Raw genomic sequence first — 57671 nt, forward strand, 5'->3', positions numbered from 1 at the left:
GGGCAGGTCCTGCCGACCGCCAAGAAAGTCACCTACAACATTCAAATCAAGCGCGTCCTCAAGGGCAAGCTGAACCTGGCCATCGCCGACGGTTCGGTGACTGTCGACGGTCGCGAGATCTATACTGCCGAAGGCCTTCGGGTCGGCGTATTCACTTCCACTGACAACTTTTAAGGGTTATCCGCATGCGCCGCGTCGTTATCACTGGTCTGGGCATCGTTTCTTGCCTGGGCAATGACAAAGAGACCGTCACCGCTAACCTGCGTGCAAGTCGCCCTGGCATCCGCTTCAACCCGGAATATGCCGAAATGGGTCTGCGTAGCCAGGTTTCCGGCTCCATCGACCTGCCCCTCGAAGAGCTGATCGATCGCAAGATCTATCGCTTCGTCGGCCACGCTGCCGCCTACGCCTACCTGGCCATGAAAGACGCGATCGCCGATTCCGGCCTGAGCGAAGACCAGGTCTCGAACGTACGCACCGGCCTGATCGCCGGCTCCGGCGGCGCATCGACCCTCAACCAGATGGAAGCGCTGGACATCCTGCGCGAAAAAGGCGTGAAGCGCGTTGGCCCGTACCGTGTAACACGGACCATGGGCAGCACCGTTTCGGCCTGCCTGGCCACCCCGTTCGCGATCAAGGGTGTGAACTACTCGATCTCCTCGGCGTGTGCCACCAGTGCTCACTGCATCGGTACTGCCGTTGAGCAGATCCAACTGGGCAAGCAGGACATCGTGTTCGCCGGCGGCGGTGAAGAAGAGCACTGGAGCCAGTCGTTCCTGTTCGACGCCATGGGCGCACTGTCCACCCAGTACAACGAAACCCCGGAAAAAGCATCCCGTGCCTACGACGCCAAGCGTGACGGTTTCGTCATTGCCGGCGGTGGTGGCATGGTCGTGGTCGAGGAGCTGGAGCACGCCCTGGCCCGTGGCGCGAAGATCTACGCCGAAATCGTTGGCTACGGCGCGACGTCCGATGGCTACGACATGGTTGCGCCTAGCGGCGAAGGCGCTATCCGCTGCATGCAAATGGCAATGTCCACCGTGGATACCCCAATTGACTACCTGAACACCCACGGCACCTCGACTCCGGTCGGCGACGCCAAGGAAATGGAAGGCGTGCGTGCGGTATTTGGCGACAAGGCTCCGGCGATCAGCTCGACCAAGAGCCTGTCCGGCCACTCCCTGGGCGCCGCTGGCGTTCACGAAGCAATCTACTGCCTACTGATGATGGAAGGCAACTTCATGGCCGGTTCGGCCAACATCGAAGAGATCGACCCGGCCGTTGCCGACATGCCGATCCTGACCAAGACCGTCGAAAACGCCAAGATCGACACCGTGATGAGCAACAGCTTCGGTTTTGGTGGCACCAACGCTACCTTGGTACTGAAACGCTGGCAGGGCAAGTAAGCCCCGCAGGTTGATCATGTGAAAAAGCCCCGACTGGTTCGGGGCTTTTTTTGCGCTTTGATTTGAAACCGCGTCGCCTTCATCGCAGGCAAGCCAGCTCCCACCTTCGACCGCGTTCATCCTGAAGGAATGCAGTCCAGTGTGGGAGCCGGCTTGCCTGCGAATGGGCCAACCCGGTTCCCCCCCCTACACCGAAAACCGCGCCACCATCGTGTTCAGATCCACCGCCAACCGCGACAACTCCTGGCTCGCCGCACTGGTCTGGTTCGCCCCGGTAGACGTCTGGTGCGCCAGGTCGCGGATATTCATCAAATTGCGATCCACCTCCCGCGCTACCGCCGCCTGTTGCTCCGAAGCACTGGCAATCACCAGGTTGCGTTCGTTGATCAGGGTAAACGCCGAGGCAATCTCTTCCAGCGCCATACCCGCCGACTTGGCGATTTCCAGCGTGGAACGCGCTCGCGTGTTGCTCTGTTGCATGGAGCTGACCGCCTGGTCGGTGCCCTGCTGAATCCCACTGATCATCTGCTCGATTTCCTGGGTCGACTGTTGCGTGCGATGGGCCAAGGCGCGCACTTCATCAGCCACCACCGCAAAACCGCGCCCGGCATCGCCGGCTCGCGCCGCTTCAATCGCCGCGTTCAGCGCCAGCAGGTTGGTTTGCTCGGCAATCGAACGAATCACATCCAGCACTTTGCTGATACCGTAGACCTTCTGCGCCAGATCCTCGACCTGGGTCGCATTGGCGGTCACATCGGTAGCCAGGGCTTCAATCGACACCACCGTTTGCTGTACCTGCTCACGTCCCTGCTGGGCGATACGGTCGGACTCGCGTGAAGCATGGGAAGTGGCCACCGCGTTACTCGCCACCTCTTCTACCGCCGCCGTCATCTGGTTGACCGCCGTGGCAGCCTGTTCGATTTCCTGGTTCTGCTGGTGCAGGCCCCGCGTGGCGTCCTCAGTCACACAATTAAGCTCTTCTGAGGCAGAGGCTAATTGATTCGACGATTCGGCAATACGTCGGATGGTATCGCGCAGGTTCCCCTGCATGTCCTTGAGGGCCTGCTGCAAACGCGCCGGCTCATCGCTGCCGGTCACACTGATCTCGCCAGTCAGGTCACCAGTAGCTACGCCCTGGGCTACTTTCAGCGACTGCGCCAGTGGCAGCACGATGCTGCGGGTCAGCCAGACCGCCAAGCCGATGGTGATCAACGCCGTGAGGATGATCATGCCAATGACCCCAGTCCGCGATTGACTGAACACGCTTTGCGCGAGGCTCGCCGCCTGGTTGGCATTGATCTTGTTCAGGTTGACCAAGTCGTGCAGGGTCACGGCCATGTCATCGGCCAGTTGATTCATTTCACCGTTGACCACCTTGATCGCCGCGTCGAGCTGGCCGGCTTTGGAGAACGCCATCACCTGCTCCTGGCGTTGCAGGTATTGTTGCTCCTGGCTCTTGAAGCGGTCGAACAAGGTGCGCTCTTCAGGGAGGACAATCAGCCCTTCATAGAGCGTTTGCGCGTGATGCAGACCACCTTTGAGGTCTGTCAGCTTTTGCTCATTCTGCGACACCGCCTGCGGATCGCGATTGACCAATAGGCGCAAGGTCAGGGCGCGCACACGCAGCAAGTCCTGACTCATCTCCCCCACCGCCATCACGCTGGGCAGCCAGTTGTTCTCCACCTGGTCCGACTGCTGGCGCATATTGGCCATCTGCAACAGGGCGAAGCCGCCCAATGCGAAGACCATCAAGGCCAGCACGCCAAAGCCCAAGCCGGCGCGCGGTGCAATATTCAAACTACGGATACTCATGCCAGGATTCCTTCCAAAAGAACTGCATCCACCTGCAGCGGGTCTCTTGGACGTTATCGGCACCCGGCCCCGTTTACATAAGACCGAAACGCGATATCAACGCGCGCCCCCATCGCGAGGTGGCTTGGGCAGTATGGCGAGGAAGTTATCCCGTGCGACCTTGCGGGCCACATCCTCGGGCAAGGCATCGAGGAACGGCTCGAAGCGGCGCATCTCCCTACCCAATTTATTGAAACGCCCTACCACGTCGGACCCCAGCATGAAGCGCTCCGGGAAGCGCTCCACCAGCTTTAACCATTCTGGCCGAGGCTTGCCCGCCTCATCCAGCAGGTAAGGTGTGAGCACGCTCCAGGACAGGTCGATATACAGATTGGGGTATGCCTCAAGCATGCGGCTCAAGGTAGGCAGCAAAAAGTCCATCTGCACCTGGTGCCGGTGGATTTCCTTGCTGGTGCCAGCATGGGCCCAGATGAAGCGCGTATGCGGGTGGTTGCGCAATGGCTCTTCGACTTCCGCCAGGTACAGCGGGTTGCGCTCGCGCTTGGAGGTGATGTTGGAGTGCAGCATCACTGGCAGGCCGTTTTCGGCGGCCAAATGATAGATGCGCGTCATGGCTTCGTTGTTGGCGCGAGGGGTGTCACCGGAGGTCAGGGCGGTGAGGTCGTCGTGGCGGGTGAACACTTCGCCGATGCCCTGCCACAGCCCCGGGTTAAGGTCGAGCATGCGCTGGATATGGGCAGCGGAGTTCTTGTCGTTAGGATTGAAGCCGGCCAGGAACGGATGAAAGTGCTGACGTTGCTCGGGGGTCAGTTTATTCACCGCCGCCGTGACAATCACATCAGTGGCGCTGTACCAATAGGCATCGGCATCGTCACCGGCGTAATAGCGCGGACGCTTGGGCTCGTCTTCGTGCCATTTCTTGGCCACGGGAATGCCGGAGATCATCACATGCTCGATGCGGTTTTTCGCCATGGCCTCGAGCAGTTTGTCCATCCCTGCCGTCTCCTGGAAGAAATCCACGTAATGCAGGTGCGCGTCGCTGTAGGCATAGTCGCGAGCCTGCGCGACAAGGCTGCTGGCGGCGAGCAACAGGGCAAGACTCAGGCGGGTCCGAAGCACGGTAAAACCTCAATAAGGGCTGATACGGGTAGACCTTGCGCCAGGCATCCGGGTTCAGCGCAGAAAAAACCGGAACACTCGCGGGCCAGCATGTTCTATAACTGCATGACCTTCATCCTGCCCATTGTGAGGTGCTCTATGCCTGTTACCGTAAATACCCTGAATCACGATAACTTTCGTCACAGCGTCAACATCAATAATCACGAGCTGTTTACCGACCTGCCCAAAAGCCTGGGCGGCGATGACTCGGCGCCCTCGCCCCACGATTACTTCGATGCTGCACTGGCGTCGTGCAAAGCCTTGACCGTCAGGCTCTACGCGCAGAAAAAAGACATCCCGCTGACGGGCGTGACGGTGGAGGTCAGCCACGACAGCACCGAGGAGCAAAAGGGCAAATACAAGCTAAACGTAAAGCTGACCCTCAAGGGCGTCCTCACCGACGCGCAGCGCGATGAGCTGCACCGCGTCGCTGACAAGTGCCCGGTACACAAGCTGATGACTACCGCCGAAGTCACTATCGAGACAAAATTGTCGGAAGGCGCCTTCAGCCAATAGTCCCAACCTCCTGTCGAGCGGGTTATGCTCATTACCATCTAACTCGCTCAGACAGGGATGCCCCATGACCACCCTCACCGTGATCCACGCCCGCGCTGAAGATGTAGAAGGCCAGCCGATCCTGCGCCCGCTGCCCTCCCGTGAATGCCGCAGCGTGGGGCCGTTTGTGTTTTTCGACCATATGCTGCCGACCTGCTATGCCCCGGGTACCGGCATGAATATCCGCCAGCATCCGCATATCGGCCTGTCCACCCTCACCTATCTGTTTGAAGGCGCGTTGCAGCACAAGGACAGCCTTGGCTCGGACCAGGTGGTGCAGGCCGGCGATGTCAGCTGGATGACCGCTGGCAGCGCAATTGCCCACGTCGAGCGCACGCCTGAAAACCTGAAGGCCAGTGGTTTCAACCTGCATGGCCTGCAAGTGTGGCTCGCCTCCCCCAAGGACCACGAAACCGGGCCGGGCCATTACAGCCATCACCCGGCGTCGAGCCTGCCGATGAGCGATAACCTCGGCGTGCAGGTGCGCCTGATCGCCGGCGATGGCTTCTGCCTCAAATCACCCGTGCCAGTGCTCTCGCCGACGCTGTATGCCGAGGTGCAGATGCAAACGGCTACCACCCTGCTGATCCCCGATGAACATGAGGAGCGCGCGGTGTATGTGCTGGAAGGTGAAGCGCAGCTCGACGGTGAGCCACTGGCGGTGCATAGCCTGGTGGTACTACCACTCGGGCAGGAGATGACCCTGTTTGCCGAAACCGATTGCCATGTGGTGATATTTGGCGGTGCTCCGCTGGATGGGCCACGGCGGATCAACTGGAATTTCGTGGCAAGCGATCCGGCGATGATCGAGCAGGCCAGGCAGCGGTGGGCGGCTGGGGATTGGCCCACAGTGCCGGGGGAGTCAGAAAGAATTGAGTTGCCTGTGAAATAGCTATCGGGGGCAAGCCCCCTCCCACATTTTGAATGTATTCACCGTTCAAGTGTGGCAGGGGGCTTGCCCCCGATGAGGCCGGAGCAGGCGCTGAAAAATCAGCCCTTGAACACTTCATCCAGCAGGTTATGCATTGACTGGAACGCCCGCGCAGCAGTCTTCGCGTCGTACATCATCTTGCCCGGCACATTGGCATGGGGGTCGGTAAAGGAATGCACCGCGCCGCCATAGCTCAGCAATTGCCAATCCACACCCGCCGCGTTCATCTCATCTTCGAATACCGGCAGCTGCTCTTTGGGCACCAACGGGTCGCTAGCACCGTGCAGTACCAGCACTGAGCCCTTGATGTTTTTCGCATCGGCCGGGTTCGGCGTGTCGAGCGTGCCGTGGAACGAGATGGCCGCCTTGAGCGGTGCACCGGTACGCGCCAGCTCGAGTGAGCAGCAACCGCCGAAGCAGAAACCGAACGTCGCCAGCTTCGAGGTATCAACAACTGCCTCGGTCTGGCCCTGCAATTGTTCGAAGGCCGCCTGCATGCGCTTGTTCAGCAACGGGCGATCGTTTTTCAAGGGCATCATCGCCGCGCCGGCTTCATCGCCATTGCTCGGACGCACAGTCTGCCCGTAGAGGTCGGCAATCAACACCACGTAGCCTTCACCGGCAACGCGCTTGGCGATCTCTTCGGCACCTGCACTCACCCCCATCCAGTTCGGCGCCATCAGCAACCCGGGGAGCGGGCCCTTGTGGCTGGCATCGAACGCCAGGCGGCTTTCATAAGACTGGCCATCAATCTGATAGACCACGGAACGCACAGTGACTTGGCTCATCATTTACTCCAGTTGAGGGGGCATTAAACGAAAAAACCCGCCGAAGCGGGTTTTTCTACAACGTTGTCAGACCGACAATTCAACCAACAGCTTGTTCAGTCGGCGCACATAAGCGGCCGGGTCTTTCAGGCTGTCGCCGGCTGCGAGGGCGGCCTGGTCGAAGAGGATGTGCGACAAGTCGCCAAAACGCTCTTCGCTCTGCTCGCCATCGAGCTTCTCGATCAACGGGTGAGCCGGGTTGAATTCAAAGATCGGCTTGGAGTCCGGCACTTTCTGGCCGCTGGCTTCCAGGATCTGGCGCATCTGCATGCCCAGGTCCTGCTCGCCGATGGCCAGGATCGCCGGAGAATCAGTCAGGCGGTGGGAAACCCGCACTTCGCTGACTGCTTCGCCCAGGGATGCCTTGATCCGCTCAACCAGGCCTTCTTTGGACTTGGCGACTTCTTCGGCTTCTTTCTTCTCTTCTTCGGAATCCAGGTTACCCAGGTCAAGGTCACCACGGGCCACGTCGACGAAGGATTTGCCATCGAACTCGGTGAGGTAGCTCATCAGCCACTCATCGATACGGTCGGTCAACAGCAGCACTTCGATGCCTTTCTTGCGGAAGACTTCCAGGTGCGGGCTGTTCTTGACCTGGGCGTAGGTTTCGCCGGTCAGGTAGTAGATCTTGTCCTGACCTTCCTTAGCGCGTGCCAGGTAGTCAGCCAAGGACACAACCTGCTCGCCGTCATCGCCCTGAGTCGAAGCAAAACGCAGCAAGCCGGCGATTTTTTCCTTGTTGGCGAAGTCTTCCGCCGGGCCTTCCTTCATCACCTGGCCGAAGTTCTTCCAGAAGCCCTTGTATTGCTCAGGCTCGTTCTTCGCCAGTTTTTCCAGCATGTCGAGCACGCGCTTGGTCAGCGCTGACTTCATGGAATCGATGATCGGATCTTTCTGCAGGATTTCCCGCGAGACGTTCAGCGACAGGTCGTTGGAATCAACCACACCTTTGATAAAGCGCAGGTACAGCGGCAGGAAGGATTCTGCCTGGTCCATCACGAACACGCGCTGCACATACAGCTTCAGGCCTTTTGGCGCTTCACGCTGGTACAGGTCGAACGGAGCACGGGCTGGCACGTAGAGCAGCGAGCTGTATTCCAGCTTGCCTTCAACCTTGTTGTGGCTCCAGCTCAGCGGGTTTTCGTAGTCGTGACCGATGTGCTTGTAGAACTCCTGGTATTCCTCGTCCTTGATCTCGGTACGCGGACGGGTCCACAGGGCGCTGGCACGGTTGACGGTTTCCCATTCTTCGGCCGGTTTCTCTTCGCCTTCGGCAGCACTCTGCTCCTTGGGCAACTCGATCGGCAACGCGATGTGGTCGGAGTACTTCTTGATGATGTTGCGCAGGCGCCAGCCATCGGCGAATTCATCTTCACCGGATTTCAGGTGCAGCACGATGCGGGTACCGCGGTCAGCCTTATCAAGGGTGGCGATTTCGAACTCGCCCTCGCCTTTGGAAGCCCAGTGCACGCCTTCGCTGGCGTCGAGGCCGGCACGGCGGCTGAACACTTCAACCTTGTCGGCGACGATAAAGGCCGAGTAGAAGCCCACGCCGAACTGGCCGATCAGGTGCGAATCCTTTTTCTGGTCGCCCGACAGGTTCTTCATGAAATCAGCGGTGCCGGATTTGGCGATAGTGCCCAAATGGGTGATCGCGTCTTCACGGCTCATGCCGATACCGTTGTCTTCGAGGGTGACGGTCTTGGCGTCTTTGTCGTAGCTCACACGGATTTTCAGTTCCGCGCCGCCTTCCAGCAATTCAGGCTTGGACAGGGCTTCGAAACGTAATTTGTCGACAGCGTCAGAGGCGTTCGAGATCAATTCGCGAAGGAAGATTTCCTTGTTGGAATACAGCGAATGGATCATGAGGTGCAGCAGTTGCTTCACCTCGGTCTGGAAGCCCAGGGTTTCCTTTTGAGTTTCCACACTCATGGTCATCAAACTCCAATTTGGATGGCAGTGGCCGCGCCCTTGAGGGTTGGCGGCGGGTTGTCATCAAAGTTGGGGGCTAAGACCAGGATTTCAAGGGCGGCCCAATTCCTCAATCTTGAAATGTGCGCGGGCAGTAGCAATCGGTTCGGCCGCAGTGCTCTGCCAGGCGGTGATCGCCACATTGGCCACGCGCCGGCCCTGGCGCCACACCTGGCATTTGGCGTAGGTGTCGCGAAACTGGCCGGCGCGCAGGTAATCCAGGGAAAAATCGATGATTTTCGGTAAACCCGGGGCACCCGTGAACACCAGCAAGTGCATCGCCGCCGACACCTCCATAAAGCCGGCGATCACCCCGCCATGCAATGCCGGCAATATGGGGTTACCAATGTTGTCCTTGTTGGCCGGCAGGCGAAACAGCAGCTCATCGCCCAGGCGAGTGCATTCGATACCGATCAGCTTGGCATAGGGCACCAGATCGAGCAGTGCGTCGTAATTGCCGCGATCGAGGGCTTGCTCCAGGCGGGTCTTGAATCGATGGGTCATGCCTGTTCTCCCTTGATCGTGCTGCCCAGCCCCTGCGTGCCTTTGAGACGCTTGCCCATGCGCATGAACGTGCCGACCACATGGGCGATGGGTTGTTGCGGGTCATCCTGATAGGCAACGCCACGGGTAAAGATCACGTCGGTGGTCACCCGGTAGCATTGCGCAAAGCCATAGACCGGTTTGTGGGGCTCGGCTGGGTGCATGTAGTCGATGCGCAGGTCCAGGGTCGGGCACACCTCGAATTCAGGTAATACACACAGGGTGGCGATCCCGCAGGCGGTATCCATCAGAGAGGTCAGTGCGCCGCCGTGGATCACACCGGTCCGGGGATCACCGACGATATGCGGGCCATAAGGCAGCACGAGGGTCATGCCGTCCTCACTGGCCGCATGGACAGCCACACCCAGCACCTGGCAATGGCGCAGCGCTGAAACAAAGCGCGCGGCACGCTCTAACAAAGGGTTTTCGGTCATTGGTTTCAGACTCTTATTAGTGTGAATTCGGCGGACTAAAAACGCCGGAAAAAGTTTTTGTGCGAAAAGCTTTATATATCTGTGGGATAAAAGGAACTAATGCTGGCCCCTTACGCTCGAAAGGCCAGTAGATATCTTCAATAAGGAGAAACACCCCATGCGCAAGACATTAGCTATTTCCATGATGCTGGCCGCTGCCCTCGGCCTGGCTGCCTGCGACAAGAAATCCGAAGACAAAGCCCAAGATGCCGCTGCTCATAAAGAGCAAGCTCAGCAAGACATGGCAAAAGCACAGGATAAAGTGAACGACGCAGCAAAAGAAAACGCCGATGCTGCCAAAGCTCAGGCTGAAGCGAACGAAGCTGCTGCAAAAGAAGCTGCACCTGCCGCACCAGCAGAACCTGCCAAGCCTTAATAGCTTGGTCTGACGCTGCACTGCCGCACGAAGATAAGCCCGCTTAGATAGCGGGCTTTTCTTTGTCTGCGTTTTGATTCAGGCCGCAAAGTTGGACTGACGCAGCCCTCACCGTCCTTAGAGCGCTGCCTCTTTGGACGCCTCAGGCACCGACATATCAGTCGGTGTATAAACCATCACCTCAAGTACGGCGGAATGAAATTCGCGGCGGTATAGCACCAACACAACCCCGCTGCTCATCAACATGAACAGCCAGGGGCTGACAAACCACGCCAGCATGGTCATGCCGAAGTAATAAGAGCGCAGGCCCAGGTTGAATTGGTTGGCTGCCATGGAAATGACCCGCGCCGCCCGCAAGGCGAACGCCTTGCGCTCCTGTTCGGATACTTGCCGCTCACCGATCATTGGGGCCGAACCCACCAGCACTGCCGCAAAGTTGTACTGGCGCATGCACCAGCTGAAGGTGAAAAAGGCGTAGACGAACACCAGGGCCAGGCAGAGCAATTTGATCTCCGACATGCCCTGTGACGCCTGTTGCACCATGGGAATATCTGCCAGCAACGACACCGCCCGCTCGGAAGCGCCCAGCACAGTGAGAATACCGGCGAGAATGATCAGAGTGCTCGAGGCAAAGAACGAGGCATTGCGCTCCAGGTTGCCAATCACACTGGCGTCGGCGATGCGGTTATCGCGCAGCAGCATGCGGCGCATCCAGTCTTCGCGGTACAGGTGCAACACGCTGGCCAGGCAGGCGGTGTCACGGGCTTTCCAGATGGCGTATCGGGTGTAGCCGCCCCAGCAGAGAACAAACCAGAGTGCGGCGAGCAGGTGGACTTGATTGGTTTCAACGAACGACATGCGGGTCCTTGTACACGGTAGCTATGGCGAAACTCAGTGAAACTGTGGGGCTTGCTCGCTCCCACACTTACCGATTTCAAGTTAGAAAGATGTAACCTCATACGCATAAAAAATGCCCCGTATCGTTTGATACGGGGCATTTCAATACAGCGTGAAACCGCGTGTTACGCGATCGCCTCAGTACGCTTGCCAAGCAGGCGGTCGACCACCACGGCCACGACCAGCGTCATCACCGACGGCACCAGCCACGCCAGGCCCTGCTCGCTCAGCGGCAGATGCGTCAACTGCGCTGGCATCCAATCCGCCAGGCCCGCGCCCTTGAGTGCATCGATGCAGCCAAAGATGAACGACACTAGCATCACCGGGCCAACGATACGGCCCTGTTCCTGCCAGAAGTCTTTGCAGAAGCTCAAAGCCACCAACACGATGCACGGCGGGTAGATCGCGGTGAGCACCGGGATCGAGAAGGCAATCAGCTTGGTCAGGCCCAGGTTGGACACGAACAACGAGAACAGCGCCAGGATCACTACCAGCGTCTTGTAGGACAGCGGCAGGACTTTGCTGAAGTACTCGGCGCAAGCGCAGGTCAGGCCAACCGCGGTCACCAGGCACGCCAGGGAAATCAGCACGGCGAGGAAGCCGCTGCCCAGGGAGCCGAAGGTGTGTTGCACGTAAGCGTGCAGCACCGCGGCGCCGTTACTGGCACCGGCGGCTACGGCGTGGCTGCCCGAGCCCAGGCGGAACAGGCTGATGTACACCAGCGCCAGGCCCACGCCAGCAATCAGGCCGGCAATGATCGCGTAGCGGGTGATCAGCTGTGGCGACTCGACCCCACGAGAGCGGATGGCATTGACGATGACGATACCGAACACCAGCGCGCCCAGGGTATCCATGGTCAGGTAACCATTGATGAAGCCTTGGGAAAACGGCGCAGCAACGTATTCCGGTGTGGCAATGCCGACATCACCGGCCGGCAAGGCAAACGCGGCGATACCGAGAATGGCCAGGGCGATGATTTTCAGCGGCGCCAGGAAGCGACCAACGGTGTCCAGCAGGCGTCCCGGGTAGAGGGAGACGAAGAACACCACCAGGAAATACACCGAGCTGTAAAGGAACAGTGCCAGCGGGCTTTCGCCGGTCAGCGGCGCCAGGCCCACTTCAAACGACACGGTCGCGGTGCGTGGGGTGGCGAACAACGGCCCGACCGCCAGGTACGCCGCCGCCGCGAGCAGGCCACCGGCGATCTTGCCAATCGGGCTGCTCAGCGCATCCATACCACCGCCGACCTTGGCCAGGGCGATCACGGTGACCACCGGCAGACCGACCGCAGTGATCAGGAAACCCAGCGCCGCCATCCAGACATGAGGCCCGGACTGCAAGCCAACGATAGGCGGGAAGATGATGTTGCCGGCGCCCACGAACAGGGCAAAGGTCATAAAGCCTAACGCCAGGACATCCTGGCTTTTCAACACTTTCATTTGAGGAAATACCACACTACTGAATCGGAATTTAGAGAGGGATTCCCTATGGATGAGGGAACTGCTGCCGGTCCTTATGGGGACCGACCGGTCTAGCGCGCAGCTTCCTTTTGGGATGCGGACGCATAAAGAGGCGGCTAGGGTACAGAATTAGGCTGACAAACGCACTGTTGCGGGGCGCCCTGTCCGATAAGCGACATCTGGATGTCGCGTTTTCATACAAAATTTGGCAATACAGACAAAAAAAATTGGATCGAGTACATCCAAAATGCACAAAGGCCACCCGAAGGTGGCCTTTGTGTGGTGAAGCGTCAGCTAAGCGCGAAGCTTACTTGATCGCCCAGCCAGTCAGCTCGGACAAAGCCTTGCCGATGTCTGCCAGCGAACGCACGGTTTTCACGCCTGCGTCTTCCAGGGCAGCAAACTTCTCGTCTGCAGTGCCCTTGCCGCCAGAGATGATTGCGCCAGCATGGCCCATGCGCTTGCCCGCAGGGGCAGTCACACCAGCGATGTAGGAAACAACCGGCTTGGTCACGTGTGCCTTGATGTAGGCAGCCGCTTCTTCTTCAGCCGAACCGCCGATCTCACCGATCATCACGATCGCTTCGGTCTTCGGGTCTTCCTGGAACAGCTTCAGGATGTCGATGAAGTTCGAGCCTGGGATCGGGTCACCGCCGATGCCGACGCAAGTCGACTGACCGAAACCGGCGTCAGTAGTCTGCTTCACAGCTTCGTAAGTCAGGGTGCCGGAACGGGAAACGATACCGACTTTACCTGGCAAGTGAATGTGACCTGGCATGATGCCGATCTTGCATTCGCCTGGAGTGATCACGCCTGGGCAGTTAGGGCCGATCAGAACTACGCCCAGTTCGTCGCACTTAACTTTAGCGTCCAGCATGTCCAGGGTAGGAATGCCTTCGGTGATGCACACGATCAGCTTGATGCCGCCGAATGCTGCTTCCAGGATCGAGTCCTTGCAGAAAGGAGCCGGAACGTAGATCACGCTGGCAGTGGCGCCAGTGGTTTCTACCGCTTCTTTCACGGTGTTGAACACTGGCAGACCCAGGTGCTCGGTGCCGCCTTTGCCCGGAGTTACGCCGCCAACCATCTTGGTGCCGTATTCGATGGCTTGCTGGGTGTGGAAACTACCTTGCGAACCGGTAATACCCTGGCAGATAACTTTGGTGTCTTTATTGATCAGGACGCTCATTATTTGCCCTCCGCAGCTTTGACAACTTGTTGAGCAGCGTCGGTCAGGCTGGTAGCCGCGATGATGTTCAAACCGCTTTCTGCCAGTACTTTAGCGCCCAGTTCAGCGTTGTTACCTTCAAGGCGAACAACAACCGGGATTTTAACGCCAACTTCTTTCACTGCACCGATGATGCCTTCGGCAATCATGTCGCAACGAACGATGCCACCGAAGATGTTGACCAGTACTGCAGCGACGTTGGAGTCGGACAGGATGATCTTGAACGCTTCGGTAACGCGTTCCTTGGTAGCGCCACCACCTACGTCGAGGAAGTTGGCTGGTTTGCCGCCATGCAGGTTGACGATGTCCATGGTACCCATGGCCAGGCCAGCACCGTTGACCATGCAACCGATGTTACCTTCCAGGGCTACGTAGTTCAGTTCGAACTTGGCAGCGTGCGCTTCGCGCGGATCGTCTTGCGACGGATCGTGGAAAGTCTTCAGCTTAGGCTGACGGTACATGGCGTTGGCGTCGATGTTGATCTTCGCGTCGAGGCAGTGCAGATCGCCGTCAGCCTTGATCACCAGCGGGTTCACTTCCAGCAGGGCCAGATCGTGATCCTGGAACAGCTTGGCCAGACCTACGAAGATCTTGGCGAACTGGGCAACTTGCTTGCCTTCCAGGCCCAGCTGGAACGCCAGTTCACGACCCTGGAATGGCTGAGCGCCAACCAGTGGATCGATAGTGGCCTTCAGAATTTTTTCTGGGGTTTCGTGAGCGATCTTCTCGATGTCCACGCCACCTTCGGTGGAAGCCATGAACACGATGCGACGGCTCGAACGGTCAACGACAGCGCCCAGGTACAGCTCTTTAGCGATATCAGTGCACGATTCAACCAGGATCTTGGTGACTGGCTGGCCATTGGCATCAGTCTGGTAAGTCACCAGACGCTTGCCCAGCCACTGCTGTGCGAAGGCCTTGGCGTCTTCTTTGCTGCGAACCAGCTTAACGCCGCCCGCTTTACCGCGACCACCGGCGTGGACCTGGGCTTTGACAACCCACTCGCTGCCGCCGATTTTGTCGCAAGCTTCTGCTGCTGCTTCCGGGGTGTCTACTGCGTAGCCCTTGGAAACTGGCAGGCCGTATTCAGCGAACAGCTGCTTACCCTGATACTCGTGAAGATTCATGCTTTTTACCGTCTTCGTTAGGTACTGCGCATTCGGCGCTGCGCTCATTATGAGTGCCGCGCCACCTGTGACTGCTGCTTGCACACCTTCACCGGCCTAGGGCCTGCAAAGCTGCACAAGACTGCGTCCAGCGGATATTCCGCGGTGAGTCTTGCGCGCAAGGCTCACGACGGGCAACTCCGCCGTGGTTTCTTATTATCTCGCTTAGCGCTTCTTCTTGTTGGCGATGTGGATGGCGCCGCCATTCACTGCCAACGCGGCTTCGTGCAGCGCTTCGGACAAGGTCGGATGGGAGAAGACCATCATGCCCAGGTCCTCGGCACTGGTACCGAATTCCATGCCGATCGCGCCTTGCTGAACCAGTTCTGCAGCGCTTGGGCCAATCACGTGGACGCCCAATACGCGGTCAGTCTTGGCATCAGCGATGACTTTGACAAAACCACCGGTGTCGTTAGCTGCCATGGCACGGCCAGAAGCGGCAAACGGGAAGGTGCCGACGTTAACTTCAACGCCTTCAGCTTTCAACTGCTGTTCGTTCTTGCCGACCCATGCAATTTCCGGATGGGTGTAGATAACCGATGGGATCAGGTCGTAGTTCATCTGGGTCTTGTGACCCTTGATGCGCTCGACAACCATGATGCCTTCTTCGGAAGCCTTGTGCGCGAGCATCATGCCACGAACCACGTCGCCGATGGCGTAGACGCCAGGCACGGTGGTCGCGCAGTGATCATCAACGTGGATGAAACCACGCTCGTCGATGTTCACGCCGCTGTCGGAAGCCAGCAGGTCGTTGGTCACTGGACGGCGACCCACGGCTACGATCAGCTTGTCGAAAGTGATGGTCTGCTCGCCATCCTTGTCGGTGTAGGTCACGACCACTTCTTCGCCGTTGACCTTCGAGCCGGTCACGCGAGCGCCGAGCTTGATGTCCAGACCTTGTTTGGTCAGGGTTTTCAGCGCTTCCTTGGAGACTGCGGTATCGGCAGCCAGCAGGAACGTGTCCAGGGCTTCCAGCACGGTCACCTGGGAACCCAGGCGGGACCAGACCGAACCCAGTTCCAGGCCGATCACGCCAGCGCCGATCACGCCCAGGCGCTTAGGAACGGCTTGGAATTCCAGGGCGCCGGTCGAATCAACGATCACGTTCTGGTCAACTGGAGCCGGCGGAATGTCGATTGGACGCGAGCCTGGTGCCAGGATCACGTTTTCGGCTTCGATGACTTCAACCGAACCGTCCGGCTTGGTAACTTCGACTTTCTTGCCGGCCAGCAGCTTGCCGTGGCCCTGGATGGAAGTCACACCGTTGGCCTTGAACAAGGTGGCAACGCCGGACGTCAGGCCTTTTACGATGTTGGCTTTACGGCCGACCATTGCTGGCACGTCCATGGTCACGCCAGCATGGTTGATGCCGTGGATCGCGAAGCCGTCTTGGGCTTCGTGGAATTTCCAGGAGCTGTCCAGCAGCGCCTTGGAAGGAATGCAACCAACGTTCAGGCAGGTACCGCCCAGTGCCAGTTTGCCTTCCTTGTCGGTGTATTTTTCGATGCAGGCAGTCGAGAGGCCCAGTTGCGCGGCCTTGATGGCGGCAACATAGCCGCCAGGGCCTGCACCAATCACTACAACGTCAAATTTCTGTGTCATGAAAATAGATCCTCTATTTGCGACAAGCTTCTAGCCACAAGCTGCAAGCCAAGCTGCTTTTTCCTACAGCTTGTAGCTCACAACTTGCGGCTGCTTCTATCAGATGTCCAGGAGCAGGCGAGCCGGGTCTTCCAGCAGGTTCTTGATGGTCACCAGGAACGTCACGGCTTCTTTACCATCGATCAGGCGGTGATCGTAAGACAGTGCCAGGTACATCATCGGGCGAATCACGACCTGGCCGTTGATGGCCATCGGACGCTGGATGATGTTGTGCATGCCCAGGATCGCGGCTTGCGGCGGGTTGACGATCGGCGTCGACATCATCGAACCGAAGGTACCACCGTTGGTGATGGTGAAGGTACCGCCGGTCATCTCGTCGATGGTCAGCTTGCCGTCACGGGCTTTCTTGCCGAAGCCGGCGATGCCGCCTTCGATTTCTGCCAGGCTCATCAGTTCGGCATTACGCAGAACCGGTACCACCAGGCCACGGTCGCTGGACACGGCAACGCCGATGTCTGCGTAGCCGTGGTAAACGATGTCGCTGCCGTCGATGGAAGCGTTGACTGCCGGGAAGCGCTTCAGCGCTTCGGTGGCTGCTTTCACGAAGAACGACATGAAGCCCAGGCGTACGCCGTTGTGGGACTTCTCGAACAGATCCTTGTACTTCGAACGCAGGGCCATGACTTCGGTCATGTCGACTTCGTTGAAGGTGGTCAGCATGGCCATGTTCGACTGGGCTTCAACCAGGCGCTTGGCCACGGTGGCACGTACGCGAGTCATCGGTACGCGCTTCTCGGTGCGGTCGCCGGCAGCGAACACAGGAGCAGCGGCAGCCGGGGCAGCAGCCTTGGCAGGTGCGGCAGCTGGAGCGTTTTTCTTGGCTTCAACGGCAGCCACCACGTCTTCCTTGGTGACACGGCCGTCTTTGCCGGTGCCCTTGATGGAAGCCAGGTTGATGCCGTTTTCGTCAGCCAGTTGACGCGCAGCCGGTGCGGCGATTGGATCTTCACCACCTGCAGCCGGAGCGGCAGCAGGTGCCGAAGCAGCGGCCGCAGCAGGAGCAGCAGCGGCAGGAGCAGCGGCAGCGCTGCCCTCTTCGATCGAGCCCAGTACCTGGTTCGACAGAACGGTAGCGCCTTCTTCGGCAACGATTGCGCCCAGCACGCCGTCAGCTTCGGCCAACACTTCCAGCACGACCTTGTCGGTCTCGATGTCGACGATCAGGTCGTCACGCTTGACGGCCTCACCTGGTTTCTTGTGCCAGGTGGCAACGGTGCCATCGGCAACCGATTCCGGGAATGACGGGGCTTTGATTTCGATAGCCATTATCTGTAGGTCCTTAAAATTCGGTTTCAGTCAGCGCGAAGGCGTTAAACAGTGAAAGCATCTTGCAGCAGTTTTTCCTGCTGCTCGGCGTGCATCGACGCATAACCACAGGCAGGTGCAGCAGAAGCATCACGACCGGCGTACTCAAGGCCAAGGCCTGTCTTGTGGTTACCGACGCTGCGACGCAAATGATGCTGGCTGCTGTACCACGCGCCCTGGTTCATCGGTTCTTCCTGACACCACACCGCGTTGGTGAGGTTGGTGTAAGGCGCGATGGCCTCCATCAGGTCGTCTTCCGGGAACGGGTAAAGCTGCTCGATGCGCACGATGGCGATGTCTTCGCGGCCTTCGGCACGGCGTTTTTCCAGCAAATCGTAGTAAACCTTGCCGCTGCACAGGATCAGGCGAGTGACCTTGGCGGCGTCCAGCGTGTCGATTTCTGAAATAACGGTCTGGAACGAACCATCAGCCAGATCTTCCAGGGTCGAGACGGCCAATTTATGACGCAACAACGATTTCGGCGTCAGCACGACCAGCGGCTTGCGCAACGGACGGATCACTTGGCGACGCAGCAAGTGGTAGATCTGGGCCGGGGTAGTCGGCACGCACACCTGGATGTTGTGCTCGGCGCACAGCTGCAGGTAACGCTCCAGACGGGCGGAGGAGTGCTCCGGACCCTGACCTTCATAACCGTGTGGCAACAGCATGGTCAGACCGCACAGACGGCCCCACTTGTGCTCGCCGCTGGTGATGAACTGGTCGATGACCACCTGGGCACCGTTGGCAAAGTCGCCGAACTGGGCTTCCCAGATCACCAGCGCCTGAGGCGTAGTGGTCGAGTAACCGTATTCGAACGCCAGTACGGCCTCTTCGGACAGGAACGAATCGTACAGGTCGAAACGTGGCTGGCCTTCGTACAGGTTCTGCAACGGGATGTAGGTGCCCGCGTCTTTCTGGTTGTGCAACACAGCGTGACGGTGCGAGAACGTACCACGGCCGATGTCCTGGCCGGTCATACGAATCGGGTGACCTTCGAACGCCAGGGTCGCGTACGCCATGGTTTCAGCGTAACCCCAGTTGATCGGCAGGCCGCCGGCTTGCATCTTCTGACGGTCTTCGTAGATCTTCGCAACCTGGCGCTGTACGACAAAGCCGTCTGGAATTTCCAGCAGCTTGGCGGACAGTTCCTGCAGGGTTTTCAGATCGAACGAGGTGTCATGGCGCGCAGTCCAGGCGTGGCCCAGGTACGGACGCCAGTCAACGAACAGCTCTTTGTTCGGCTCTTTAACCAGGCTTTTAACTACATGCAGGCCGTTGTCCAGCGCGTTGCGGTATTCATCGATCTTCGCCTGAACACGCGCATCGTCAACCACGCCGGCCTTGATCAGGCTGTCGGCGTACAGCTCACGGGTGGTGCGCTGCTTGGTGATTTGCTGGTACATCAACGGCTGGGTGCCGCTAGGCTCATCCGCTTCGTTGTGACCGCGGCGACGGTAGCAGACCAGGTCGATCACTACGTCACGCTTGAATTGCATGCGGTAGTCGATGGCGAGCTGGGTCACGAACAACACGGCTTCCGGATCATCACCATTCACATGGAGAATCGGCGCCTGGATCATCTTGGCAACGTCGGTGGCGTACTCGGTAGAGCGCGCGTCCAGCGGGTTGCTGATGGTGAAGCCGACCTGGTTGTTGATCACGATGTGAACCGTACCACCGGTCTTGAAGCCGCGAGTCTGCGACATCTGGAACGTTTCCAGGACCACGCCTTGACCGGCGAATGCCGCGTCACCGTGGATGGAAATCGGCAGGACCTTTTCACCGGTGGAGTCGTTACGACGATCCTGGCGCGCACGTACCGAACCCTCGACCACTGGCGAAACGATTTCCAGGTGGGATGGGTTGAACGCCATGGCCAGGTGAACTTCACCGCCGGTGGTCATTACGTTGGACGAGAAGCCCTGATGATATTTAACGTCACCGGAACCCAGCTCGACCTTTTTCTTGCCTTCGAACTCGTCGAACAGCTCACGCGGGTTCTTGCCGAAGGTGTTGACCAACACGTTCAGGCGACCACGGTGAGCCATGCCGATTACGACTTCCTTGGTACCGTAGGAACCGGAACGCTGGATCAGCTCGTCGAGCATCGGAATCAGGCTTTCGCCGCCTTCCAGGCCGAAACGCTTGGTGCCCGGGTATTTGGTGCCCAGGTATTTCTCGAGGCCTTCGGCCGCGGTCACTCGCTCCAGCAGGTGGCTGCGTACATCGGCGGACAAAACCGGACGGCCACGCACGCCTTCCAGGCGATGCTGGAACCAGTGGCGCTGCTCGGAATCGGTGATGTGCGTAAACTCAGCGCCGATGGTGCGGCAATATGTCTGCTGCAACGCTTCGTGAATTTCGCGTAGGCTCGCTTCCTCTTTGCCGATGAACAGGTCGCCGGCACGGAAGGTCGTATCAAGATCGGCATTGGTCAAGCCGTAATGATTGATCGACAGGTCTGCAGGTGCAGGACGCTGCCACAGCCCCAGCGGGTCAAGCTGGGCTGCCTGGTGGCCACGCATACGGTAGGCCTGGATCAGTCGCAGTACTTCAACTTGCTTCTTCTCATGCTCACTGCTCACGCTGCCGGCGGAAACCGGTTGGGCGCGGCGCTGGTTCTTTGCCAGCAGCACAAACTGATCGCGAATTGTTGCGTGCGATACATCGGTGGCAGCGTTGCCGTCTGAAGACAACGTCTGAAATTTGGTGCGCCATTCTTCTGGCACAGCGTTAGGGTCGTGCAGGTAGAGCTCATAAAGCTCTTCCACATAGGCAGCGTTACCACCTGAAAGATAGCCGCTGTTCCACATGCGCTGCATCACGCTTTCTTGCATGCTTGGTCACCCTCGTTTTGGGGACACCACCGGCGAAAACACCGAGTTTGCTTGCAAAAGGCCAAGTGCAGCGACCAAAACAAGCCACTAGGATCACGCTGATAGTTCGGGTACCAACCCGAATGCCCCTGCTTGTCTCATTTCTTCAAAATAAGAGCCGCGGCTTTGTAAGTCGCTGCTCAAGTTAAAACTACGGCGCCGGTTGAAGCCTGCGCCGCAGCATTTACGGGCACAACGGTCCTGCTTTTACTTCAACGTCAGTTACACGCCGCTCTGCAGCAGCATGTTACGGATGTGACCAATGGCCTTAGTCGGGTTCAGGCCTTTGGGACATACGTTGACGCAGTTCATGATCCCGCGGCAGCGGAATACGCTGAACGGGTCATCCAGAGAAGCCAGGCGCTCGGACGTCTTGGTGTCACGGCTGTCTGCCAGGAAGCGATACGCTTGCAGCAGGGCAGCTGGGCCCAGGAACTTGTCCGGGTTCCACCAGAAGGACGGGCACGAAGTCGAGCAGCAAGCGCACAGGATGCACTCGTACAGACCGTCGAGCTTTTCACGCTCTTCTGGGGACTGCAGACGCTCGATGGCCGGAGCCGGCGTGTCGTTCTGCAGGAACGGCTTAACTTTCTCGTATTGCTTGTAGAAGATGCTCATATCGACGACCAGGTCACGGATAACCGGCAAACCTGGCAGAGGACGAACGATCAGCTTGTTGCCTTTAACGACGGCGGACAGCGGCGTGATGCACGCCAGGCCGTTCTTGCCGTTGATGTTCATGCCGTCGGAGCCGCAGACACCTTCACGGCAAGAGCGACGATAGGAGAAACCCTCGTCCTGCTCTTTGATCAGGGCCAGCACGTCCAGCACCATCAGGTCTTTACCACCGGTATCGACCGAAAATTCCTGCATGAACGGCGCAGCGTCCTGATCAGGGTTGTAGCGATAAACACTGACTTTCAACATGGCAGCCACCCTTAGTAAGTCCGAATCTTCGGTTCAAACGTCGGAACCGTCTTCGGCGAGAAGTTCACGGCACGCTTGGTTACGCGCTTGTCACCCGGGAAGTACAGGGTGTGGCACAACCAGTTTTCGTCATCGCGATCTTCAAAGTCTTCACGAGCGTGAGCACCACGGGATTCTTTACGAACCTCGGCGGCGATCGCAGTCGCTTCAGCCACTTCCAACAGGTTTTGCAGCTCAAGGGCTTCGATACGAGCAGTGTTGAACGCCTGGCTCTTATCATTGATCTTGACGTTGGCGATACGCTTGCGCAGGTCGGCCAGCTGGGCGATACCCTTCTGCATGTATTCGCCGGTACGGAACACACCGAAGTAGTTCTGCATGCAGTTTTGCAACTCGCGACGCAGGGTTGCCACGTCTTCGCCATCAGTGCGCTCGTTCAGAGCGTTGAGGCGCGCCAGGGCAGCTTCAATGTTGGCGTCGGTGGCGTCATCGTATTCGATGCCGTCGGTCAGCGCTTTTTCCAGGTGCAGGCCGGCCGCGCGGCCGAAGACCACCAGGTCGAGCAGCGAGTTGCCGCCCAGGCGGTTGGCGCCGTGAACCGATACGCATGCCACTTCGCCTACCGCGAACAGACCATGGATGATCTCGTCCTGGCCGTCGGCGTTCTGGGTGATCGCCTGGCCATGAATGTTGGTCGGCACGCCGCCCATCATATAGTGGCAAGTCGGAACAACCGGAACCGGTGCAACCACCGGGTCAACGTGTGCGAAAGTCTTGGACAGCTCGCAGATACCAGGCAGGCGGCTGTGCAGTACTTCTTCACCGAGGTGATCGAGCTTGAGCAGTACGTGGTCGCCATTCGGGCCACAGCCGTTGCCGGCAATGATCTCTTTAACCATCGAACGGGCCACAACGTCACGACCAGCAAGGTCTTTGGCGTTCGGAGCATAACGCTCCATGAAACGCTCGCCATGCTTGTTGATCAGGTAGCCACCTTCACCACGGCAACCTTCGGTCACCAGTACGCCGGCGCCGGCGATGCCGGTCGGGTGGAACTGCCACATTTCGATGTCTTGTACCGGCACGCCAGCGCGCAGCGCCATGCCGACGCCGTCACCGGTGTTGATCAGGGCGTTGGTGGTCGACGCGTAGATACGACCTGCACCGCCGGTCGCCAGAACGGTAGCCTTGGCGCGGATGTAGGTGGTTTCACCGGTTTCGATGCAGATAGCGATCACACCGACGAACTCGCCTTGCGCGTTCTTGACCAGGTCAACCGCGTAGTACTCGTTCAGGAACGTGGTGCCAGCTTTCAGGTTGCCCTGATAAAGGGTGTGCAGCAGTGCGTGACCGGTGCGGTCGGACGCAGCGCAGGTACGGGCAGCCTGGCCACCTTTACCGTAATCCTTCGACTGGCCGCCGAATGGACGCTGGTAGATACGACCCTGCTCGGTACGGGAGAACGGCAGCCCCATGTGGTCCAGCTCGAACACCGCGGCCGGGCCTTCCTGACACATGTATTCGATAGCGTCCTGGTCACCGATGTAGTCGGAACCCTTGACGGTATCGTACATGTGCCAGCGCCAGTCATCGTTCGGGTCGGCGGACGCGATGGCGCAGGTGATGCCACCCTGGGCCGATACGGTGTGGGAGCGCGTCGGGAACACCTTGGTGATCACGGCAGTCTTGTGACCACCCTGGGCCAGCTGCAGCGCAGCGCGCATGCCAGCACCGCCGCCACCAATAATGATGGCGTCGAATGAAATAGTTGGAATGTTAGCCATGAATCAGATACCCCAAAGAATCTGCACACCCCAGACGAAGTAAGCGAACATCGCGACGCCGCATACTGCCTGGAAGAGGAAACGTACTGCAGTCGCGGACTTGCCCAGCGCCATCGGCGTCAGGTAGTCAGTCGCGATGGTCCACATGCCAACCCAGGCGTGTGCGCCCAGGGCTACAAGGGCCAGCAGACTGAAGATTCGCATCGCATTGTGGGAAAACAGGCCGTGCCATTGCTCATAGCCGATGCCCGGGTTTGCGACGAGGTATCCGATCAGGAAAATGAAATAAGCCGCGAGAACGACCGCAGACACACGCTGTGCCATCCAGTCATAGAGGCCCGAACGCGACAGATTCGTAACGCTGGTTACCATATCCAAACTCCTGCCAGAACGATCAGCACCACGGAAATGGCGATGATGATTTTCGAGCCCAGGCGGCCGCCTTCCAGCGTCTCACCGATGCCCATGTCCATGATCAAGTGGCGCACACCGGCTACCAGGTGATACAGAAGAGAGGACAAGAGGCCCCATGCTACGAACTTGGCCAGCGGGCTGGTCAAGCATGCCTTCACCTCGGCGTAACCTTCCTCGGAACCCAGGGATTTGCTCAATGCATAAAGCATGATGCCCAAGCCCAGGAACAGGATGATGCCGGAAACACGGTGCAGGAACGACGTAACGCCGGTGATGGGGAGTTTGATGGTCCTTAGGTCTAGGTTTACAGGTCGTTGGCTATTCACGGCTTTTTTCACACTTAAGAGCCCCTAACAATCAGGGCAAAGTTGTCGGGGAGTGCACTGGTCAGGTAAGCACCACCCAGGGAGTGCGACCCCCAATGAAAGCAAGCCCAAAAGCCCTTGGCGGTCGGTGGCCGAGTATAGACAGTTAGGTTACTAATGACAACGCGCACACCTCACCCTAATAGCTGATTGCGCTGACGGGATAAAAGGCGTAAATGGCAGTCAATTTCGACGAAAAAGTACGGTTAAAGCCTTCTGGCGCAAGACTTTAGGCAAATTGACATCTGGATTTATATCAATATAGTGGTGCGGGCCCTGCGTGGGGGGTCTGTCTGATGATTTGAAGCATAAATAGGAGGCCACATGGCTGACAAAAAAGCGCAGTTGATCATCGAGGGCGCAGCCCCCGTCGAGCTGCCCATTTTAACCGGCACCGTTGGTCCCGATGTTATCGACGTACGGGGCCTGACGGCCACGGGCCGTTTTACTTTCGACCCAGGCTTCATGTCGACCGCGTCCTGCGAGTCGAAGATCACCTATATCGATGGTGACAATGGCATCCTGCTTCATCGCGGTTACCCGATCGAGCAACTGGCTGAAAAGTCGGACTACCTGGAAACCTGCTACCTGCTGCTAAATGGCGAATTGCCAACAGCCGAGCAGAAAGCCCAGTTCGTCAGCACCGTGAAGAACCACACCATGGTTCACGAGCAGTTGAAGACCTTCTTCAACGGCTTCCGTCGCGACGCCCACCCGATGGCCGTCATGTGCGGTGTGGTCGGCGCCCTGTCGGCCTTCTATCACGACTCCCTGGACATCAATAACCCGCAGCATCGCGAAATCTCCGCGATCCGCCTGGTTGCCAAGATGCCGACCCTGGCCGCAATGGTTTACAAGTACTCCATGGGCCAGCCCATGATGTACCCGCGCAACGACCTGACGTACGCGGAAAACTTCCTGCACATGATGTTCAACACCCCGTGCGAGATCAAACCGATCAGCCCGACGCTCGCCAAGGCCATGGACCGGATCTTCATCCTCCACGCCGACCACGAGCAGAACGCCTCCACCTCCACCGTACGCCTGGCCGGTTCTTCGGGTGCCAACCCGTTCGCCTGTATCGCCGCCGGTATCGCTGCGCTGTGGGGCCCTGCCCACGGCGGTGCGAACGAAGCCGTATTGACCATGCTCGATGAAATCGGCGATGTGTCCAACATCGACACCTTCATCGCCAAGGCCAAGGACAAGAACGATCCGTTCAAGTTGATGGGCTTCGGTCACCGGGTCTACAAGAACCGCGACCCACGCGCCACCGTGATGAAGCAGACCTGCGACGAAGTGTTGAAGGAACTGGGCATCAAGAACGATCCGCAACTCGAACTGGCCATGCGCCTGGAAGAGATCGCCCTGACCGACCCGTACTTCATCGAACGCTCGCTGTACCCGAACGTCGACTTCTACTCGGGGATCATCCTCAAGGCGATCGGCATTCCAACCAGCATGTTCACCGTGATCTTCGCCCTGGCGCGGACCGTGGGCTGGATCTCCCACTGGAAAGAAATGCTCTCCAGCCCGTACAAGATTGGCCGCCCGCGCCAGCTGTACACCGGCTACGAGTCGCGTGACATTACCAAGCTGGAAGATCGCAAGTAAGCACTCAACTGCTTGGTTGTACTGAAAACGGCCTCCCTCAGTGGAGGCCGTTTTTATGTGTGGTGCCTGGTGTACCGCCATCGGGAGCAAGCCCCCTCCCACACTGGATTGGGTTCACAGATTTCAACTTGTGAACACAGTCAAATGTGGGAGGGGGCTTGCTCCCGATGAGGCCAGCCCACCCACTACAGATTTTCAGGCAAAAAAATACCCCGGCCTTTCGACCGGGGCATTTCTTATTGAGCTACTACCTTAGTGGTTAACCGCCCCGCTCGCCCCCAGGCCAGTCTGCGAACGCACAAACTGCGGGAAGTACAGCGCACGCTCTTTCTCTGCCGCCGCCGACTTGTCGGTGATGGAGAAGAACCAGATGCCGACGAACGCAATGATCATCGAAAACAGCGCCGGGTATTCATACGGGAAGATGGCTTTTTCATGGTGCAGGATCGAGACCCAGATGGTCGGACCAAGGATCATCAGGCCCACGGCACTGATCAAGCCCAGCCAGCCGCCGATCATGGCGCCACGGGTGGTGAGGTTTTTCCAGTACATGGAAAGCAGCAGCACCGGGAAGTTACAGCTGGCAGCAATCGAGAACGCCAGGCCGACCATGAACGCAATGTTCTGGCTTTCGAACAGGATACCCAAGCCAATCGCCAGCACTGCCAGGGCGATGGTGGTGATCTTCGACACGCGAATCTCATCCTTCTCGTTGGCCTTGCCTTTCTTGATCACGCTGGCATACAGGTCATGGGACACCGCCGAAGCACCGGCCAGGGTCAAGCCAGCAACCACCGCGAGGATAGTGGCAAACGCCACGGCCGAGATGAAGCCCAGGAAGATACTGCCCCCCACCGCGTTGGCCAGGTGCACCGCCGCCATGTTGTTACCCCCGAGCAAGGCGCCTGCCGCATCCTTGAACGCCGGGTTGGTGCTGACCAGCAGAATCGCGCCGAAGCCGATGATAAAGGTCAGGATATAGAAGTAGCCGATGAAGCCCGTGGCATACAGCACGCTCTTACGCGCTTCCTTGGCGTCGCTTACAGTGAAGAAGCGCATCAGGATGTGCGGCAGGCCAGCGGTACCGAACATCAGGGCCAGGCCCAGGGAGAACGCCGAGATCGGATCCTTGACCAGGCCGCCCGGGCTCATGATCGCTTCACCTTTAGGGTGAACCTTGATCGCCTCGGAAAACAGCGTGTTGAAGTCGAAGTTGACGTGCTTCATCACCATCAACGCCATGAACGAGGCCCCCGACAGCAACAGCACCGCCTTGATGATCTGCACCCAGGTGGTCGCCAGCATGCCGCCGAACAACACATACATGCACATCAGGATGCCGACCAGGATCACTGCCACATGGTAGTCCAGGCCGAACAGCAGCTGGATCAGTTTGCCCGCGCCTACCATCTGCGCGATCAGGTAGAACGCCACCACCACCAGCGAACCACATGCCGACAGGCTGCGGATCTGGGTTTGCCCGAGGCGATAGGACGCCACGTCGGCAAAGGTGTACTTGCCCAGGTTACGCAGGCGCTCGGCGATCAGGAACAGAATGATCGGCCAGCCCACCAGGAAGCCGATCGAGTAGATCAGGCCGTCGTAGCCGGAGGTGAACACCAGTGCGGAAATACCCAGGAAGGACGCGGCAGACATGTAGTCGCCAGCGATCGCCAGGCCGTTCTGGAAACCGGTGATCTTGCCGCCGGCCGCATAGTAGTCGGCCGCCGACTTGTTGCGCTTGGACGCCCAGTAGGTGATGCACAACGTCGCGCCGACAAAGGCCACGAACATCAGGATCGCTGCAATGTTCAGCGGTTGCTTGTGCACTTCACCGGTCAATGCATCTGCCGCCCAAACGGCAGGCGCAATGACTGAAGCGCCGAGTACAGCCAATAGACGACGGATCATTGCGCAGCCTCCTTGAGAATCGCATTGTTCAGGTCGTCGAATTCGCCGTTGGCGCGGCGTACATAGATGCCGGTGAGGATGAAGGCCGACACAATCAGCCCAACCCCGATAGGGATGCCCCAGGTGATGGATGAACCGGGGCTGAGTTTGGCACCCAGTATTTGTGGCCCGTAGGCAATCAACAGGATGAAACCGGAGTAAAGCCCTAGCATGATCGCCGAGAGAATCCAGGCGAACCTTTCCCTTTTTCTAACCAGCTCCTTGAAACGCGGGCTGTTTTGAATCGAGAGGTAAATGCTGTCGTTCATTGTTTTTATCCTCGCAGCACAGCTTTTTTATTATTGGAACGTATCCACTGTATGCGGCTGCGGAACAGGTTCCAGACGACCTTAGTAGTAGAGGGAGTGTAGCGAGGGTTAGCGGGTGCACAGAAAAATTTGAGGCGGTACAAAACTAACGTGGGAGGGGGCTTGCTCCCGATAGCGGTGCGTCAGTCAAATTTGCATTGACTGGCACACCGCTATCGGGAGCAAGCCCCCTCCCACAGGGACTGCATCAAGCGGCAGGGTTATTTAGCAATCCACTGCGCCACACGCTCAGGGTGCTTGGCGACCCAATCCTTGGCCGCTGCGTCTGGCTTGGCGCCCTCTTGAATAGCGAGCATGACTTCGCCGATCTCATCCTTGGAGGCCCACTGGAATTTCTTCAGGAAGGCCGCGACTTCCGGCGCTTTCTTCTCCAGGCCCTTGCTGCCGATGCTGTTGACGGATTCAGCAGCACCATAAATCCCTTTAGGGTCGTCCAGGAAACGCAGTTTCCACTTGGCGAACATCCAGTGCGGCACCCAACCGGTCACCGCAATGGATTCCTGTTTGTCTTCGGCGCGGGTCAGTTCGGCGATCATCGCCGCGCCCGAGCTGGCTTGCAGTTTGTAGTCCAGGCCATATTGCTTGATCGCTTCGTCGGTCTTGAGCATCACGCCTGAGCCCGCGTCGATGCCGACGATCTTGTTCTTGAAGGTGGTATCGGTCTTGAGGTCTTCGATGGACTTGGCCTTGACGTACTCCGGCACGATCAAGCCGATCTTCGCATCCTTGAAATTGGGGCCATAGTCGACCACCTTGTCCTTGTTCTTGGCCCAGTATTCACCGTGGGTCACGGGCAGCCAGGCGGAAAGCATGGCGTCGAGTTTGCCGGTGGCAACGCCCTGCCACATGATCCCGGTGGCGACGGCTTGCAGTTTCACGTCGTAGCCAAGCTTTTCCTTGATTACTTCTGCTGCCACGTGGGTGGTGGCCACGCTGTCGGACCAACCGTCTACGTAGCCGATGCTCAGGGTCTTGCTGTCGGCGCTGGCCAGTGTGGAGCCCATCGCAACTACCAGAGTGGCAGCTGCGCCCAAGAGTCGTCGCATCTTCATAGTACTTCCCCGAAAGTGCTGCGCCCGACGGATGCCGAGCGACGTCAATCTGTTGTTATAGGGTGCACCGCGCCCCCTTCACGCGCATCGATCCGGTTGCTCAAGACATCAGTGGAGTGCTGACACTTCGATCATCAACCTGCCGGATCCATGAACCTGCTCTGTCAGCGACCTCGGCTAAGCAAGGAACGACATCACATAGCCAGCAAGATACTTCCTAGGACTTGACGTCAGAATCCCGCCCGAACTTTGCATGTCAAAACTATGCGGCCCCACTGGGATGCGCCAATTGCAGGTAAGATGCGCGCCTTTGCTCCCCCAGATAAGCCGACCATGCCCGCGACTGCCCGCTTCCCTGCCCTGCCCTATTTTCTTGCCTTGATCCTAGGCCTGCTTGCCCTTGTCGGCTATTGGTACGGCCTCGGCCGGCCAGTGGTGTTGCCGGACGTCGCCAGCGCCAGCCATAAGATGCAATGTGCGTCCTACACGCCGTTCGACAAGGACCAATCTCCGTTCGACCAGCCGTTCAAGCTGCGCCCCGAACGCATCGACGCCGACCTGGCACTGCTCGCCACGCGCTTTGAATGCATTCGCACCTATTCCATGACCGGTCTGGAAGCCTTGCCGGAGCTGGCGCGCAAGCATGGCTTGACGGTGATGGCCGGGGCCTGGGTCAGCAGTGACCCCGTGGCGACCGAAAAGGAAATCAACGAGCTGATCGCTTCCGCCAACGCCTATCCCGACATCGTCACCTCGGTGATCGTCGGCAACGAAGCGCTGTTGCGCAAGGAAGTCACCGCCAAGCAGCTGGTGGCGCTGATCCATAAGGTCAAAAGCCAGATCAAGCAGCCGGTCACCTATGCCGATGTCTGGGAATTCTGGTTGCAACACCCGCAAATCGCCCCGGCGGTGGACTTCCTGACGATTCACCTGCTGCCGTATTGGGAAGATGATCCGTCCGGCATCGACCAGGCGCTCAAGCACGTGGGTGATGTACGCCAGACCTTTGGCCACAAGTTCGCACCCAAGGACATCGTGATCGGCGAGACCGGCTGGCCCAGCGAAGGCCGCCAGCGCGAAACCGCCGTGCCAAGCCGGGTCAATGAAGCCAAGTTCATGCGTGGTTTCGTGGCCATGGCCGAAGCCAATGGCTGGCGCTACAACCTGATCGAGGCCTTTGACCAGCCATGGAAACGTGCGAGTGAAGGCGCCGTCGGCGGTTACTGGGGGCTGTTCGATGCAGACCGCCAGGACAAAGGCATCCTCGCCGGCCCCGTAACCAATGTGCCCTACTGGCCGCTGTGGCTGGGGGTGGGCGGGCTCATCCTGCTCGGCACCCTGGTGCTCGGCGGCCGCGTTCGCAGCATGCGCTGCGCATTGATGCTGCCGTTGCTCGGTGCCGTCGCAGCCTGCTCCATCGGCACCTGGGCCGAATTGACCCGCGTCACCGCACGCTTCAACGATGAATGGGTGTGGGCGGGCTTGCTGGTGGTGTTGAACCTGCTGGTGCTGGCCCATGCCGCCCTGGCCCTGAGCGCCCGCGAAGGCTGGCGCGAGCGAGCATTCGACTGGCTGGAGCAGCGCGCAGGCTGGCTGGTGGCAATCGCCGGGTTTGCGGGGGCGGTGATGATGTTGGCGCTGGTGTTTGACCCGCGTTATCGCAGCTTCCCGAGCGCGGCGCTGGTGCTGCCGGCCCTGGTGTATCTGGTACGCCCAGTGACTGGACCGCGTCGGGAGATTGCACTGCTGACCTTCATTGTCGGTGCCGGTATTGCGCCGCAGTTGTACCGTGAAGGCTTGATGAATCAGCAGGCATGGGGTTGGGCAGTGGTCAGCTTGCTCATGGTTGTAGCCTTGTGGCGTTGCTTGCGGGTGCGCAAGGCTTAAGACCGCTTTCGCGAGCAAGCCCGCTCCCACATTGGATTGGGTTCACAGATTTCTATTTGTGAATACAGACAACATGTGGGAGCGGGCTTGCTCGCGAAGAGGCCCTATCAGGCGCCCCGCGACTTGCGGACCAACCGCAACCCCGCAATCACCACGGCAAACACCGCAAACGTGGTGTTGTACAACGCCAATGCCGGAAACCCGAACACCATCCCCAGCACCGCCAAGGCCCAACCGGTACGCCCCGGCACGAAAAACGCCAGCACCGACGTCACCAGCGCTGCCCACCCCAGCACCTTGAAGTGAATCATCAGCCCCAGGTTCGAACGCACCTGGCATTCCCAGCGGCTGGCCTCATCAGCACATAGCCCAACCCACTGTCCATCCTCCATAAAGCCGTAGCGTGCGGCATAACTGGCGGCCAGCCATAACGGCAGGGCAATAAGCAGCAGGATCAACGGCAAACGACGAGACATGGGGCACTCCGATAGGCAAAAACGGCGCTCAGCTTAATCCCACAGCGGCCGTTAGCAAGGTGTTAGCGCAGATATCTATTCAACATAGCCTGGCAAAGTGTATCTTCTGGCAACTATTACCCCGATTCCGACGCTTTTTCCGACTTTTCGTGCCGCAGGCTGGCACTTCGGTGGCAACGCGGTGGTCATAGCCTGCGAACTTCATTCAGCACGTTTCCTCTTAGGGATTAAGTCATGCTCCGTTCCTTGCGCTGTGCTGCCTTGCTGGGCAGCCTATTTTTGAGTGCGTCAGCACTGGCGGTCGATATCGACGCAGCCAGCTATGGCTACCCTTTGACCAATCCGTTCGAAGCGACCATCGCCACCACCCCCCCCGACCTTCGGCCAAAACTGCCGACTGACGACGAGATCAACCAATCCGATTACACCTTGAATATGCGCCCCGAGCGCGAGTTCAGCCTGCCGGACAACTTCTGGGCGGTGAAAAAACTCACCTACCGCATTGCCAAGCAGGACCGCGCCGCGCCGCTGATCTTCCTGATCGCCGGCACCGGCGCGCGGTTTGACAGCAGCATCAACGAATACCTGAAAAAGCTGTATTACCAGGCCGGCTACCATGTGGTGCAGCTGTCATCGCCTACCAGCTTCGACTTCATCAGCGCCGCTTCACGCTTCGCCACCCCGGGTATCACCCAGGAAGACGCCGAAGACATGTACCGCGTGATGCAAGCCGTGCGCGCACAGAACGCCTCGTTGCCGGTGACCGACTTTTACCTCACCGGCTACAGCCTCGGCGCCCTGGATGCAGCGTTTGTGAGCAAGCTGGACGAGACCCGTCGCAGCTTCAACTTCAAGAAAGTGCTGCTGCTCAACCCGCCGGTCAACCTCTACACCTCGATTACCAACCTCGACAAGCTGGTACAGACCGAGGTCAAGGGCATCAACAACACCACCACCTTCTATGAGCTGGTGTTGAGCAAACTGACGCGTTACTTCCAGCAAAAAGGCTACATCGATCTCAACGATGCGCTGCTCTATGACTTCCAGCAGTCCAAGCAGCACCTGAGCAACGAACAGATGGCCATGCTGATCGGCACCTCGTTCCGCTTTTCGGCAGCCGACATCGCCTTCACCTCGGACCTGATCAACCGCCGCGGCCTGATCATTCCTCCGAAGTATCCAATCACCGAAGGCACCAGCCTCACGCCGTTCCTCAAGCGTGCGCTGCAATGCGACTTCGACTGCTACCTCACCGAACAAGTGATCCCGATGTGGCGCGCCCGCTCCGACGGCGGCAGCCTGCTGCAACTGATCGACCAGGTCAGCCTGTACGCCCTCAAGGACTACCTGCGCGACAGCCCGAAAATCGCCGTGATGCACAACGCCGACGACGTGATCCTCGGCCCTGGCGACCTGGGTTTCCTGCGTAAAACCTTCGGCGATCGCTTGACCGTCTACCCGCTGGGCGGCCACTGCGGCAACCTCAATTACCGCGTCAACGCCGACGCCATGCTGGAGTTCTTCCGTGGCTAAATATCTTCTGCTGCTTGCCGCACTGATGTGCGCAGGCGTGGCCAATGCCGACAACAGCAAGGCCCATGAACCGGTCAAGGTCGATACTGACGGCTTCAAGGAGCCGCTGACCAAGCTCAAGTTCAACCCGGGCCTGGACCAGCGCGAGTTTGAACGCTCATCGCTGACCGCCCTCAACGTGTATGACCCGTTGGAGTCGTGGAACCGCCGCGTGTACCACTTCAACTACCGCTTCGACCAGTGGGTGTTCCTGCCAGTGGTCAATGGCTACCGTTATGTCACACCGAGTTTCCTGCGCACCGGCGTGAGCAACTTCTTCAACAACCTGGGCGACGTGCCCAACCTGTTGAACAGCCTGCTGCAACTCAAGGGCCACCGCTCCCTGGAAACCACCGGGCGCCTGCTGGTCAACACCACCATCGGCGTCGCCGGCCTGTGGGACCCGGCCACCGCCATGGGCCTGCCGCGCCAGAGCGAAGACTTCGGCCAGACCCTGGGTTTCTACGGCGTGCCCGGCGGCGCGTACGTGGTACTGCCGATTTTCGGCCCCTCGAACCTGCGTGACACCACCGGCCTGATCGTCGACTACGGCGCCGAAACCCAGATCAACTTCCTCAACGTGTCCGAAGTCAGCTCCAACCACCCGGAAATCTGGGCCCTGCGCGCGGTGGACAAGCGCTACCAGACCAGCTTCCGCTACGGTCAGATGAACTCGCCGTTCGAGTATGAGAAGGTGCGGTATATCTATACGGAATCGCGCAAGTTGCAGATTGCCGAGTAACAAACGCCCACTAAAAAGGCCATTCGAATGAATGGCCTTTTTTATTGCCGTCAGCATCAAGCCTTCAGCGCTTTCCACGCCTTGCCGACCACTGCGACCACTGCCAGCACCACCGCCCCAGCGATAATCCCCGCCACACCATTGAGCAGCGTCGGTACCAGCCACGCCACCCCGCCCGCGCCCTGGCTGACCGTTTCGATCCAGTGATGCACCACCGGCACGCCATGGGTGAGAATCCCGCCGCCTACCAGGAACATCGCCGCCGTGCCAATCACCGACAGGCTCTTCATCATGTACGGTGCTGCCCGCAAGATTGCGCCGCCAATACTGCGCGCCGCCTGGCCAGGCTTCTGGGTGAGCCACAGGCCCAAATCGTCCAGCTTGACGATACCGGCCACCAGCCCGTAGACGCCCACGGTCATGACGATCGCAATGCCCGACAGCACGATCACCTGCTGCATCAACGGCGCGTCGGCCACGGTGCCGAGGGTGATGGCGATGATTTCCGCCGAGAGGATAAAGTCGGTGCGGATCGCGCCTTTGATCTTGCCCTTTTCAAAGGCCACCAGATCGGTCGCCGGGTCGGCCACGGCTTCGACCAACTGCGCATGTTCGGCCTGATCCTCGGCCTTGCTGTGCAGGAATTTATGCGCGAGTTTCTCGAAGCCTTCAAAACACAGGTACGCGCCGCCAAGCATCAACAGCGGCGTTACCGCCCACGGGGCAAAGGCGCTGATCAACAGCGCGGCGGGCACCAGGATCAACTTGTTGATAAACGAGCCCTTGGCCACCGCCCACACCACCGGAATTTCCCGCTCGGCGCGCACACCGGAAACTTGCTGGGCATTGAGTGCCAGGTCGTCACCCAGTACACCGGCGGTCTTCTTTGCCGCCATTTTTGTCATCAGTGCGACGTCATCAAGAACCGCGGCGATATCGTCGATCAGTACCAACAAGCTGCTTCCTGCCATGAATCAAGTATCCGTAAGGGGGAGATCGGGCGAGCATAGCGCGGCGCAAGGCGTTATGGGCAGATTGTTGAGGCACCCGGATGGCCGGTGCTACCATGCGCAACCGCCTGTCATGGCAAGGAAATCTCTGGTTTATGAGCAGCATTCGCGAGCGCAACAAAGAAAAAATCCTGCGGGCGGCGAGCGAGGAGTTTGCCGACAAGGGCTTCGCCGCGACCAAGACCAGCGATATCGCCGCCAAGGCCGGGCTGCCCAAGCCCAACGTCTACTACTACTTCAAGTCCAAGGACAACCTCTACCGCGAGGTGCTCGAGAGCATTATCGAGCCGATCCTGGCCGCCTCCACGCCGTTCAACCCGGACGGCGAGCCCAAGGAGGTGCTGAGCAATTACATCCGCTCGAAAATCCGCATTTCCCGTGACCTGCCCTTCGCCTCCAAGGTATTCGCCAGCGAAATCATGCACGGCGCCCCGCACCTGAGCACCGAGCAGGTTGACCAGCTAAACGCCCAGGCCAAGCACAACATCGATTGCATCCAGAACTGGGTGGACCGTGGCTTGATTGCCACCATTGACCCTAACCACCTGATGTTCAGCATCTGGGCAGCAACCCAGACCTATGCGGATTTTGACTGGCAGATCTCGGCGGTCACCGGCAAGGCCAAGTTGGATGAGGCCGACTATGAGGCGGCGGCGCAGACGATTATTCGGTTGGTGCTCAAGGGGTGTGAGCTGGACTGAGGGGCCGTGGTGCCTGTGCTATTCGCGAGCAAGCCCGCTCCCACATTGGATTGGGTTCCGGACACACATTGTATTAACGCCGCTGAGCCCATGTGGGAGCGGGCTTGCTCGCGAAAGCGCCCTCCCAGACACATCCTGCCAAAAGCCTGTCAATCAGCATCAACCACCCAGCTCTAGCCTCTCAGAACACTATCTGAAGAGAGGCAATGGAATGCTTGGTCACGCTAGCTCACATCGTCTGCGCATCGGCCGGTTCAGCGAATCAAATCGCATCTACCTAATCACCACCAACACCCACGAACGTGTACCGATATTCAGTGACTTTCACTTAGGTAGGTTGGTGGTCTGGCAATTCAGGTTGGCCCAGTACCAAGGGCTGGCTAACTCCCTGGCCTGGGTGGTTATGCCTGATCATTTCCACTGGCTGATCGAACTGAAAAAAGGCTCGCTGGGAGATCTGCTGTGCCAAGTGAAATCCAAAAGCACCCGAACTGTGAACGGTGCCACAGGCCGCAAAGGGCGTCTTTGGCAAACCAGCTTTCATGACCGAACACTGCGCAAGGAAGACGATCTGGTAAAAATGGCCAGGTATGTGGTGGCCAATCCTCTGCGGGCCGGTTTGGTGAAGCGGATTGGCGACTATCCGCTGTGGGATGCGGTTTGGGTATAGCGCCGAGACCGAGCTGCCCCCTTCGCGAGCAAGCCCGCCCCCACATTGGATTGGGTTCACAGATATCTATTTGTGAATACAGACAAAATGTGGGAGCGGGCTTGCTCGCGAAGAGGCCCTGCCAGTCACTGAAGTATCAGGCAGACACCCCCGCATCCGCCATCAACCCCACCCCCTCGATCGCCGTGATCGCACACTGCTCATCAATATCCGACGTATCCCCACTGATCCCGATCGCCCCCAACACCAACCCCGCCTGATCGCGAATCAACACCCCACCCGGTGCCGGCACCACGCTGCCCTGCCCCAGGCTATTCAACGCAGCAATAAACGCCGGCCGTTGCTGCGCGTCCAGTGCCAGCAAGCGTGAGCCTTTGCCCAGGGCAATTGCGCCCCAGGCCTTGCCGATGGCGATTTGCGGGCGCAGCAGGCTGGCGCCGTCTTCACGCTGCAGGGTGATCAGGTGGCCACCACTGTCGAGTACCGCAATGGTCAACGGCGCAGCAGAAATCGTGCGGCCTGCGGTAAGGGCCTGGCTGGCCAGTTGGGTGGCGAGTTTCAAGGTTAAAGCGCTCATAGGTGCCGTCCTCATCTTGTTATGGGTAAAGCGGTGGAGTTCTGTTTGATCAGATGCTCGATCAAACAAATAGAACACAATCAGTTTTATTTTTGTATACAATATTTTCCAACATAAGCTCCATACGTCTAAAAAAGCCGTTCCGACCAACGCAAAGGTCAGTTTACAAAATGCATTGACCTGCGCAGCCCGCCGTGAATACACTTTGGACAAACACCACTTGTATACAATTACAAAACGCAAGAGGCACCAAAACCATGAGCAAAATGAGAGCAATCGAAGCCGCCGTCCTGGTGATGCGCCGTGAAGGTGTGGATACCGCCTTCGGTATCCCAGGCGCCGCGATCAACCCCTTGTATTCGGCCTTGCAGAAGGTGGGTGGCATCGATCACGTCCTTGCTCGCCACGTTGAAGGCGCCTCGCACATGGCCGAGGGCTACACCCGCACCAAGGCCGGCAATATCGGCGTGTGCATCGGCACTTCCGGCCCGGCGGGCACCGACATGGTCACCGGCCTGTACAGCGCCTCGGCCGACTCGATCCCGATCCTGTGCATCACCGGGCAAGCACCCCGCGCCCGGATGCACAAGGAAGACTTCCAGGCCGTGGACATCACCAGCATCGTCAAGCCGGTGACCAAGTGGGCGACCACCGTTCTCGAACCGGGCCAAGTGCCCTACGCCTTCCAGAAGGCCTTCTATGAAATGCGCTCCGGCCGCCCCGGCCCAGTATTGATCGACCTGCCATTCGACGTGCAGATGGCCGAGATCGAATTCGACATCGACGCCTACCAGCCCCTGCCCCTGGCCAAGCCCTTGGCCACGCGCATCCAGGTCGAAAAAGCCCTGGCGCTGCTGGATCAGGCTGAACGCCCATTGCTGGTGAGCGGTGGCGGCGTGATCAACGCCGACGCCAGCGAGCTGCTGGTGGAGTTCGCCGAGTTGACCGGCATTCCAGTGATCCCGACCCTCATGGGCTGGGGCACCATCCCCGACGATCACCCGCTGATGGTGGGCATGGTCGGCCTGCAAACGTCCCATCGTTATGGCAACGCAACGATGCTCAAGTCGGACGTGGTGCTGGGCATCGGTAACCGCTGGGCCAACCGCCACACCGGTTCGGTAGAGGTGTACACCGAAGGGCGAAAATTCATTCACGTCGACATCGAGCCGACGCAGATTGGACGCGTGTTCACCCCGGACCTGGGCATTGTGTCCGACGCCGGTTCCGCGCTGACGATGTTCATTGAAGTGGCCCGCGAATGGAAAGCCGCCGGCAAGCTCAAGGACCGCAGCGCCTGGCTGCATGACTGCCAGCAGCGCAAAGCCACCCTGCACCGCAAGACGCACTTCGACAACGTACCGGTCAAGCCGCAACGCGTGTACGAAGAGATGAACCAGGTGTTCGGCAAAGACACCTGCTACGTCAGCACCATCGGTTTGTCGCAGATTGCCGGCGCGCAGTTCCTGCATGTGTACAAGCCACGCCACTGGATCAACTGCGGCCAGGCCGGCCCATTGGGCTGGACCATTCCGGCGGCGCTGGGTGTGGTCAAGGCCGATCCGAGCCGCAAGGTGGTGGCGCTGTCGGGCGACTACGACTTCCAGTTCATGATCGAAGAGCTGGCCGTGGGGGCACAGTTCAAGCTGCCGTACATCCACGTGGTGGTGAACAACTCCTACCTGGGCTTGATCCGCCAGGCCCAGCGCGGCTTTGAAATGGACTACTGCGTGCAGCTGTCCTTCGACAACCTCAATGCGCCGGAACTCAACGGTTATGGCGTCGACCATGTGGCGGTCGCCGAAGGCCTGGGTTGCAAGGCCCTGCGTGTGTTCGAGCCAGGCCAGATCCAACCAGCCTTGCGCCGCGCCCAGGAAATGATCGAAGAATTCAAGGTGCCGGTGATCGTTGAGATTATTCTGGAGCGGGTGACCAATATTTCCATGGGCACCGAGATCAACGCCGTCAATGAATTCGAAGACCTGGCCTTGGTCGGCAACGATGCGCCGACTGCCATTTCCCTGCTCGATTAAGGAGAACCCTATGCCGCGCTTTGCCGCCAACCTGTCCATGCTGTTCACCGAACAGGACTTCCTTGCTCGCTTCAAGGCAGCCGCTGATGCCGGCTTCGAAGGTGTGGAATACCTGTTCCCGTATGAATTGAGCTCCGCCGAGATCAAGGCGCAGCTCGATGCCAATGGCCTGACCCAAGTGCTGTTCAACTTGCCGGCCGGTGACTGGGCCAAGGGTGAGCGCGGCCTGGCCTGCCACCCGGACCGGGTCGAGGAGTTTCGCGCCGGGGTCAAGCTGGCCATCGCTTACGCCCAGGTACTGGGCAACACCCAGGTCAACTGCCTGGCGGGTATCCGGCCACAAGGTGTGGACGATGAAACCCTGGAAAAGACCTTTGTCGCCAACCTCAAGTACGCCGCCGACAAGCTGCAGGCAGTGGGCATCAAGCTGGTGATGGAGATGATCAACACCCGTGACATCCCGGGCTTCTACCTGAATAACACCGCCCAGGCCCTGTCGATTCGTGAACAGGTGGGCAGTGACAACCTGTTCCTGCAATACGACATCTATCACATGCAAATCATGGAAGGTGACTTGGCGCGGACCATGGCGGCGCACCTGGGTGAGATCAACCATATCCAACTGGCGGATAACCCGGGGCGCAATGAGCCGGGGACTGGGGAGATCAACTATCGCTTCCTGTTCGAGCATCTGGACCGCATTGGTTATACGGGTTGGGTTGGCTGTGAGTACAAGCCGTTGACCACGACCGAAGCGGGTTTGGGTTGGCTCAAAACTCATAACGCGATCTGACACAAACAACACAAAACCAATGTGGGAGGGGGCTTGCTCCCGATAGCAATCTGTCATTCAACAGGTGTGTCGACTGATGCACCGCTATCGGGAGCAAGCCCCCTCCCACAGGGGATCTGCTGCGCTTAGCAGACCGTGCCAGGCCTGTAGACCTAACAACAAGAGGATTTTCATCATGGCTAAAATCGGATTTATCGGCACCGGCATCATGGGCCAACCCATGGCGGCTAACCTGCAGAAAGCCGGTCACCAACTGTTTCTCTCGGAACACCACGGCAAGGCTCCCGCCGAGCTGATCGCTGCCGGCGCCATCGCCCTGGCCAACCCGCAACAAGTCGCCCAGGAAGCCGAGTTCATCATTGTGATGGTCCCGGATACCCCGCAGGTCGATGACGTGCTGTTCCGCGCCGACGGTGTAGCCGCCGGCCTGTCGCCGAACAAAGTGGTGATCGACATGAGTTCGATCTCCCCCACCGCGACCAAAGCGTTCGCCGCCAAGATCAACCAGAGCGGCGCACAGTACCTCGATGCGCCAGTGTCCGGCGGTGAAGTCGGCGCCAAGGCCGGTACCTTGAGCATCATGGTCGGTGGCGAGCCACAGACCTTCGAACGCGCCCTGGGGCTGTTCCAGAGCATGGGCAAGAACATCACCCTGGTGGGTGGCAACGGCGATGGCCAGACCGCCAAGGTTGCCAACCAGATCATCGTCGCGCTGAACATCCAGGCGGTGGCTGAAGCGCTGCTGTTCGCCGCAAAAAACGGTGCCGACCCGGCCAAGGTGCGTGAAGCGCTGATGGGCGGCTTTGCGTCGTCGAAGATCCTGGAAGTGCATGGCGAGCGAATGATCAAGGGCACCTTCGACCCGGGCTTCCGTATCAACCTGCACCAGAAGGACCTGAACCTGGCATTGGCCGGCGCCAAGGAACTGGGGATCAACCTGCCCAACACCGCCGGCACCCAGCAAGTGTTCAGCACCTGCACGGCGATTGGCGGCGGTAACTGGGACCACTCGGCGCTGATCAAGGGCCTGGAGCATATGGCCAATTTCTCGATTCGCGAGAAGTAAGACACCTTGGAATGCAATCCAGTGTGGGAGGGGGCTTGCTCCCGATAGCAATCTGTCATTCAACCACTATGTCGACTGATACACCGCTATCGGGAGCAAGCCCCCTCCCACATTTTGACCGCATTTCAAATCTGAAATAGCTGCACTCCTAACAACAAGAATCCCCGGGAGCCCGCTTATGTCGGTCGATCCGCAACACCTGCTTCGCGAGCTGTTCGCCGCAGCCATCGACGCTGCCCACCCCCGGCTAGTCCTTGAACCTTACCTGCCCGCCGACCGCAGTGGCCGGGTGATCGTGGTCGGCGCCGGTAAGGCCGCGGCCGCCATGGCGCTTGTCGTCGAGGACTGCTGGCAGGGCGAAGTGTCGGGCCTGGTGGTCACCCGCTACGGCCACGGCGCGCCGTGCAAAAAAATCGAGGTGGTCGAAGCCGCCCACCCGGTCCCTGACGCTGCCGGCCTGGCCGTGGCCCAGCGCGTACTGGAACTGATCAGCCACCTGACCGAAGACGACCGTGTGATCTTTCTGCTCTCCGGTGGCGGCTCCGCGTTGCTGGCCTTGCCCGCCGAAGGCATCAGCCTGGCAGACAAGCAAAGCATCAACAAAGCCCTGCTCAAATCCGGCGCCACCATTGGCGAGATGAACTGCGTGCGCAAGCACCTCTCGGCGATCAAGGGCGGGCGACTGGCCAAGGCGGCGTGGCCGGCCACCGTCTACACCTATGCAATTTCCGATGTGCCGGGCGACCAGGCCACGGTGATTGCCTCCGGCCCGTCCGTCGGCGACCCCAGCACCTCGCAGCAGGCCCTGGCGATCCTCAAGCGTTACGGTATCGACGCCCCCACCTCAGTGCGCAACTGGTTGCAAAACCCCGCGTCAGAAACGGTCAAGCCCGGCGACCCGGTACTCGCCCGCAGCCACTTCCAATTGATCGCCCGCCCGCAGCAATCCCTGGAGGCGGTGGCGGTGAAAGTGCGCCAGGCCGGGTTCAGCCCGCTGATCCTTGGCGACCTGGAAGGTGAAGCGCGGGAGGTGGCCAAGGTGCACGCCGGTATCGCCCGGCAGATTGTCCAGCATGGCCAGCCACTCGCGGCGCCGTGCGTGATCCTCTCCGGTGGCGAAACCACCGTCACCGTGCGCGGCAATGGCCGTGGCGGGCGCAATGCGGAGTTCCTGCTCAGCCTCACCGACAGCCTCAAGGGCCTGCCCGGCGTATACGCCCTGGCCGGCGACACCGATGGCATCGACGGCTCGGAAGACAACGCCGGCGCCATCATGACCCCCAGCAGTTACGCCCGCGCCGAGGCACTGGGCCTGTCGGCCAGCGACGAGTTGGATAACAACAACGGCTACGGCTATTTCGCCGCCCTCGACGGGCTGATCATCACCGAGCCGACCCGCACCAACGTCAACGACTTCCGCGCCATCCTGATCCTTGAGACTGCCAACCATGACGCCTGACAAGAAGGTCAAAATCCTCGCCACCCTGGGCCCGGCCACCGACGGTATCGATGACATCCGCGAGCTGGTTGAAGCCGGGGTGAATATCTTCCGCCTCAACTTCAGCCACGGCGAGCACGCCGACCATGCCCAGCGTTACCAGTGGATTCGCCAGGTGGAGCGCCAGTTGAATTACCCGCTGGGCATTCTTATGGACCTGCAAGGCCCGAAGCTGCGGGTTGGGCGTTTTGCCGAGGGCAAGGTGCAGTTGATTCGCGGCCAGGCCCTGCGCCTGGACCTGGACCCGACGCCCGGCGACCAGCGCCGCATCAACCTGCCCCACCCGGAAATCATCGCGGCCCTTGAACCGGGCATGGACCTGCTGCTGGACGACGGCAAGCTGCGCCTGCGCGTGATTACCAAACATGCCGACGCCATCGACACCACCGTGCTCAATGGCGGCGAGTTGTCCGACCGCAAAGGCGTGAACGTGCCGCAAGCGCTGTTGGAACTCAGCCCCTTGACCGCCAAGGACCGCCGCGACCTGAGTTTCGGCCTGGAGCTGGGCGTGGACTGGGTGGCGCTGTCGTTCGTGCAGCGCCCGGAAGACATCCGCGAGGCCCGCGAACTGATTGGCGACAAGGCGTTCCTGATGGCCAAGATCGAGAAACCTTCGGCCGTGCAACGCTTGCAGGAAATCGCCGAACTGAGCGACGCGATCATGGTGGCCAGAGGCGACCTGGGCGTGGAAGTGCCGGCCGAGAGCGTGCCGCAAATCCAGAAAGACATCATCAGCACCTGCCGCCAACTCGGCAAACCAGTGGTGGTGGCCACGCAGATGCTCGAGTCCATGCGCTTCTCCCCGGCGCCGACCCGTGCCGAAGTCACCGATGTCGCCAACGCGGTGGCCGAAGGCGCGGACGCGGTGATGCTGTCGGCCGAAACCGCCTCGGGCGAGTACCCGCTGGAAGCCGTGCAGATGATGAGCAAGATCATCCGCCAGGTGGAAAACGGCCCGGACTACCAGACGCAGTTGGACGTCAGCCGGCCCAAGGCGGATGCCACAGTGTCGGACGCCATCAGCTGTGCGATCCGGCGCATCAGCAGCATCCTGCCGGTGGCGGTGCTGGTGAACTATAGCGAGTCAGGCAGTTCCAGCTTGCGTGCTGCACGGGAACGACCCGTGGCGCCGATCCTCAACCTCACGCCGAACCTGTCCACGGCGCGACGCTTGAGCGTGGCGTGGGGCGTGCATTCGGTGGTCAATGATCGACTGCGCCAAGTGGATGAGGTGTGTTCCACCGCGCTGGAGATCGCCCAGGCCCAGGGCATGGCGCAACGCGGGGATACCTTGGTGATTACCGCAGGGGTGCCGTTTGGCCAGCCGGGGTCGACCAATTCGCTGCGTATCGAGACATTGATCTAGCGCCTGTAAGAGCCCCTTCGCGAGCAAGCCCGCTCCCACATTCGACCGCGTTTGCATGTCCGACATCAGTCAAATGTGGGAGCGGGCTTGCTCGCGAAGGGAACAACTCGGTCTTATTGACTCACTGAAAATGCACAACCCAACCTGCCCCGACTGGGCCGAAGCCCTGCTCAATGGTTTCAGCCAGATCTTCCTGCAACGCCATCCGCTGTGCGGCCTGCTGTGCCTGGTGGCGATACTGATCGGCGCCCCGGCCTTGCTCGGCGGTGCGTTGCTGGGGGGTGTCGCGGGGTTGCTCACGGCCCAGCGCCGGGGCTATCCCAAGGCCGAGCGCCAGGCCGGGCTGTATAGCTACAACGGCGTATTGCTGGGCTTGTTGATCAGCCAGCACTTCGCCTGGTCGGCGCTGGTGCCGCCGTTGATCCTGGCGTGCGGCGGCTTGAGTGCGATCCTCACTCGGCAATGGCTGAAGCACGCGACCCAGCCCCAAGACTTGCCCGCTTACACCGCGCCCTTTGTGGGTCTCGGCTGGCTGCTGCTCGGCCACGCTCCTGAGAACACCCTGGCGCTGATCGAGCCCGCACCCTTCGCTGTCCTCACCGCGCCCTTTACCGGCCTTGGGCAAATCATGTTGATGGAGCAGCCCATGGCGGGCGGATTGATCGCCCTGGGCCTGCTGCTGGCCGACCGTCGCGCCGCCGTGTGGGCCTTGAGCGGTGCCAGTCTCGGCATGCTGGCCGGTGTGTGGTTGAACGACCCTGCGGGCGCCCTGCTCGGCCTGCACAGCTATAACCCGGCGTTGGCCGCCCTGGCCCTGAGCCCGACACGTCGCCAGCCGTGGTTGCCGCTGCTGGGCATCGGCCTTGCCATCCTCCTCACACCGGGCTTCGCCGCCCTGCACCTGCCCGCGCTGACCGCGCCGTTTATCCTCGCCTGCTGGCTGGTGCGCGCCGGCCAGCGAATGCTGCGTAAACCCCACATGGACAGCCCGTTCGAATCCCCCTAGGCTTGCTCGATATTCGCTTCAGGCAGGACTTATGGACAGCAACAACGACTGGCGCCAACGGCTCTACATCATGGTTTTCCAAAGCGACACCGTCGCCGGGCGGCGCTTTGACGGCATCCTGTTGCTGATCATCCTCGCCAGCATAGTGATCGTGATGCTCGACAGCATCGATCAGGTGCACCAGAACTACGCGGATGTGCTGGCCTATATCGAGTGGGGCTTCACGCTGATTTTCGCGATCGAGTACGGCCTGCGCCTGTATTGCTCACCCAAGCCGTTGCGCTATGCCTTCAGCTTTTATGGCTTGGTGGACTTGCTGGCCATCGTCCCCGGCATTATCGCGCTGTACTACAGCGATGCGCAGTATCTGCTGATCATCCGCATCATTCGCATGCTGCGGATCTTCCGCGTACTCAAGCTCAGCCCGTACCTCAAACAAGCCAACTATTTGATGGCGGCGCTGCGCGGCAGCAAGCAGAAGATCGTGGTGTTCCTGGTCAGCGTGTGCACCCTGGTGACGGTGTTCGGCACCCTGATGTACGTGATCGAAGGCCCGGAACATGGGTTCACCAGTATTCCCAAGGGTATCTACTGGGCCATCGTTACCCTGACCACCGTGGGCTTCGGCGATATCGTGCCCAAGACGCCGCTTGGCCAGGTGATTTCGTCGCTGGTGATGATCACCGGTTATTCGATCATCGCCGTACCCACCGGTATTTTTACCGCCGAGCTGGCCAGTGCCATGCGCGGTGAACAGCTGCGCACCGACTGCCCGGCGTGCAAGAAAGACAGCCACGAACCCAATGCGGCGTTTTGCTCGCGGTGTGGCAGTAACCTTTTCCATAAACTGGAATAAGCAAAGTTCGTTTTAATCTTTAAAGGTCTATGCAGGCCCGGCTATAGTCGCTGGCAAATTGCCTCCCCTCTTCTCGAACAACAAGGAATGAGCAGTGAAAAAAATCCTCAGCGCCTCTCTACTGGCCGCCGGCCTGGCCTTGGCAGGCTCCGCCCAGGCCGCGACCACCCTGCTCAACGTCTCCTACGACGTGATGCGCGATTTCTACAAGGACTACAACGCCGCGTTCCAGAAGCATTGGGAAGCCGAGCACCCGGACGACAAGCTGACGTTGCAGATGTCCTTCGGCGGCTCCAGCAAACAAGCACGCTCAGTGATCGACGGCCTGCCGGCTGACGTGATCACCATGAACATGGCCACCGACATCAATGCGTTGGTCGACAACGGCAAACTGGTGCCGGACAACTGGGTGACGCGCCTGCCGAACAACAGTGCACCGTTTACCTCCGCTACCGTATTCATTGTGCGCAAAGGCAACCCCAAGGCCCTGAAAGACTGGCCGGACCTGCTCAAGGACGGCGTGCAGGTGATCGTACCCAACCCGAAAACCTCGGGTAACGGCCGCTACACCTACCTGTCGGCCTGGGGTTATGTATTGAAAAACGGCGGCGACGAAGAAAAGGCCAAGGCCTTTGTCGGCAAGCTGTTCAAGCAAGCGCCGGTACTGGACACCGGTGGCCGCGCCGCGACTACCACGTTCATGACCAACCAGATCGGCGACGTGCTGGTGACCTTTGAAAACGAAGCAGAAATGATCGCCCGTGAATTCGGCCGTGATCAGTTCGAAGTGATCTACCCAAGCGTCTCCGCTGAGGCAGAGCCGCCCGTGTCGGTGGTCGATAAGGTGGTCGAGAAGAAAGGCACCCGTGCTGCGGCCGAAGACTACCTGAAGTACCTGTGGTCGCCGGAAGGCCAGGAAATCGCCGCCAACAACTACCTGCGCCCACGGGACCCGAAAGTGCTGGCCAAGTACACCGACCGCTTCCCCAAGGTGGACTTCCTGTCGGTTGAGAAGACCTTTGGCGACTGGCGCACCGTGCAGAAAACCCACTTCAATGATGGTGGGGTGTTTGACCAGATCTATTCCGGTCAATAACTGAAGAAACGCGGTAAAAAATGTGAGAGGGGGCTTGCTCCCGATAGCAGTGTGTCAGCCACTACATCCAGTGACTGAAACTCCGCTATCGGGAGCAAGCCCCCTCCCACATTTGGCTCTTGGTATGGCTGTTGTATTGGCAGTGTTCTGTCGTTCCAATTGTTTCTGGATGTATCATCAACCAGCATAATTGATATCACTTCAAGCGCCCTACTCGCGCTTACGCCTTGCCTTTACTCTCGCTCGCCATCTTCCTTCGCTTTTATGAGAACACCATGAATGCAACTTCTCCTGCCACCAGCACCATGACCCGTGGGATGGTGCTGCTGTTCGCATTTTGCTGCGGCGCCATCGTCGCCAACATCTACTACGCGCAGCCGATCATCGAGCTGATCGCCCCGGACATTGGCCTGACGCCGGCGATGGCGAGCCTGATCGTGTCCCTGACGCAAATCGGTTATGCCCTCGGCCTGTTCTTCCTGGTGCCATTGGGCGACCTGTTGGAAAACCGCAAGCTGATGATCGCCACCACTGTACTGGCGATTGCCAGCCTGCTGGGCGCGGCGTTTACCGAACAGCCAAACCTGTTCTTGCTGGTGTCGTTGCTGATCGGTTTCAGTTCCGTCTCGGTGCAGATTTTGATCCCGCTGGCCGCACACCTGGCACCGGCTGAGTCCCGAGGTCGGGTGGTCGGCAGCATCATGGGCGGCCTGCTGCTGGGCATCCTGTTGGCCCGGCCAGTGTCCAGCGTAGTGGCCGACCACTTCGGCTGGCGTGCAATGTTCATGGCTGCCGCAGCACTGATGGCGTTTATCAGCGTGGTCCTGCTGCTGACTATCCCCAAGCGCCAGCCCGATCACAGCGCCAGCTACGGCCAGTTGCTGCGATCCCTGGGCACCCTGCTGCGTGAGCAACCGGTGCTGCGCCAACGGGCGTTCTATCAGGGCTGCATGTTCGCCGCCTTCAGCCTGTTCTGGACCGCTGCCCCGCTGGAATTGGCGCGCAATCATGGCCTGAGCCAAAGCGAAATCGCACTGTTCGCCCTGGTCGGTGCCTTGGGCGCCATCGCCGCGCCCATCGCCGGTCGCCTGGCTGACGCCGGCCACACCCATCGCGCCTCGTTGCTGGCGATGCTGTTGGGTGCATTGAGCTTCCTGCCCGCGTTCGTGCACCCGCTGTACAGCGTGATCGGCTTGGCCGTGACCGGCGTGGTCCTGGACTTCTGCGTGCAGATGAATATGGTCCTTGGCCAGCGTGCCGTCTATGCCCTCGACGCCACTAGCCGTAGCCGTCTCAACGCGCTGTACATGACCAGCATCTTCATCGGCGGCGCGTTCGGCTCGGCAATTGCCAGCAGTGTGTATGAACACGGCGGTTGGCTGGGGGTGATGCTGGTGGGCAGCGCATTCCCATTGGTGGCGCTGTTACGGTTCCTGAGTGCGTCGCGCCAGGTGGTTGTCGCAACCGCCTAAGAGCGCACCCACTTCTCCAACGCCGCGTCCGCCAGAAATGACGAGCGGCTTTGATCTTGTGCTCATGCACATACTGATTGGAAAGTACCGCCCAGGGATCTTTGGGCGGTGCTCCCACAGGCAGGATGGCGAGTGCCACGGCGCGCGTTTGTGGACTATGAGGGAGGCTTGTTGGACTCACCCCTGCCGGCTGCCCGAACCACGCTGACCATGGGTCCAAAGCATAGCCACCGGGCTCACGAGAAAATCGAGAACGCCCTGTTGATTAACCCCATGAACGACGAAAATACCTTCTTGATAAACCCTCCTCCAGGCTTGGGAGCCGGCAAAGGTGTCGGGAGCGGGTCAGGGTCAGGTTGAGGGTCTGGAATAGGAGCCGGGCCTGGTTCTGGTACAGGGACAACGGTAGCAGGTTCAGGAGCCGGGGCAGGAATCACCGTCGGCGTCTGATCGTTCCAGATCACATCCGTCTGTTTGATTTGGCCTTGGCTGGTCACCATCAGGTCCGCCGTGCCATTCCCCGTCGTATCCACAGCCAATGTAAAACGGCCGGTTTTCGAGTCATGGCCCAGCACGGCGTCACCCGCCCTGCCGCTGAATCGATCAGAGAAACTCAAGGCTTTGAGCCCTGCCTCCTGAAGGACGCTGGTGAGATCGATCCGGTCTATCCCGCTTTGGAAGTCCTGGATGATATCCGGGTTCTGTGACGTTGAATCACTGGCGCGCAGATACACGAACGTGTCCGCGCCGGCCCCACCGTGCAACGTATCGGCGCCCCGGCCCCCGGTGAGGCGATTGTTCCCTTCGTTACCCGTCAAGGTATCGTTGCCAGAACCGCCAATGGCGTTTTCCACGCTCACGCCTTTGGCAATCGACACATTCCCCCGTAAGCCACCCACGTCCGAGAACGCCTCAGCCTTGAGGTTGATGATTTGGTTCTGGGCAAACCCAGAAAAGTCGAGTGTGTCGTTACCACCGCCGTCCCAGACGGTGAAAATCGGCTTGTCATTCCCTTGCTTGAGGCTATAGAACTCTCGACCTGAGTTGGAATTGAAGCCATAGGTGGTGTCGGTATTGCGGGTTTTTGTATTGGCCCCGTAGAGCCGCTGGGCGGCGGCGATATCGTCCATCATCGGTGCCGCCGGACTGTTCCTGGCGAAATTGTGGCCAGGCTGGTGGGTCTCCGCCCAATAACTCATGATGCTGCGCGCCTTGGTGTCCTGCGCATATTCCGCGGACCGGTCGTAATTGAAGCCCCCGCCATCGTATTCACCCGGATGACTGAGCCCCAAGGTATGCCCTAATTCATGGATCAACAAACCCAGGAATTGGCTGCCCATTGTCGGATTTTGTGCACCACTAGTGCCTATATTGGCCTGGACTTTCGAATAATGCTTATTAGGCAACCCTGCCCACCCTGACGAACCCGATGTGCCCTTAATGCTGATCGTGCCATCGGTGTTCGAACCGTTTTCAATAAACTCGATATTGGCAACATCCGCCCAATATTGCAGGGCTTGCCTGGCTCGCTCTTTCTGAGCCGCATTAAAACCTCCAGCAAAATTGAAACCAACAACAACTTTGCCATCGCCATTGAGGTCATGAAACCTGGAGCCGCTGCGAGTGATATGTTTCGCCGCCTGGTCTGTGGTGAACGATTTTTTATTATTAGCCCAACGAAAAACTTCGTTTTCAGCTGCTGAGAAACTGGGGTACAACGCCTCCGAGGAGTGCGCATGGGAAGAATGCCTAACCGGGATATGCATGTGCATTGATACTCTGAACAGTGAAGAATAACCCGTCCATGTATATGAATTACCGAGACTGACTGATCCGTTGTCAGCCCGATAAAATCCCATATTGAACATGCCTCTACCACCGCTATTTCTTTTCGATAAAACCGGATAAACGCGACAGTAAAAAATTAGCACACATGTTATTCAGCACGACACACTTCCACCGATCAACGATCACTATGCCTTGGCGCCACAAAGAAAAAAACTCGCAAAGCCTTAACTTAATCAAGTCAAGAATTTAGTTGCACATATCAAGAAACCCAACCAAACATACAAGAAAAAATAGGCTTAACGCTATCGTTGTTATCTGATCGCAAACATAGCCAAGCCCTACACGACTCGACTGTCCCAACCTACCGTGACATGCCCCAGCAACTCATGACGATGCTCCAGCAACCAGGCAGCCAATGTACGCCACCTTCACGATGGCGTTGTCCACTACGAGCGGATTTTTTGCTGCCACTTGGCAGGCGCAAAAAAGCAGGACTTAATCACTGATGATTAAGTCCTGCCCAGCCTTGCCTAGTACCAAAGCGATGTGTAATAACTCGCCATTACATCATCAGAGATACCCTCCATCCTTTATGTTCAACCCGATAACATCTTCCGGACTGATCATTCGCGTGCTCTTGATCAAAAAGTCCGTCTTGCCGTCCCCATCCAAGTCTATCGCCAGCAAGTAACGTCCTGTTTGCGGGTTAAATTTGATAATGGTGTCCCCGGGCTTCCCGGTGTATTCGTCAACAAAGTTAAATGCGACCTTGCCATCGATGGCCATTTGCGACAAATCAATCTTGTCCTGACCCGTATTGAAGTCCAACAGTAAATCGGCCTGCGTACGGGTCGAATCGCTAAAGGCATTGAACTTAAACGTATTCCAACCGCCTCCCCCCACCAGGGTATCGGCGCCTGCGCCGCCGATCAGCACATTATCCGCACTGTTACCCATGATTCGGTCGTCGCCACTGCCCCCTACCGCGTTTTCGATCACAGTGGTGGTACCGATCCTGACGTTTTCCCTGAACCCGCCCACACTGGAGAGCGAACCGCTGCGCAAATCGATTTTCTGGTCTTGCTTGAAGCCGGAAAAATCAAACGTATCTATCCCCCGCTGATCCCATACGTTGAAATCCGGCTTATCGGAAGCGGATGTCAGGGTCGTTTCCAGCTTTCCAGTCGTAGAGTTGAACCCATAGGTGGTGTCATACGAGCTGAGTACATCGTTTGGCGTCGGTCCGACAGGGACCTTGGGCACGGCTGGCTTGGGCTGCCCCTCTTGAGGTGTGGTGGCCGTACTGACCCTGGGCTTATCCACGGCTGGCTTGGGCTGACCCTCTTGAGGCGTGGTGGCCGTGCTGACCCTGGGCTTATCGACGGCCGGCTTGGGCTGACCGTCTTGAGGCTTGGTGTCCGTGCTGACCTTGGGCTTATCGACGGCTGGCTTGGGCTGGCCCTCTTGAGGCTTGGTGTCCGTGCTGACCTTGGGCTTATCGACGGCTGGTTTGGGCTGGCCCTCTTGAGGCTTGGTGTCCGTGCTGACCTTGGGCTTATCCACGGCTGGCTTGGGCTGATCGCCTTGTGGTTTGGTCTCCGTACTGACCTTGGGCTTATCGACGGCTGGCTTAGGCTGACCCTCTTGAGGTGTGGTGTTCGTACTGACCTTGGGCTTATCGACGGCTGGCTTAGGCTGACCCTCTTGAGGTTTGGGATCCGTGCCGGCCTTGGGCTTATCCACGGTCGGCTTGGTCTGATCGCCTTGTGGTTTGGTCTCCTCAGACCTCGGCATAGGTAAACAATTAGCGGTGAGAACGTTGCCGTCCACCCCACCCATATTCAAGATAAGCCTATTGCCGACTGTTGTTTCACCCGCCTGCAGCAGGCCATGTGAGCTCGTTTGAGCGTTCGATCCGTGGAGCCTTTGCAGGCTGGAAAACCCACCAGTCGACTGTGCCGAAAGACTCAGCAGTTTAGATCCTTTTGAGGGTTGCTTATCTTTTCCATAATGCGAGTTGTCAGAGTTCCCCATAGGTTCATTGGTGTCATGGGCCCTCGACGGGGCCGCGTTCAACGTAGGTACGTAGGAATTCAAACCAGGCAAATTGACATTAACCATACATCACACCTTCTTAGTTAGTTATATATAACAACGGCCCAACATTTCGCAAGCGTGATACTTACGAATGATTAAATCGCCCACTATCAAGCGACAACACACTTTTAAACCTTGAAACCAATAAAAGACAAAAACCAACAAGCAAACCCCACGACTGCCACCTAGCAATTAATGAAAAACAACAATTAATTGCCTGCACCCACCCGTGATTGATTTTTCCGAAGTCAATTTTTAATACATTGACCGGCTATACCTGTCAGCGGCGACACCTCATTTCAATGTAGTGCGTACGTAGTTAACTGTGAAACGGTCCACTCCAGGCGCGCGCTGTAAAAGCCCACTTATCAAAGGCGGACACCAGCGTTGCACGCCGCTGATCAGTGCCGGCCTTAAGGTCAGGCGCACTGGCTTGCGACTGGCGATCGTTAGTAGCGCTTATCGAACATGAAACGGGGGGCGGCACGCATGGCAACGGCTCCGGGTCACACGTGTCCGGTTTAGGATCAGGCGAGTCTGGGTGTGGTTTCGGTTCATACGGGTCAGGACGCGGATCCGGTTCTGGCTCTACCGAATCAGGATCTACCGATGGGTTATCGCGGTAAAACACATCTGCCGCATTCATCCGGCCAATACTTTTTATGAATAGATCAGCCTTGCCATTCCCGCTCACGTCCAAGGCGAAACTCCCTTCGCGACTACTCTCGTCGTAGCTCAGTACGGCTTGACCAGGTTGACCGGTTAAACGCTCGACGAACGTCAGAGTCTTGATATTCGTCCCTTTCAGAAGCGCAGATACATCCAGGCGGTCCAAGCCGCTCTCAAAGTCCAGGATGACGTCAGGGTTATCCGAGGTGGAATCACTGGTACGGTCATAGACAAAAGTGTCTGCACCACCGCCGCCTTGCAACCTGTCTGCTCCGCCTCCGCCTGTCAGTCGGTTGGCGACATGGTTACCCACCAAAGTATCGTTCCCTGCGCCGCCGATGGCGTTCTCCAGGGTTACACCCTTGGCAATGGAGACATTACCTTTTAACGCCCCCACATCTGAAAACGACTCGGCATTAAGGTTGATCTTCTGATTCTGGGAAAAACCAGAGAAGTCCAATGTATCGTCCCCACCACCGTCCCACACACAGAAAATAGGATTGTCATCGGCCGTTTTCAGACTCAGGGCGTCACGGTTCGTAGTGGAGTTGAACCCGTACGTCGTATCGGTTTTACGCGTGTTAGTGTTCGCCCCATATAGCCGCTGTACGGCAGCAATGTCATCCATCATCGGTGCAGAGGGATGCAACGAATTAAAGTTATGCCCCGGCTGATTCGTTTCTGAAAAATAGCTCATTACACTGCGAGCTCGGGTATCCCCGGCATACTCAGCGTGCGTACCATAGTCGCCAGAACCATCATATTTACCCGGATGTTCCAACCCGATTGCATGACCTATTTCGTGAATCAGTACTTCGCGAAAAAAGCCGCCCTGCTTAGGGTTCGTGCCCGCATTCGCTGTGCCAATATTAGCGAATGAATTTCTCAGGTATTTATTCGGCAGTGACGCCACACCATGGCTGGTTCCTGGCATATCACCAATATCAATGTGCCCGTCGAGATTTCCTGCGTTTTCAGTGAACGTCACGTTGGCGACATCCTGCCAGGATTTCAACGCCTGCCTGGCCTGTTCTACCTGCTGCGGTGTGAAACCCTTGGAGATTCGGAATGACAAGTCAATCTTTTGGTCGACATTACGGTCATGAAATCGGAAGTCACGGCGAGTGATTTGTTTTCCAGCCTGCTCAGTAGTGAGTACTGGTTTATTACTATACAGGGTGTAGGGCGCACTCGGCCGTGCAGAACTTACAGCCCCCAGAGCAGCAAACTCCTTACCTTCGAATACATTAGTAGCGGGTGGCCCTGATAATCTCATACAACCTAAGTCCTCTTGCAAATAAACCCGACACACCGAACTCCCGCTCCACACGAGCAATAGCATTTGTCGGCACCCCCTTAAGTTCGCACAGAGAAACTTGGTACGCCAGACACTAATCAATGCACTCCGACACACTCTAAAATCTCAAAATACTTTGGCACCACACTCGCAACCCGCCGAAACAACACCAAAAACCCACCCACTGACACAACAACCTCAACTAATTGATTCACATAAAAAAAATAAGAACTCACAGACCAAAAATCAATTTCGGTTGCAACGCATTACTCACAACCAGACAAAAATCCGAAACGCAACATCAACTCCACCCTCACGTACCCAACTCTCTACCCTACATCGCCATGTAGTTAAACAAGAGATCTCGGAGTATGCAGCGAACGAAAACACCCATTCCCCTCCCAGCTTATTAAAGCCACTCCGTCGTAACACGGTAACTTAATACACTGCCGTAACCGATCATTCTGACACAGGGAATACAGAGCTCTATGAAACAGGCACGCAACCGCCTGCCGTTCGCAGCAACAGAGTGAACAAGGTAATCCTGGGTTTGGTTGGAGCCAGCACGCGGGAGATATGATCAAGCCCTAGGGGCTTGATCGAAGTAAACGACAGAAACGTATGCGCGATGCCGCCAAGGCAGCAGCGCACACTAGGTTGACAAGCTTGTACGTGGGATCAAGCACGTAACAAGTCGGTCATTGCGTGACGAGGTAGCGATTTTATCGGCGTATCGCGATATGCGCCGCGCCACTCCCTGAACCGGGCCTTTGCAGGCGCGAAGTTGACGCAAAGCGTCAACTCACGGTCATCATCCAGGCGAGAGCTCTATTCAAGCCAAGCCCAGGACGTCATCAGGGCTGATCGGTCGAGTACTTTTTATAACGAAATCACTTCTGCAGTTGCCTGACAGGTCGATCGCCAAAAAATAACGTCCGCTGTACATATTGTATTTAATGACCGTATCACCGGGCTTGCCCGTAAAGTCGGGAACGAAGTTCAGACTGGCCCCCGTAGCGTTAGCCAGGTTGCGTAAGTCAATCGTGTCCCAGCCGGTTTTGAAGTCAGTGAGTAGATCCGCCGCCGCAAAAGTAGAGTCCGCTACCGAGTTGTACTTGAAGACGTTGCGTCCCCCTGCACCTCTCAATGTGTCTGCACCTGCGCCCCCAACCAATACGTTATCGGCCTCGTTGCCAATGATTCGATCATTGCCGGAGCCGCCGATGGCGTTTTCGATAACCGACGCTGGGCTGATGTAACTATTATTGTATTTTCCGCCGACACTTGAGTAAGTACCCGCCCCCAGGTTTATGACTTGGTTCTGCCTGAACCTGGAAAAATCAAATGTGTCGTTACCCTGCCCGTCCTCAACTTCCAATTGTGATTCGTCATGGGAGGGTGAACACGGCTCAAGCCTCGGCTGCGGTTCCGAGGATGGGGCAGGCTCTGGACATGGCTCTGGACATGGCTCCGGACATGGCTCCGGACGCGGCTCCGGACATGGCTCTGGACATGGCTCCGGACGCGGCTGCGGCTCAGGCTTCGGCTGTGGATAAGGCTCTGGTTGCGGTTGCGGATACGGCTCTGGCCTCGGCTGCGGTTGCGGATACGGCTCAGGCCTCGGCTGTGGCTGCGGATACGGATACGGCTCTGGCCTCGGTTGCGGCTGCGGATACGGCTCTGGCCTCGGCTGCGGTTGCGGATACGGCTCTGGCCTCGGTTGCGGCTGCGGATACGGCTCTGGCCTCGGCTGCGGTTGCGGATACGGCTCTGGCCTCGGTTGCGGCTGCGGATACGGCTCTGGCCTCGGCTGCGGTGCTGGACGCGGTTCAGGCCTCGGCTGCGGATAAGGCTGCGGTTCAGGTCTCGGCCTCGGTGGTGGGCAGGGATTGGGTCTCGGCTGCGGTCGCGGAAATGGCTCAGGCATCGGCCTCGGAGGTGGGCAGGGATGAGGTCTCGGCTGTGGTCGCGGACATGGTTCAGGCATCGGCATTGGAGGTGGACATGGATTGGGCGTGATCCAACCCCCGCAACGGCTGATTACCTGTTTGAATCCGCTTAAACCTTCAGCCAATCGGTAGACGGCCCCCCCGCCTGGAAATCCATTGAACACTTTATCAATACTTTTGGAGGGCAGCCTACTTACGCTGTAGCCATAAGTTCCACTTTGTATCGATTTACGGGAAGAATTTAATTCAAAGGCATTACTAGGACGTACGAAATACGTACTGTGACGGCCAGTCTGCATATTCAAGTTTTTCGTTTCACCCGGCCTGCTCAGGACAGTGAATCGCCCCGGGACACCGGAAAGACTATCAGTTGGAAAGCCCATATTGGAAACATTTACCTGCATCTTAAAATCCACCTATCCAAGTTGAAATAATTACAATAAATGTAGTCTGCCGAGGCCAAAGTCCGCCGCAAAACATATGAGCGCACGATCAAAGCGGCGTTAAATTCCCACAGCCAAAAACGCCAGACAACATCTCATTTATTTCAACCTAAAACGTGACCCTATGTATATTCAGCGCGCATATACAAAGCCACCAACCACCTTTAATATGCTCCAGCTCCACTTATAAAATCGCCTGTAAAAACTGCCTACAGCATATATCCAGTCAATATTTAAACTTGCAGACCACGAAGAAATACCCAGACAACAGCGTGGCGCATGCCACCCCTATAAAATCAACTCATATAAAAATTCAAAACAAGCAGAAAACCAGTCAGCCTTGACTCTTTTTACGCACCGTGCCAACACCCACTTGAACACCAGGTAACACGGGGCAGGGAGTTGGGACATGAGCGTGGCGACAAGTACCGCAAGCAACTTATAGTTTGATCAGAACCAAAACCGCGAGTCGTTGAAGATCAAAGGAGAGAGCTGGCTTACCCACTCCGGGTCCGCCGGGCCAGGCACCGGGACTTGCCGCGCATCACCGGTGCCGAGCAGGGTCAGGCGCATACCGAGTGCCCGTGGTCCAGGCAGCACAGCAAGCGCTCTACGGTATGTTCCAGCGGGCCAGAGTTATCCAATAAAGAGATATCCATTACGAACAAGCCCGCGCCGTTACCCGTGATCAGTTCGGCAGTGAACCGCGCATTGCGCGCCAGGCGTTCCTCGATGTCCGCCAATGACTCACGCCCCCGTGCTATCAAGCGCTGGCGCAACACCGCTTGGTCCACCGTCAGCAGCAGCACCAGCAACGTCGGGTAACGCTCGCGGGTTTGCGCCAGGTGGGCACGGGAACCGTTGACCAGCACATCGTCCCCCGCCGCCAGCCAGTCGTCGATCTCGCGAGGAATTCCATAGGACAAGCCATTGGCCTGCCAGCTCAAGGCAAACGCACCCTCGGCATCCATGGCCGCAAACTGCTGCGGGCTCACTCCTTGCGCGGCTTCACCCACCGCCTCCGCCGAGCGGGTGATCACCCGGCGCACCATGCGGCAGCCACGCTCGATCAAGCGCGGGCGCGCGGCATCCAGCAGGCTGTCCTTGCCCGAACCCGATGGCCCGATGAGATAGATCAACCTGCCTGCCATCAAAACACCCTCTGCGCTTGTCCCCACACTTGTTGCACCACCGGCAACCCTTCGCGGCGCCTGGCTTGCACCAGGCTGGCCGAGTAGTAGTCACTGGCAAGTATATCCAGCAATCCCGCGCCAGCCAGGCCGGAGGCGGCCACATTACCCGAGTGCGACCCACCGCGCACCACGTTCGGCGCGCCCATCAGGACTTTCATGTTCAGTTGCTGGCAACCGCCAAGCATGGCTGCGGTTGAGTTCAAACGACAGTAGACGCGGGCGGTGTCAGCGCTATTACCTGCACATGACGGGCGGCGGGTGGTTGGGTGAAGGTTTAGTGAAAGGTTGGAAGTGGCTGTAGGACAGATCCTTGGTAGGTGATCGTTCCCACCT

The 57671-nt window shown here is 58.6% G+C and carries 49 protein-coding genes and 2 pseudogenes (1 of these 51 cut by a window edge); 21 read left to right on the forward strand and 30 right to left on the reverse strand.

What is annotated here, in order from left to right:
• On the forward strand, nucleotides 1–174 hold the end of the coding sequence (gene fabA, locus JFT66_RS00535) for a 3-hydroxyacyl-[acyl-carrier-protein] dehydratase FabA (RefSeq protein WP_003210552.1). The gene continues 342 nt to the left of window position 1, outside the view; 174 of the gene's 516 nt are visible here — the last part of the coding sequence; the start codon falls outside the window, past its left edge; its stop codon occupies nucleotides 172–174.
• An 11-nt stretch (nucleotides 175–185) separates the two neighbouring features.
• Nucleotides 186–1406 carry a beta-ketoacyl-ACP synthase I gene (gene fabB, locus JFT66_RS00540; protein ID WP_034118934.1) on the forward strand — a complete coding sequence of 407 codons (1221 nt, stop codon included), beginning with the start codon at nucleotides 186–188 and terminating at the stop codon, nucleotides 1404–1406.
• Nucleotides 1407–1592: 186 nt separating this feature from the next.
• On the opposite strand, the gene JFT66_RS30120 is transcribed toward fabB, so the two are convergent.
• The 3 genes and pseudogenes from JFT66_RS30120 to JFT66_RS00550 form a co-directional block, all read right to left on the reverse strand.
• Nucleotides 1593–2456: a methyl-accepting chemotaxis protein gene (locus JFT66_RS30120; protein ID WP_411829029.1), complete on the reverse strand. Its 864-nt coding sequence runs from the start codon at nucleotides 2454–2456 to the stop codon at nucleotides 1593–1595.
• A pseudogene (locus JFT66_RS30125) lies at nucleotides 2448–3218 on the reverse strand (MCP four helix bundle domain-containing protein); the annotation flags it as partial. The pseudogene JFT66_RS30125 and the gene JFT66_RS30120, both read right to left, overlap by 9 nt.
• A 96-nt stretch (nucleotides 3219–3314) precedes the next feature.
• Nucleotides 3315–4337: an amidohydrolase family protein gene (locus JFT66_RS00550; RefSeq protein ID WP_198858587.1), complete on the reverse strand. Its 1023-nt coding sequence runs from the start codon at nucleotides 4335–4337 to the stop codon at nucleotides 3315–3317.
• Between the two features lie 138 nt (nucleotides 4338–4475).
• On the opposite strand from JFT66_RS00550, the gene JFT66_RS00555 reads away from it, so the two are divergent.
• The gene (locus JFT66_RS00555) at nucleotides 4476–4892 is read left to right on the forward strand and encodes an OsmC family protein (RefSeq protein WP_034118931.1); all 417 of its coding nucleotides are present in this window, start codon (nucleotides 4476–4478) and stop codon (nucleotides 4890–4892) included.
• 64 nt (nucleotides 4893–4956) lie between these two features.
• Nucleotides 4957–5823 (forward strand): pirin family protein, encoded by an 867-nt coding sequence (locus JFT66_RS00560; protein ID WP_198858588.1) that lies wholly within the window; start codon nucleotides 4957–4959, stop codon nucleotides 5821–5823.
• A gap of 98 nt (nucleotides 5824–5921) precedes the next feature.
• Here the strand turns inward: JFT66_RS00560 and JFT66_RS00565 are convergent, their stop codons facing one another.
• From JFT66_RS00565 to JFT66_RS00580, 4 genes are all read right to left on the reverse strand, one after another.
• Nucleotides 5922–6650: a dienelactone hydrolase family protein gene (locus JFT66_RS00565; RefSeq protein WP_198858589.1), complete on the reverse strand. Its 729-nt coding sequence runs from the start codon at nucleotides 6648–6650 to the stop codon at nucleotides 5922–5924.
• 66 nt (nucleotides 6651–6716) lie between these two features.
• Nucleotides 6717–8621: a molecular chaperone HtpG gene (gene htpG / locus JFT66_RS00570; protein ID WP_034118957.1), complete on the reverse strand. Its 1905-nt coding sequence runs from the start codon at nucleotides 8619–8621 to the stop codon at nucleotides 6717–6719.
• Between the two features lie 90 nt (nucleotides 8622–8711).
• Complete coding sequence (locus JFT66_RS00575) at nucleotides 8712–9164, reverse strand: PaaI family thioesterase (protein WP_034118928.1); 453 nt, start codon at nucleotides 9162–9164, stop codon at nucleotides 8712–8714.
• A complete protein-coding gene (locus JFT66_RS00580) occupies nucleotides 9161–9637 on the reverse strand; it encodes a PaaI family thioesterase (RefSeq protein WP_034118927.1) in 477 nt (158 codons plus the stop codon). Before JFT66_RS00580 ends, JFT66_RS00575 begins: the two co-directional genes overlap by 4 nt.
• 157 nt (nucleotides 9638–9794) lie before the next feature.
• Between JFT66_RS00580 and JFT66_RS00585 the strand changes: the two genes are divergently transcribed.
• Entirely contained in the window at nucleotides 9795–10052 is a 258-nt protein-coding gene (locus tag JFT66_RS00585) for a hypothetical protein (RefSeq protein ID WP_043051010.1), read from the forward strand.
• 117 nt (nucleotides 10053–10169) lie between these two features.
• Here the strand turns inward: JFT66_RS00585 and JFT66_RS00590 are convergent, their stop codons facing one another.
• The 11 genes from JFT66_RS00590 to sdhC form a co-directional block, all read right to left on the reverse strand.
• Nucleotides 10170–10910: a DUF599 domain-containing protein gene (locus tag JFT66_RS00590; RefSeq protein ID WP_198858590.1), complete on the reverse strand. Its 741-nt coding sequence runs from the start codon at nucleotides 10908–10910 to the stop codon at nucleotides 10170–10172.
• A 164-nt stretch (nucleotides 10911–11074) separates the two neighbouring features.
• Entirely contained in the window at nucleotides 11075–12388 is a 1314-nt protein-coding gene (gene brnQ, locus JFT66_RS00595) for a branched-chain amino acid transport system II carrier protein (protein WP_034118924.1), read from the reverse strand.
• Nucleotides 12389–12716: 328 nt separating this feature from the next.
• Nucleotides 12717–13598, reverse strand: coding sequence for a succinate--CoA ligase subunit alpha (sucD, locus tag JFT66_RS00600; protein ID WP_034118923.1), 882 nt, complete (start codon nucleotides 13596–13598; stop codon nucleotides 12717–12719).
• Nucleotides 13598–14764, reverse strand: coding sequence for an ADP-forming succinate--CoA ligase subunit beta (sucC, locus tag JFT66_RS00605; RefSeq protein ID WP_003190011.1), 1167 nt, complete (start codon nucleotides 14762–14764; stop codon nucleotides 13598–13600). The genes sucD and sucC overlap by 1 nt, the downstream gene beginning before the upstream one ends.
• A gap of 204 nt (nucleotides 14765–14968) precedes the next feature.
• A complete protein-coding gene (lpdA, locus tag JFT66_RS00610) occupies nucleotides 14969–16405 on the reverse strand; it encodes a dihydrolipoyl dehydrogenase (RefSeq protein WP_034118922.1) in 1437 nt (478 codons plus the stop codon).
• A gap of 99 nt (nucleotides 16406–16504) precedes the next feature.
• Complete coding sequence (odhB, locus tag JFT66_RS00615) at nucleotides 16505–17731, reverse strand: 2-oxoglutarate dehydrogenase complex dihydrolipoyllysine-residue succinyltransferase (RefSeq protein ID WP_034118921.1); 1227 nt, start codon at nucleotides 17729–17731, stop codon at nucleotides 16505–16507.
• A gap of 44 nt (nucleotides 17732–17775) precedes the next feature.
• Complete coding sequence (locus JFT66_RS00620; RefSeq protein ID WP_034118920.1) at nucleotides 17776–20607, reverse strand: 2-oxoglutarate dehydrogenase E1 component; 2832 nt, start codon at nucleotides 20605–20607, stop codon at nucleotides 17776–17778.
• A 261-nt stretch (nucleotides 20608–20868) separates the two neighbouring features.
• On the reverse strand, nucleotides 20869–21573 hold the full coding sequence (locus JFT66_RS00625) for a succinate dehydrogenase iron-sulfur subunit (RefSeq protein ID WP_034118919.1): 705 nt from the start codon (nucleotides 21571–21573) through the stop codon (nucleotides 20869–20871).
• An 11-nt stretch (nucleotides 21574–21584) separates the two neighbouring features.
• Nucleotides 21585–23357, reverse strand: coding sequence for a succinate dehydrogenase flavoprotein subunit (gene sdhA / locus JFT66_RS00630; RefSeq protein WP_003190007.1), 1773 nt, complete (start codon nucleotides 23355–23357; stop codon nucleotides 21585–21587).
• A gap of 3 nt (nucleotides 23358–23360) precedes the next feature.
• Entirely contained in the window at nucleotides 23361–23729 is a 369-nt protein-coding gene (sdhD, locus tag JFT66_RS00635; protein ID WP_003172805.1) for a succinate dehydrogenase, hydrophobic membrane anchor protein, read from the reverse strand.
• A complete protein-coding gene (sdhC, locus tag JFT66_RS00640) occupies nucleotides 23723–24109 on the reverse strand; it encodes a succinate dehydrogenase, cytochrome b556 subunit (protein ID WP_198809868.1) in 387 nt (128 codons plus the stop codon). The genes sdhD and sdhC overlap by 7 nt, the downstream gene beginning before the upstream one ends.
• 351 nt (nucleotides 24110–24460) lie before the next feature.
• Between sdhC and gltA the strand changes: the two genes are divergently transcribed.
• The gene (gltA, locus tag JFT66_RS00645) at nucleotides 24461–25750 is read left to right on the forward strand and encodes a citrate synthase (protein WP_034118918.1); all 1290 of its coding nucleotides are present in this window, start codon (nucleotides 24461–24463) and stop codon (nucleotides 25748–25750) included.
• Nucleotides 25751–26002: 252 nt separating this feature from the next.
• Here the strand turns inward: gltA and JFT66_RS00650 are convergent, their stop codons facing one another.
• From JFT66_RS00650 to JFT66_RS00660, 3 genes are all read right to left on the reverse strand, one after another.
• A complete protein-coding gene (locus JFT66_RS00650) occupies nucleotides 26003–27661 on the reverse strand; it encodes a cation acetate symporter (protein ID WP_034118917.1) in 1659 nt (552 codons plus the stop codon).
• The gene (locus tag JFT66_RS00655; protein ID WP_034118916.1) at nucleotides 27658–27969 is read right to left on the reverse strand and encodes a DUF485 domain-containing protein; all 312 of its coding nucleotides are present in this window, start codon (nucleotides 27967–27969) and stop codon (nucleotides 27658–27660) included. The genes JFT66_RS00650 and JFT66_RS00655 overlap by 4 nt, the downstream gene beginning before the upstream one ends.
• A gap of 260 nt (nucleotides 27970–28229) precedes the next feature.
• The gene (locus JFT66_RS00660) at nucleotides 28230–29081 is read right to left on the reverse strand and encodes a glycine betaine ABC transporter substrate-binding protein (protein ID WP_034118915.1); all 852 of its coding nucleotides are present in this window, start codon (nucleotides 29079–29081) and stop codon (nucleotides 28230–28232) included.
• 333 nt (nucleotides 29082–29414) lie between these two features.
• Between JFT66_RS00660 and JFT66_RS00665 the strand changes: the two genes are divergently transcribed.
• A complete protein-coding gene (locus JFT66_RS00665) occupies nucleotides 29415–30968 on the forward strand; it encodes a glycoside hydrolase family 17 protein (protein ID WP_198858591.1) in 1554 nt (517 codons plus the stop codon).
• A gap of 107 nt (nucleotides 30969–31075) precedes the next feature.
• Here JFT66_RS00665 and JFT66_RS00670 read toward each other — a convergent pair whose 3' ends face one another.
• Nucleotides 31076–31444, reverse strand: a complete 369-nt coding sequence (locus JFT66_RS00670) for a hypothetical protein (RefSeq protein ID WP_034118914.1) — start codon at nucleotides 31442–31444, stop codon at nucleotides 31076–31078.
• A 234-nt stretch (nucleotides 31445–31678) separates the two neighbouring features.
• Here JFT66_RS00670 and JFT66_RS00675 point away from each other — a divergent pair, with 234 nt between their 5' ends.
• Both JFT66_RS00675 and JFT66_RS00680 read left to right on the forward strand, forming a co-directional pair.
• Nucleotides 31679–32977, forward strand: a complete 1299-nt coding sequence (locus JFT66_RS00675; protein ID WP_153870610.1) for a serine/threonine protein kinase — start codon at nucleotides 31679–31681, stop codon at nucleotides 32975–32977.
• Entirely contained in the window at nucleotides 32970–33758 is a 789-nt protein-coding gene (locus JFT66_RS00680; protein WP_034118912.1) for an MlaA family lipoprotein, read from the forward strand. Before JFT66_RS00675 ends, JFT66_RS00680 begins: the two co-directional genes overlap by 8 nt.
• 56 nt (nucleotides 33759–33814) lie before the next feature.
• Here the strand turns inward: JFT66_RS00680 and JFT66_RS00685 are convergent, their stop codons facing one another.
• Nucleotides 33815–34729 (reverse strand): DUF808 domain-containing protein, encoded by a 915-nt coding sequence (locus JFT66_RS00685; RefSeq protein ID WP_198858592.1) that lies wholly within the window; start codon nucleotides 34727–34729, stop codon nucleotides 33815–33817.
• Nucleotides 34730–34863: 134 nt separating this feature from the next.
• Between JFT66_RS00685 and JFT66_RS00690 the strand changes: the two genes are divergently transcribed.
• Nucleotides 34864–35469: a TetR/AcrR family transcriptional regulator gene (locus JFT66_RS00690; protein WP_198858593.1), complete on the forward strand. Its 606-nt coding sequence runs from the start codon at nucleotides 34864–34866 to the stop codon at nucleotides 35467–35469.
• 211 nt (nucleotides 35470–35680) lie between these two features.
• A complete protein-coding gene (locus JFT66_RS00695; protein ID WP_034118909.1) occupies nucleotides 35681–36139 on the forward strand; it encodes an REP-associated tyrosine transposase in 459 nt (152 codons plus the stop codon).
• A gap of 136 nt (nucleotides 36140–36275) precedes the next feature.
• Here JFT66_RS00695 and JFT66_RS00700 read toward each other — a convergent pair whose 3' ends face one another.
• On the reverse strand, nucleotides 36276–36716 hold the full coding sequence (locus JFT66_RS00700; protein WP_034118908.1) for a GlcG/HbpS family heme-binding protein: 441 nt from the start codon (nucleotides 36714–36716) through the stop codon (nucleotides 36276–36278).
• 257 nt (nucleotides 36717–36973) lie between these two features.
• Between JFT66_RS00700 and gcl the strand changes: the two genes are divergently transcribed.
• The 9 genes from gcl to JFT66_RS00745 all read left to right on the forward strand — a co-directional run bounded on the left by gcl (nucleotide 36974) and on the right by JFT66_RS00745 (nucleotide 47902).
• The gene (gcl, locus tag JFT66_RS00705; protein ID WP_034118907.1) at nucleotides 36974–38749 is read left to right on the forward strand and encodes a glyoxylate carboligase; all 1776 of its coding nucleotides are present in this window, start codon (nucleotides 36974–36976) and stop codon (nucleotides 38747–38749) included.
• 10 nt (nucleotides 38750–38759) lie between these two features.
• Complete coding sequence (gene hyi, locus JFT66_RS00710) at nucleotides 38760–39542, forward strand: hydroxypyruvate isomerase (RefSeq protein WP_153837818.1); 783 nt, start codon at nucleotides 38760–38762, stop codon at nucleotides 39540–39542.
• Nucleotides 39543–39717: 175 nt separating this feature from the next.
• Entirely contained in the window at nucleotides 39718–40608 is an 891-nt protein-coding gene (locus tag JFT66_RS00715) for a 2-hydroxy-3-oxopropionate reductase (RefSeq protein ID WP_153837817.1), read from the forward strand.
• A 178-nt stretch (nucleotides 40609–40786) separates the two neighbouring features.
• A complete protein-coding gene (locus tag JFT66_RS00720; protein ID WP_198858594.1) occupies nucleotides 40787–42067 on the forward strand; it encodes a glycerate kinase type-2 family protein in 1281 nt (426 codons plus the stop codon).
• Nucleotides 42057–43472: a pyruvate kinase gene (gene pyk, locus JFT66_RS00725; RefSeq protein ID WP_198858595.1), complete on the forward strand. Its 1416-nt coding sequence runs from the start codon at nucleotides 42057–42059 to the stop codon at nucleotides 43470–43472. Before JFT66_RS00720 ends, pyk begins: the two co-directional genes overlap by 11 nt.
• Nucleotides 43473–43602: 130 nt before the next feature.
• Entirely contained in the window at nucleotides 43603–44478 is an 876-nt protein-coding gene (locus JFT66_RS00730) for an urea transporter (protein WP_034118902.1), read from the forward strand.
• Between the two features lie 31 nt (nucleotides 44479–44509).
• Nucleotides 44510–45334 carry an ion transporter gene (locus JFT66_RS00735; protein ID WP_034118901.1) on the forward strand — a complete coding sequence of 275 codons (825 nt, stop codon included), beginning with the start codon at nucleotides 44510–44512 and terminating at the stop codon, nucleotides 45332–45334.
• 94 nt (nucleotides 45335–45428) lie between these two features.
• The gene (locus JFT66_RS00740) at nucleotides 45429–46430 is read left to right on the forward strand and encodes a sulfate ABC transporter substrate-binding protein (protein ID WP_034118900.1); all 1002 of its coding nucleotides are present in this window, start codon (nucleotides 45429–45431) and stop codon (nucleotides 46428–46430) included.
• Between the two features lie 275 nt (nucleotides 46431–46705).
• Complete coding sequence (locus JFT66_RS00745; protein WP_153837815.1) at nucleotides 46706–47902, forward strand: MFS transporter; 1197 nt, start codon at nucleotides 46706–46708, stop codon at nucleotides 47900–47902.
• Between the two features lie 236 nt (nucleotides 47903–48138).
• On the opposite strand, the gene JFT66_RS30000 is transcribed toward JFT66_RS00745, so the two are convergent.
• The 4 genes from JFT66_RS30000 to JFT66_RS00765 form a co-directional block, all read right to left on the reverse strand.
• A complete protein-coding gene (locus JFT66_RS30000) occupies nucleotides 48139–49674 on the reverse strand; it encodes a M57 family metalloprotease (protein WP_269836366.1) in 1536 nt (511 codons plus the stop codon).
• A gap of 586 nt (nucleotides 49675–50260) precedes the next feature.
• A complete protein-coding gene (locus tag JFT66_RS00755; RefSeq protein WP_198858596.1) occupies nucleotides 50261–51811 on the reverse strand; it encodes a M10 family metallopeptidase C-terminal domain-containing protein in 1551 nt (516 codons plus the stop codon).
• A 295-nt stretch (nucleotides 51812–52106) separates the two neighbouring features.
• Nucleotides 52107–53732, reverse strand: a complete 1626-nt coding sequence (locus JFT66_RS00760; RefSeq protein ID WP_198858597.1) for a M10 family metallopeptidase C-terminal domain-containing protein — start codon at nucleotides 53730–53732, stop codon at nucleotides 52107–52109.
• A gap of 853 nt (nucleotides 53733–54585) precedes the next feature.
• Nucleotides 54586–55131: a M10 family metallopeptidase C-terminal domain-containing protein gene (locus JFT66_RS00765; protein ID WP_198858598.1), complete on the reverse strand. Its 546-nt coding sequence runs from the start codon at nucleotides 55129–55131 to the stop codon at nucleotides 54586–54588.
• Between the two features lie 74 nt (nucleotides 55132–55205).
• Here JFT66_RS00765 and JFT66_RS00770 point away from each other — a divergent pair, with 74 nt between their 5' ends.
• Nucleotides 55206–55772: a hypothetical protein gene (locus tag JFT66_RS00770; RefSeq protein WP_198858599.1), complete on the forward strand. Its 567-nt coding sequence runs from the start codon at nucleotides 55206–55208 to the stop codon at nucleotides 55770–55772.
• A gap of 936 nt (nucleotides 55773–56708) precedes the next feature.
• Here JFT66_RS00770 and phnN read toward each other — a convergent pair.
• Complete coding sequence (gene phnN / locus JFT66_RS00775) at nucleotides 56709–57296, reverse strand: phosphonate metabolism protein/1,5-bisphosphokinase (PRPP-forming) PhnN (protein ID WP_198858600.1); 588 nt, start codon at nucleotides 57294–57296, stop codon at nucleotides 56709–56711.
• Nucleotides 57296–57496: pseudogene (locus tag JFT66_RS00780) on the reverse strand (alpha-D-ribose 1-methylphosphonate 5-triphosphate diphosphatase); the annotation flags it as partial. The gene phnN and the pseudogene JFT66_RS00780, both read right to left, overlap by 1 nt.
• Between the last annotated feature and the right edge of the window lie 175 nt (nucleotides 57497–57671).

The sequence above is a fragment of the Pseudomonas sp. MF6755 genome (genome assembly GCF_016405635.1).
Classification (GTDB): Bacteria; Pseudomonadota; Gammaproteobacteria; order Pseudomonadales; family Pseudomonadaceae; genus Aquipseudomonas; species Aquipseudomonas haemolytica.

Excerpts from the sequence above, each read along its gene's own strand:
- fabB (WP_034118934.1), top strand. The coding sequence starts at position 186 with ATGCGCCGCGTCGTTATCACTGGTCTGGGCATCGTTTCTTGCCTGGGC.
- JFT66_RS30120 (WP_411829029.1), bottom strand. The coding sequence starts at position 2,456 with ATGCAGGGGAACCTGCGCGATACCATCCGACGTATTGCCGAATCGTCG.
- JFT66_RS00555 (WP_034118931.1), top strand. The coding sequence starts at position 4,476 with ATGCCTGTTACCGTAAATACCCTGAATCACGATAACTTTCGTCACAGC.
- JFT66_RS00560 (WP_198858588.1), top strand. The coding sequence starts at position 4,957 with ATGACCACCCTCACCGTGATCCACGCCCGCGCTGAAGATGTAGAAGGC.
- JFT66_RS00565 (WP_198858589.1), bottom strand. The coding sequence starts at position 6,650 with ATGAGCCAAGTCACTGTGCGTTCCGTGGTCTATCAGATTGATGGCCAG.
- htpG (WP_034118957.1), bottom strand. The coding sequence starts at position 8,621 with ATGAGTGTGGAAACTCAAAAGGAAACCCTGGGCTTCCAGACCGAGGTG.
- JFT66_RS00575 (WP_034118928.1), bottom strand. The coding sequence starts at position 9,164 with ATGACCCATCGATTCAAGACCCGCCTGGAGCAAGCCCTCGATCGCGGC.
- JFT66_RS00580 (WP_034118927.1), bottom strand. The coding sequence starts at position 9,637 with ATGACCGAAAACCCTTTGTTAGAGCGTGCCGCGCGCTTTGTTTCAGCG.
- JFT66_RS00585 (WP_043051010.1), top strand. The coding sequence starts at position 9,795 with ATGCGCAAGACATTAGCTATTTCCATGATGCTGGCCGCTGCCCTCGGC.
- JFT66_RS00590 (WP_198858590.1), bottom strand. The coding sequence starts at position 10,910 with ATGTCGTTCGTTGAAACCAATCAAGTCCACCTGCTCGCCGCACTCTGG.
- brnQ (WP_034118924.1), bottom strand. The coding sequence starts at position 12,388 with ATGAAAGTGTTGAAAAGCCAGGATGTCCTGGCGTTAGGCTTTATGACC.
- sucD (WP_034118923.1), bottom strand. The coding sequence starts at position 13,598 with ATGAGCGTCCTGATCAATAAAGACACCAAAGTTATCTGCCAGGGTATT.
- sucC (WP_003190011.1), bottom strand. The coding sequence starts at position 14,764 with ATGAATCTTCACGAGTATCAGGGTAAGCAGCTGTTCGCTGAATACGGC.
- lpdA (WP_034118922.1), bottom strand. The coding sequence starts at position 16,405 with ATGACACAGAAATTTGACGTTGTAGTGATTGGTGCAGGCCCTGGCGGC.
- odhB (WP_034118921.1), bottom strand. The coding sequence starts at position 17,731 with ATGGCTATCGAAATCAAAGCCCCGTCATTCCCGGAATCGGTTGCCGAT.
- JFT66_RS00620 (WP_034118920.1), bottom strand. The coding sequence starts at position 20,607 with ATGCAAGAAAGCGTGATGCAGCGCATGTGGAACAGCGGCTATCTTTCA.
- JFT66_RS00625 (WP_034118919.1), bottom strand. The coding sequence starts at position 21,573 with ATGTTGAAAGTCAGTGTTTATCGCTACAACCCTGATCAGGACGCTGCG.
- sdhA (WP_003190007.1), bottom strand. The coding sequence starts at position 23,357 with ATGGCTAACATTCCAACTATTTCATTCGACGCCATCATTATTGGTGGC.
- sdhD (WP_003172805.1), bottom strand. The coding sequence starts at position 23,729 with ATGGTAACCAGCGTTACGAATCTGTCGCGTTCGGGCCTCTATGACTGG.
- gltA (WP_034118918.1), top strand. The coding sequence starts at position 24,461 with ATGGCTGACAAAAAAGCGCAGTTGATCATCGAGGGCGCAGCCCCCGTC.
- JFT66_RS00650 (WP_034118917.1), bottom strand. The coding sequence starts at position 27,661 with ATGATCCGTCGTCTATTGGCTGTACTCGGCGCTTCAGTCATTGCGCCT.
- JFT66_RS00655 (WP_034118916.1), bottom strand. The coding sequence starts at position 27,969 with ATGAACGACAGCATTTACCTCTCGATTCAAAACAGCCCGCGTTTCAAG.
- JFT66_RS00660 (WP_034118915.1), bottom strand. The coding sequence starts at position 29,081 with ATGAAGATGCGACGACTCTTGGGCGCAGCTGCCACTCTGGTAGTTGCG.
- JFT66_RS00665 (WP_198858591.1), top strand. The coding sequence starts at position 29,415 with ATGCCCGCGACTGCCCGCTTCCCTGCCCTGCCCTATTTTCTTGCCTTG.
- JFT66_RS00670 (WP_034118914.1), bottom strand. The coding sequence starts at position 31,444 with ATGTCTCGTCGTTTGCCGTTGATCCTGCTGCTTATTGCCCTGCCGTTA.
- JFT66_RS00675 (WP_153870610.1), top strand. The coding sequence starts at position 31,679 with ATGCTCCGTTCCTTGCGCTGTGCTGCCTTGCTGGGCAGCCTATTTTTG.
- JFT66_RS00685 (WP_198858592.1), bottom strand. The coding sequence starts at position 34,729 with ATGGCAGGAAGCAGCTTGTTGGTACTGATCGACGATATCGCCGCGGTT.
- JFT66_RS00690 (WP_198858593.1), top strand. The coding sequence starts at position 34,864 with ATGAGCAGCATTCGCGAGCGCAACAAAGAAAAAATCCTGCGGGCGGCG.
- JFT66_RS00695 (WP_034118909.1), top strand. The coding sequence starts at position 35,681 with ATGCTTGGTCACGCTAGCTCACATCGTCTGCGCATCGGCCGGTTCAGC.
- JFT66_RS00700 (WP_034118908.1), bottom strand. The coding sequence starts at position 36,716 with ATGAGCGCTTTAACCTTGAAACTCGCCACCCAACTGGCCAGCCAGGCC.
- gcl (WP_034118907.1), top strand. The coding sequence starts at position 36,974 with ATGAGCAAAATGAGAGCAATCGAAGCCGCCGTCCTGGTGATGCGCCGT.
- hyi (WP_153837818.1), top strand. The coding sequence starts at position 38,760 with ATGCCGCGCTTTGCCGCCAACCTGTCCATGCTGTTCACCGAACAGGAC.
- JFT66_RS00715 (WP_153837817.1), top strand. The coding sequence starts at position 39,718 with ATGGCTAAAATCGGATTTATCGGCACCGGCATCATGGGCCAACCCATG.
- JFT66_RS00720 (WP_198858594.1), top strand. The coding sequence starts at position 40,787 with ATGTCGGTCGATCCGCAACACCTGCTTCGCGAGCTGTTCGCCGCAGCC.
- pyk (WP_198858595.1), top strand. The coding sequence starts at position 42,057 with ATGACGCCTGACAAGAAGGTCAAAATCCTCGCCACCCTGGGCCCGGCC.
- JFT66_RS00730 (WP_034118902.1), top strand. The coding sequence starts at position 43,603 with ATGCACAACCCAACCTGCCCCGACTGGGCCGAAGCCCTGCTCAATGGT.
- JFT66_RS00735 (WP_034118901.1), top strand. The coding sequence starts at position 44,510 with ATGGACAGCAACAACGACTGGCGCCAACGGCTCTACATCATGGTTTTC.
- JFT66_RS00745 (WP_153837815.1), top strand. The coding sequence starts at position 46,706 with ATGAATGCAACTTCTCCTGCCACCAGCACCATGACCCGTGGGATGGTG.
- JFT66_RS30000 (WP_269836366.1), bottom strand. The coding sequence starts at position 49,674 with ATGCACATGCATATCCCGGTTAGGCATTCTTCCCATGCGCACTCCTCG.
- JFT66_RS00755 (WP_198858596.1), bottom strand. The coding sequence starts at position 51,811 with ATGGTTAATGTCAATTTGCCTGGTTTGAATTCCTACGTACCTACGTTG.
- JFT66_RS00760 (WP_198858597.1), bottom strand. The coding sequence starts at position 53,732 with ATGAGATTATCAGGGCCACCCGCTACTAATGTATTCGAAGGTAAGGAG.
- JFT66_RS00770 (WP_198858599.1), top strand. The coding sequence starts at position 55,206 with ATGGCTCTGGACATGGCTCCGGACATGGCTCCGGACGCGGCTCCGGAC.
- phnN (WP_198858600.1), bottom strand. The coding sequence starts at position 57,296 with ATGGCAGGCAGGTTGATCTATCTCATCGGGCCATCGGGTTCGGGCAAG.